Source organism: Rhizobacter sp. OV335, from assembly GCF_900142965.1.
Classification (GTDB): Bacteria; Pseudomonadota; Gammaproteobacteria; order Burkholderiales; family Burkholderiaceae_C; genus Rhizobacter.
This window is the reverse complement of sequence record NZ_FRCQ01000043.1, coordinates 1-42,104: the sequence shown is the minus strand read 5'-3', so window position 1 is coordinate 42,104 and position 42,104 is coordinate 1. Positions and strand designations below refer to the sequence as shown.

General features: G+C 70.1%; 43 protein-coding genes and 1 tRNA gene. 27 read left to right on the top strand and 17 right to left on the bottom strand.

The genetic code is table 11. The features are described from left to right. From BUE42_RS29335 to BUE42_RS29320, 4 genes are all read left to right on the top strand, one after another. Positions 1-216: IS30 family transposase (locus tag BUE42_RS29335; RefSeq protein WP_143171834.1), on the top strand; the 216-nt coding region annotated here is incomplete at its 5' end. A 176-nt stretch (positions 217-392) separates the two neighbouring features. Continuing rightward, positions 393-1,556, top strand: a complete 1,164-nt coding sequence (locus BUE42_RS29330) for a benzoate/H(+) symporter BenE family transporter (protein ID WP_369823022.1) — start codon at positions 393-395, stop codon at positions 1,554-1,556. A gap of 20 nt (positions 1,557-1,576) precedes the next feature. Next, on the top strand, positions 1,577-2,521 hold the full coding sequence (gshB, locus tag BUE42_RS29325; RefSeq protein WP_073468826.1) for a glutathione synthase: 945 nt from the start codon (positions 1,577-1,579) through the stop codon (positions 2,519-2,521). 58 nt (positions 2,522-2,579) lie between these two features. Next, a complete protein-coding gene (locus tag BUE42_RS29320) occupies positions 2,580-4,466 on the top strand; it encodes an ATP-binding cassette domain-containing protein (protein WP_073468825.1) in 1,887 nt (628 codons plus the stop codon). Positions 4,467-4,493: 27 nt separating this feature from the next. On the opposite strand, the gene BUE42_RS29315 is transcribed toward BUE42_RS29320, so the two are convergent. Together BUE42_RS29315 and BUE42_RS29310 are read right to left on the bottom strand one after the other, a co-directional pair. Further along, positions 4,494-5,252, bottom strand: a complete 759-nt coding sequence (locus BUE42_RS29315; protein ID WP_073468824.1) for a hypothetical protein — start codon at positions 5,250-5,252, stop codon at positions 4,494-4,496. A 32-nt stretch (positions 5,253-5,284) separates the two neighbouring features. Then, positions 5,285-6,793, bottom strand: coding sequence for an aminotransferase-like domain-containing protein (locus tag BUE42_RS29310; RefSeq protein ID WP_073468823.1), 1,509 nt, complete (start codon positions 6,791-6,793; stop codon positions 5,285-5,287). 86 nt (positions 6,794-6,879) lie between these two features. Between BUE42_RS29310 and BUE42_RS29305 the strand changes: the two genes are divergently transcribed. From BUE42_RS29305 to BUE42_RS29295, 3 genes are read left to right on the top strand one after another with little or no spacing between them, the layout of a single operon-like run. After that, positions 6,880-7,824, top strand: coding sequence for a DMT family transporter (locus BUE42_RS29305; protein WP_073468822.1), 945 nt, complete (start codon positions 6,880-6,882; stop codon positions 7,822-7,824). Then, positions 7,821-8,999 carry an aminotransferase-like domain-containing protein gene (locus BUE42_RS29300; protein WP_073468821.1) on the top strand — a complete coding sequence of 393 codons (1,179 nt, stop codon included), beginning with the start codon at positions 7,821-7,823 and terminating at the stop codon, positions 8,997-8,999. The genes BUE42_RS29305 and BUE42_RS29300 overlap by 4 nt, the downstream gene beginning before the upstream one ends. After that, positions 8,996-9,832, top strand: a complete 837-nt coding sequence (locus BUE42_RS29295; protein ID WP_073468820.1) for a PhzF family phenazine biosynthesis protein — start codon at positions 8,996-8,998, stop codon at positions 9,830-9,832. The genes BUE42_RS29300 and BUE42_RS29295 overlap by 4 nt, the downstream gene beginning before the upstream one ends. 18 nt (positions 9,833-9,850) lie before the next feature. Here BUE42_RS29295 and BUE42_RS29290 read toward each other — a convergent pair whose 3' ends face one another. The 3 genes from BUE42_RS29290 to BUE42_RS29280 all read right to left on the bottom strand — a co-directional run bounded on the left by BUE42_RS29290 (position 9,851) and on the right by BUE42_RS29280 (position 14,168). Continuing rightward, positions 9,851-11,089 carry a Wzz/FepE/Etk N-terminal domain-containing protein gene (locus BUE42_RS29290; RefSeq protein ID WP_073468819.1) on the bottom strand — a complete coding sequence of 413 codons (1,239 nt, stop codon included), beginning with the start codon at positions 11,087-11,089 and terminating at the stop codon, positions 9,851-9,853. A 4-nt stretch (positions 11,090-11,093) separates the two neighbouring features. Continuing rightward, positions 11,094-13,574 carry a polysaccharide biosynthesis/export family protein gene (locus tag BUE42_RS32760; RefSeq protein ID WP_235002691.1) on the bottom strand — a complete coding sequence of 827 codons (2,481 nt, stop codon included), beginning with the start codon at positions 13,572-13,574 and terminating at the stop codon, positions 11,094-11,096. 141 nt (positions 13,575-13,715) lie between these two features. Further along, a complete protein-coding gene (locus tag BUE42_RS29280; RefSeq protein ID WP_073468818.1) occupies positions 13,716-14,168 on the bottom strand; it encodes a c-type cytochrome in 453 nt (150 codons plus the stop codon). A 170-nt stretch (positions 14,169-14,338) separates the two neighbouring features. Between BUE42_RS29280 and BUE42_RS29275 the strand changes: the two genes are divergently transcribed. Next, the gene (locus BUE42_RS29275) at positions 14,339-15,145 is read left to right on the top strand and encodes a response regulator (protein WP_073468817.1); all 807 of its coding nucleotides are present in this window, start codon (positions 14,339-14,341) and stop codon (positions 15,143-15,145) included. A gap of 107 nt (positions 15,146-15,252) precedes the next feature. Beyond that, the gene (locus BUE42_RS29270; protein ID WP_073468816.1) at positions 15,253-15,579 is read left to right on the top strand and encodes a hypothetical protein; all 327 of its coding nucleotides are present in this window, start codon (positions 15,253-15,255) and stop codon (positions 15,577-15,579) included. Here BUE42_RS29270 and BUE42_RS29265 read toward each other — a convergent pair whose 3' ends face one another. Together BUE42_RS29265 and lplT are read right to left on the bottom strand one after the other, a co-directional pair. Continuing rightward, positions 15,580-16,485 (bottom strand): DMT family transporter, encoded by a 906-nt coding sequence (locus tag BUE42_RS29265; protein WP_073468815.1) that lies wholly within the window; start codon positions 16,483-16,485, stop codon positions 15,580-15,582. Positions 16,486-16,487: 2 nt separating this feature from the next. Then, on the bottom strand, positions 16,488-17,765 hold the full coding sequence (gene lplT, locus BUE42_RS29260; RefSeq protein WP_073468814.1) for a lysophospholipid transporter LplT: 1,278 nt from the start codon (positions 17,763-17,765) through the stop codon (positions 16,488-16,490). Between the two features lie 170 nt (positions 17,766-17,935). Here lplT and alr point away from each other — a divergent pair, with 170 nt between their 5' ends. Together alr and arfB are read left to right on the top strand one after the other, a co-directional pair. Then, positions 17,936-19,036: an alanine racemase gene (gene alr / locus BUE42_RS29255; RefSeq protein WP_073468813.1), complete on the top strand. Its 1,101-nt coding sequence runs from the start codon at positions 17,936-17,938 to the stop codon at positions 19,034-19,036. Further along, positions 19,033-19,434 carry an alternative ribosome rescue aminoacyl-tRNA hydrolase ArfB gene (gene arfB / locus BUE42_RS29250; RefSeq protein WP_073468828.1) on the top strand — a complete coding sequence of 134 codons (402 nt, stop codon included), beginning with the start codon at positions 19,033-19,035 and terminating at the stop codon, positions 19,432-19,434. Before alr ends, arfB begins: the two co-directional genes overlap by 4 nt. A gap of 12 nt (positions 19,435-19,446) precedes the next feature. Here the strand turns inward: arfB and BUE42_RS29245 are convergent, their stop codons facing one another. From BUE42_RS29245 to BUE42_RS29225, 5 genes are all read right to left on the bottom strand, one after another. Beyond that, the gene (locus tag BUE42_RS29245; protein ID WP_073468812.1) at positions 19,447-19,842 is read right to left on the bottom strand and encodes a PIN domain-containing protein; all 396 of its coding nucleotides are present in this window, start codon (positions 19,840-19,842) and stop codon (positions 19,447-19,449) included. Continuing rightward, on the bottom strand, positions 19,839-20,117 hold the full coding sequence (locus BUE42_RS29240) for an AbrB/MazE/SpoVT family DNA-binding domain-containing protein (RefSeq protein ID WP_073468811.1): 279 nt from the start codon (positions 20,115-20,117) through the stop codon (positions 19,839-19,841). The genes BUE42_RS29245 and BUE42_RS29240 overlap by 4 nt, the downstream gene beginning before the upstream one ends. A 71-nt stretch (positions 20,118-20,188) precedes the next feature. Beyond that, positions 20,189-21,685, bottom strand: coding sequence for a methyl-accepting chemotaxis protein (locus tag BUE42_RS29235; protein WP_083614730.1), 1,497 nt, complete (start codon positions 21,683-21,685; stop codon positions 20,189-20,191). Positions 21,686-21,799: 114 nt separating this feature from the next. After that, complete coding sequence (locus BUE42_RS29230) at positions 21,800-22,423, bottom strand: LysE family transporter (RefSeq protein ID WP_073468809.1); 624 nt, start codon at positions 22,421-22,423, stop codon at positions 21,800-21,802. 44 nt (positions 22,424-22,467) lie between these two features. Further along, positions 22,468-23,931 (bottom strand): aminotransferase-like domain-containing protein, encoded by a 1,464-nt coding sequence (locus BUE42_RS29225; RefSeq protein WP_073468808.1) that lies wholly within the window; start codon positions 23,929-23,931, stop codon positions 22,468-22,470. A 177-nt stretch (positions 23,932-24,108) separates the two neighbouring features. Between BUE42_RS29225 and BUE42_RS29220 the strand changes: the two genes are divergently transcribed. The 11 genes from BUE42_RS29220 (at position 24,109) to BUE42_RS29170 (ending at position 33,250) form a co-directional block, all read left to right on the top strand. Continuing rightward, positions 24,109-24,420: a DUF2917 domain-containing protein gene (locus BUE42_RS29220; RefSeq protein ID WP_073468807.1), complete on the top strand. Its 312-nt coding sequence runs from the start codon at positions 24,109-24,111 to the stop codon at positions 24,418-24,420. Continuing rightward, positions 24,417-25,775: a DNA repair protein RadA gene (gene radA / locus BUE42_RS29215; RefSeq protein WP_073468806.1), complete on the top strand. Its 1,359-nt coding sequence runs from the start codon at positions 24,417-24,419 to the stop codon at positions 25,773-25,775. The genes BUE42_RS29220 and radA overlap by 4 nt, the downstream gene beginning before the upstream one ends. A 135-nt stretch (positions 25,776-25,910) precedes the next feature. Continuing rightward, entirely contained in the window at positions 25,911-26,171 is a 261-nt protein-coding gene (locus tag BUE42_RS29210; protein ID WP_073468805.1) for a FeoA family protein, read from the top strand. Beyond that, the gene (locus tag BUE42_RS29205; RefSeq protein WP_073468804.1) at positions 26,168-28,012 is read left to right on the top strand and encodes a ferrous iron transporter B; all 1,845 of its coding nucleotides are present in this window, start codon (positions 26,168-26,170) and stop codon (positions 28,010-28,012) included. The genes BUE42_RS29210 and BUE42_RS29205 overlap by 4 nt, the downstream gene beginning before the upstream one ends. Before the next feature lie 15 nt (positions 28,013-28,027). Further along, the gene (locus BUE42_RS29200) at positions 28,028-28,291 is read left to right on the top strand and encodes a DUF6587 family protein (protein ID WP_073468803.1); all 264 of its coding nucleotides are present in this window, start codon (positions 28,028-28,030) and stop codon (positions 28,289-28,291) included. A gap of 24 nt (positions 28,292-28,315) precedes the next feature. After that, positions 28,316-29,113 carry a metallophosphoesterase family protein gene (locus BUE42_RS29195; protein ID WP_073468802.1) on the top strand — a complete coding sequence of 266 codons (798 nt, stop codon included), beginning with the start codon at positions 28,316-28,318 and terminating at the stop codon, positions 29,111-29,113. Then, positions 29,110-29,508, top strand: a complete 399-nt coding sequence (locus BUE42_RS29190; RefSeq protein ID WP_073468801.1) for a hypothetical protein — start codon at positions 29,110-29,112, stop codon at positions 29,506-29,508. The genes BUE42_RS29195 and BUE42_RS29190 overlap by 4 nt, the downstream gene beginning before the upstream one ends. A 41-nt stretch (positions 29,509-29,549) precedes the next feature. Then, complete coding sequence (locus BUE42_RS29185; protein WP_073468800.1) at positions 29,550-30,473, top strand: branched-chain amino acid transaminase; 924 nt, start codon at positions 29,550-29,552, stop codon at positions 30,471-30,473. 7 nt (positions 30,474-30,480) lie between these two features. Next, on the top strand, positions 30,481-30,690 hold the full coding sequence (locus BUE42_RS29180; protein ID WP_073468799.1) for a zinc-finger domain-containing protein: 210 nt from the start codon (positions 30,481-30,483) through the stop codon (positions 30,688-30,690). Positions 30,691-30,699: 9 nt separating this feature from the next. Further along, a complete protein-coding gene (gene waaF, locus BUE42_RS29175) occupies positions 30,700-31,701 on the top strand; it encodes a lipopolysaccharide heptosyltransferase II (RefSeq protein ID WP_073468798.1) in 1,002 nt (333 codons plus the stop codon). Between the two features lie 25 nt (positions 31,702-31,726). Then, a complete protein-coding gene (locus BUE42_RS29170; RefSeq protein WP_073468797.1) occupies positions 31,727-33,250 on the top strand; it encodes a sensor histidine kinase in 1,524 nt (507 codons plus the stop codon). Here BUE42_RS29170 and BUE42_RS29165 read toward each other — a convergent pair. Beyond that, positions 33,226-33,927, bottom strand: a complete 702-nt coding sequence (locus tag BUE42_RS29165; RefSeq protein ID WP_073468796.1) for an anti-sigma factor — start codon at positions 33,925-33,927, stop codon at positions 33,226-33,228. The genes BUE42_RS29170 and BUE42_RS29165 overlap by 25 nt on opposite strands. Beyond that, positions 33,927-34,571, bottom strand: coding sequence for a sigma-70 family RNA polymerase sigma factor (locus BUE42_RS29160; RefSeq protein ID WP_235002689.1), 645 nt, complete (start codon positions 34,569-34,571; stop codon positions 33,927-33,929). The genes BUE42_RS29165 and BUE42_RS29160 overlap by 1 nt, the downstream gene beginning before the upstream one ends. A 116-nt stretch (positions 34,572-34,687) precedes the next feature. Here BUE42_RS29160 and purU point away from each other — a divergent pair, with 116 nt between their 5' ends. The 4 genes from purU to BUE42_RS29140 are packed head-to-tail and all read left to right on the top strand — an operon-like array spanning position 34,688 to position 37,590. Next, positions 34,688-35,572, top strand: coding sequence for a formyltetrahydrofolate deformylase (purU, locus tag BUE42_RS29155; protein WP_073468794.1), 885 nt, complete (start codon positions 34,688-34,690; stop codon positions 35,570-35,572). A 14-nt stretch (positions 35,573-35,586) separates the two neighbouring features. Next, positions 35,587-36,036 (top strand): YybH family protein, encoded by a 450-nt coding sequence (locus BUE42_RS29150; protein ID WP_073468793.1) that lies wholly within the window; start codon positions 35,587-35,589, stop codon positions 36,034-36,036. A 10-nt stretch (positions 36,037-36,046) separates the two neighbouring features. Beyond that, complete coding sequence (locus BUE42_RS29145; protein ID WP_073468792.1) at positions 36,047-37,036, top strand: YheT family hydrolase; 990 nt, start codon at positions 36,047-36,049, stop codon at positions 37,034-37,036. A 20-nt stretch (positions 37,037-37,056) separates the two neighbouring features. Continuing rightward, a complete protein-coding gene (locus BUE42_RS29140) occupies positions 37,057-37,590 on the top strand; it encodes a DUF2946 family protein (RefSeq protein ID WP_073468791.1) in 534 nt (177 codons plus the stop codon). A gap of 46 nt (positions 37,591-37,636) precedes the next feature. Here BUE42_RS29140 and BUE42_RS29135 read toward each other — a convergent pair whose 3' ends face one another. Beyond that, positions 37,637-38,248 (bottom strand): c-type cytochrome, encoded by a 612-nt coding sequence (locus tag BUE42_RS29135; RefSeq protein ID WP_073468790.1) that lies wholly within the window; start codon positions 38,246-38,248, stop codon positions 37,637-37,639. A gap of 127 nt (positions 38,249-38,375) precedes the next feature. On the opposite strand from BUE42_RS29135, the gene BUE42_RS29130 reads away from it, so the two are divergent. Continuing rightward, positions 38,376-38,451 (top strand) — tRNA-Arg (locus tag BUE42_RS29130). Between the two features lie 28 nt (positions 38,452-38,479). On the opposite strand, the gene BUE42_RS29125 is transcribed toward BUE42_RS29130, so the two are convergent. Together BUE42_RS29125 and BUE42_RS29120 are read right to left on the bottom strand one after the other, a co-directional pair. After that, a complete protein-coding gene (locus BUE42_RS29125) occupies positions 38,480-39,427 on the bottom strand; it encodes a DedA family protein/thiosulfate sulfurtransferase GlpE (RefSeq protein ID WP_083614734.1) in 948 nt (315 codons plus the stop codon). Positions 39,428-39,569: 142 nt separating this feature from the next. Beyond that, on the bottom strand, positions 39,570-42,104 hold a 2,535-nt coding region (locus tag BUE42_RS29120), incomplete at its 5' end, for a di-heme oxidoredictase family protein (protein WP_073468788.1).

Here is a 42,104-nt window from a genome sequence, read left to right as displayed (position 1 = left end):
GGCATCAACGAGAACACCAACGGGCTGATCCGTGAGTTCCTGCCCAAGGGCTCCGATCTGAGCGTGTTCTCTCAACGAGAGCTCGACCACACCGCTTGGGACCTCAACACTCGACCTCGTAAATCCCTCGGTTGGCGCACTCCCTCCGAGGTCTTCTTCGAGTCAGCCTTCGACGCCAGCCGCGCAATTCAACCCACTGTTGCACTTGGGCTTTGAAACCGCCAACCAAAGCAAAGGGCTTGAACACAACACCATGCGGTTCGTTCTGGCCCGCTTCGGACAACACGGCCACGCCGCTGCACACCCTTCCTTGATTGGGATTGTTGCCCTCCCGCCTCCACGCGCCTCACTCCCTTGGTAGGCTTGGGCGGATGCAGATCCGCCCTTCCGATATGTCGCTCTCCGCCTTCGTCGCCGGCTTCGTCGCCGTGCTCGTCGGCTTCACCAGTTCCGTTGCCATCGTGTTCTCCGCCGCTCAGGCCCTGGGCGCCGGGCCGGCCGAGATCAGCTCATGGATGTGGGCGCTCGGGCTCGGCATGGGGCTGTGCTCGGTGCTGCCTTCGCTGTGGCTGCGCCAACCCGTGATGATCGCTTGGTCGACGCCCGGCGCCGCGGTGCTCGCGACTGCGGCCGCTGCCGGCGGCTTTCACCTGCCGGAGGCCGTCGGGGCCTTTCTGGTCAGTGCCGCGCTGGTCACGCTCTTCGGCGTCACCGGCTGGTTCGAGCGGCTGATGGGGCGCATTCCGATGCCGATCGCCAGCGCCTTGCTCGCCGGCGTGCTGGCCCGCTTCGGGCTCGATGCCTTCATCGCGCTGAAGTCCTCCTTCGCGCTGGTGCTGCTGATGCTCGCCGCCTACCTGGTCGGCCGTCGCCTCTGGCCGCGCTATGCGGTGCCGGGCGTGCTGCTGGCCGGCACCGCGTTCGCTGCACTGCAAGGCCAGTTGCACCTCGGCGCCGTTCCGCTCGGGCTCACGATGCCCGTCTTCACGGCCCCGGTGTTCACGCTGCCGGCCATCGTGAGCCTTGCGCTGCCGCTCTTCGTCGTCACGATGGCTTCGCAGAACCTGCCCGGCGTGGCAGCGATCCGGGCCGCCGGCTACGACATGCCGATCTCGAAGCTGATCACCCTCACCGGCCTCGCGACGCTGCTGCTCGCGCCCTTCGGGGCCTTCGCGCTGAACCTGTCGGCCATCACTGCCGCCATCTGCATGGGCCGCGAGGCGCATGAAGACAAGAACCGCCGCTACATGGCCGCCGTTGCCTGCGGATTGATCTACTGCGTGATCGGCCTGTTCGGCGCGGCTGTCACCGGCGTGCTGACGGCCTTTCCACGCGAACTGGTGGTCGCCATCGGCGGCTTTGCGCTGCTGGGCAGCATCGGCACCGGCCTGGCCGCGGCCCTGAAAGAGGACGCGCACCGCGAGGCCGCGCTGATCACCTTCCTCGTGACGCTGAGCGGCCTCAGCCTGTGGGGCATCGGCTCGGCCTTCTGGGGCGTGGCCGCCGGCGCGCTCGCGCTTTTTGTGCAACAGTGGCGGCCCCGCATCGCCGCCTGACCGACAGAGAGAGCCCCGCCATGACGCTGCTGTTCGTTGCCGACCCGCTGGAAAACTTCAAGACCTACAAGGATTCGACCTTCGCGATGATGCGCGAAGCCGCCCGCCGCGGCCACGCACTCGCCGCCTGCGAACCGCGCGACCTGGTCTGGGAACGCGGCGGCCGCGTGCAGGCGAAGGTCCGGCCGTTCACGGTCACCACCGACCCGCACGCCTGGTTCGACGAGCAACCCGCGCAGACACTGGCGCTCGCCGATGTCACCGCGGTGCTGATGCGCAAGGACCCGCCCTTCGACAGCGAGTACTTCTACGCCACCCACCTGCTGCAGCAGGCCGAGCGCGAAGGCGCCCGCGTCTTCAACAAGCCGGCCGCGCTGCGCGACCACCCCGAGAAGCTCGCGATCCTCGAGTTCCCCGACTTCATCGGCCCGACCCTCGTCACGCGCGACGAGGCCGAGATCAAGCGCTTCCACGCGGTCCACCACGACGTCATCCTGAAGCCGCTCGACGGCATGGGCGGCATGGGCATCTTCCGCGTCGGCCCCGACGGGCTGAACCTGGGCAGCATCACCGAGACGCTGAACAAGGGCGGCACCCAGACCGTGATGGTGCAGCGCTACCTGCCCGAGATCGTCCACGGCGACAAGCGCGTGCTGGTGATCGGCGGCGTGCCGGTGCCGTTCTCGCTGGCCCGCATCCCGCAAGGCAGCGAAATCCGCGGCAACCTGGCGGCCGGCGGCAAGGGCGTCGCGCAGCCGCTGTCGAACCGCGACCGCGAGATCGCCGAGGCGCTCGGCCCGGTGCTGGCCGCGCGCGGGCTGCTGCTCGTGGGGCTGGACATCATCGGCGACAGCCTGACCGAGATCAACGTGACCAGCCCGACCTGCTTCCAGGAGATCGCGCAGCAGGCCGGTTTCGACGTGGCCGAGATGTTCATCGACGCGCTGGAAAGCAAACTGCCCTGAAACCGCCGGCACGGGATAATCCGGCTCCTTCTGCTGAGCTGCTCCCGCTGATCTCCCCATGGCCGTCCTTTCGCTTTCCAACGCCCACCTGGCCTTCGGCCACGTGGCCCTGCTCGACAACGCGGCCTTTTCGCTCGAAACCGGTGAACGCCTCGGGCTGATCGGCCGCAACGGCGCCGGCAAGTCCTCGATGCTGAAGATCATCGCCGGGCTCGAAAAGCTCGACGACGGCCTGCTGCAGATGACGCAAGGCGTGCGCATCTGCTACGTGCCGCAAGAGCCGGTGTTCGAACCCGGCCACACGGTGTTCGAGGCCGTCAGCGAAGGCGTGGCCGAAGCCCGCGCCGTGCGCCAGGCCTATGAAGAGCATGCCGACGGCGTCGACCTCGACGCCCTGCAGACGCGCATCGAGGCGCTCGACGCCTGGAACTGGGAGCAGCGCGTGGACACCACGCTCGCGCAGCTTCACCTCGACGGCACGCGCGAGATCGGCCAACTCTCGGGCGGCATGAAGAAGCGCGTCGCGCTCGCGCAGGCGCTGGTCGCGGTGCCCGACGTGCTGCTGCTCGACGAGCCGACCAACCACCTCGACCTCGACTCGATCACCTGGCTCGAAGAGCTGCTGCGCGGCTTCAAGGGCAGCGTGATGCTGATCACCCACGACCGCGCGTTCCTCGACGGCGTGGCGACCCGCATCGTCGAGCTCGACCGCGGCATCATCCGCAGCTACCCCGGCAACTTCACGGCCTACGAGCGCATGAAGGAAGAGCAGCTCGCGTCCGACGCGCTCGCCAACGCGCGCGCCGACAAGCTGCTGGCCCAGGAAGAGGTGTGGATCCGCAAGGGCGTCGAAGCCCGCCGCACGCGCAGCGTGGCGCGCATCCAGCGGCTCGAAGTGCTGCGCGACCAGCGCCAGAAGCGGCGCGATTCGCTCGGCCAGGTGCGACTGGAAGTGGACTCCGGCGCGCCCAGCGGCAAGATCGTCGCCGAGCTGCGCGACGTGAACCTGCGCTTCGGCGAGAAGGTGATCGTGAAGGACTTCACCGCGACCATCCTGCGCGGCGACAAGGTCGGCCTGATCGGGCCGAACGGCGCCGGCAAGACGACGCTGCTGAAGCTGATCCTCGGCGAGCTGAAGGCCGACTCCGGCCACGTGCGCCAGGGCAGCAAGCTCGAAGTCGCCTACTTCGACCAGATGCGCAGCACGCTGAAGCTCGATGCGACGCTGGCCGACACCATCAGCCCGGGCAGCGAATGGGTGGAGTTCAACGGCCAGCGCAAGCACGTGATGAGCTACCTGAACGACTTCCTGTTCTCGCCCGAGCGCGCCAACTCGCCGGTGCGCACGCTGAGCGGCGGTGAGCGCAACCGCGTGCTGCTGGCGCGCCTGTTCGCGTTGCCGGCCAACGTGCTGGTGCTCGACGAACCCACCAACGACCTCGACATCGACACGCTCGAGCTGCTCGAGGAGCTGCTGCAGAGCTACCCGGGCACCGTGTTCCTGGTGAGCCATGACCGGCGCTTCCTCGACAACGTGGTCACCAGCACGATCGCGTGGGAAGGCGACGAGAGCCCGGGTTTCTGGCGCGAGTACGAAGGCGGCTACGAAGACTGGAAGCTGCAGCGCGACCGGGCGCGTGCGATGCGCGACAAGGCCGCGAAGGCGGCGCCGACGCCGCCGGCCGCCGCGCCTGTCGCCGTGGCGGCCGCACCGGTCGCGAAGAAGGCCAAGCTCAGCTACAAGGAACAGCGCGAACTCGACGGCCTGCCGGCGCGCATCGAGGCGCTGGAGACCGAGCAGAAGGCGCTGTCGGCGCTGCTCGCCGGCACCGAGATCTACGCCGGTGACGCGACCAAGCTCGCGACCGCACAGGCGCGCTTCGCGGCGCTCGAGGATGAACTGCTGGCGGCGCTCACCCGCTGGGAAGAACTCGGCGCGCGCTGAGCGCTGTGCCGCAGTCGGCCTGTACGGTCACCTGCCGAGCGCGCCGAACCACGATTCGCCGATCGCGTTGCGGTGCGAGCGGCTGATGATCAGCCCCGATTGCAGGTACAGCGCGTTCAGCAGCCGCGCGGCGCGTGAGGTGTCGAAGCCCGGCCAGTCGGCCATCTCACGCAGCGACGAGCGGTCGCCCTGCAACCGCTGCACCGCCGCGCGCAGCAGGCCGCCGGCACGCAGCCCGCCCATCGCGAAGCCCGGCGCCACCCGGTAGGCCACCGGCCCGGCGATCTCCGGCAGCAGCGTGCTGCGCGAGCCGCGCAGCGCGAGCTCCCACAGCACCGGCCCGAGCGAGTGGTAGTGCTGCTCGTCGGCCACCAGCGACAGCTCCGCGTCGCCCGGCGGCCGCAGCACCGCCGGCTCGACATGCATCACGCGCAACTCGGTGGGCCGCTCGCGCAGCAAGGCATTCAGGTCGATCGGGCAGTGCACCAGGCGCTCGCGTGCGAAGACGGTCAGCGGCACCACCGCCTCGCCCATCTGCAGGTGGATCACGACCTGCTGCGAATGCCGCACGCAGGCGGCCAGCACGTCCAGCACCTCGGAGGCATGGCCGGCCCGCTCGAAGCGGCTCAGGTCGGCCAGCAGCGACGGGCTGAGCGTCGCGCCCCGCAGGCTGCTGTCGGCGATCTCGCCGAGCGCACGCGGCCCGCCCGGCTCATGCAGGTAGCGCTCGAAGGCACTGACGCGCATCAGCTCCGGCTCGCCGAAGGGAATGGTGGGCTCGAACATGGACTCGGGATGGGGGAAGGTGAGACTGTAGGTCACCGGGCGGGTGCTGAAAAGCCCGGGTTCCGGGGAGTGGCCATGCCCGGGGTGTCGCGGGCGCGCTGCAGCGCCTGCCAGAACTGCGCATCCTGCGTGGTCGCGAAGTTGATGCGCATCAGCGTGCTGGGCCGGGGCGTCGCGTGGAAGATCGAGCCCGGCGCGAGCAGCCAGCCGCCGTCCAGCATCACCTGCGACAGCCGCTCGGTGTCGACGCCGGTGTCGACCCAGCCGAACAGGCCGCGCGGCGTGGCCGCGAAACGGCAGCCCGCCGCCTCGGCGAGCTGCACCGAGCGGGCCCGGGCCGCATCCAGCCGGGCCATCACGCGCTCGGCATGGCGGCGCAGCAGGCCCTGTTCCAGGCAGTGGGCGATCGCCTGCTCGGTCAGGCTGGTGGTGGTCAGGCTGCCGAGCAGCTTGGTGTCGACGAAGCGGTCGATCAGCTCGGGCGGCGCTGCCAGATAGCCGACCCGCCAGTTCGGCACCAGGATCTTCGAGAAGCCGGAGATGTAGATCGTGCGCTCCAGCGCGTCGAGCGCCGCCAGCCGCGGCAGGTGCGGCGGGGCCAGGTGGGCGTAGGTGTCGTCCTCGACGATGTGCAGCCCGTGCGCCTGCGCGAGCTTCAGCAGCCGGTGCGCATGGCCGAGCGCCAGCGTCGCGCCGGTCGGGTTGTGCAGCACCGAGACGGTGATGTACAGCCGCGGCCGCTCGTGCGGCTTCTGGGCCTCGATCAGGCGCTCCATCACCGCGAGGTCGGGGCCGTCCTCGCCGCGCGGCACCGGCAGCACGCGCAGGCCGAGCGCCGCCAGCCGCGCGAACTCGACCGACCAGCCGGGTTCGTCGACCAGCACGGTGTCGCCGGCATGGGTCAGGCTGCGGGTGACGATGTCCAGCGCATGGGTGGCGCCGAAGGTGGTGACGATCTGCTCCGGCACGGCCTTCACGCCGAAGTCGACCAGCCGCTGCGACAGCGCGCGGCGCAGCCGCAGGTCGCCGGCCGGCTCGCCGTACTGCAGCGTCAGCGCGGCGAGCTGCGAGCCGCTGCTGACGCGGCGCAGCGCGCTGCTGAGCATCGGCAGGTCCAGCCATTCGGAGGGCAGCGTGCCCAGCCCCGGCATCGGCCGCGCGCCCGGTGGCTGGAACATGCTGCGCACCAGCGCGATGGCGCTAAGCGGCGCGCGCGGGCGGGCGACCGGGTCTGCTGCGACCGCGGGCGCGGCGGCCGATGACGCCGCCTGGCCGGCGTCCCGCGGGTGCGACTCGCGCACGAAGAAGCCGCGCTGCTTGCGGGCCTCGACCAGCCCCTGCGCCAGCAGCTGGTCATAGGCCGCGACCACCGTGTAGGCGCTGACCCCGTGCCGGCGCGCGCAGTCGCGCACCGACGGCAGGCGCGAGCCGGGGGCGAGCAGCCGCTGCCGGATGCGCTCGGCGAAGCGGCCGGACAGCTGCTCGGTCAGCGTGGCGTCGGCATGGCGGGACAGCGGATCGAGGGGGGCGAGGTGGTTCATGTGCTGGCGAAGTGACCAATACAGTGCGCGGCCGGGGACCGGTGAGTGTACCGGCACTGTGTTGGTCCCCGCGTCTAGACTGGCGCATGGACAAGGAACGCAAGGGCTTGTGGCTGGGCTTTCTCGGGGTCGTGATCTTCGCGATGACGACGCCGATGACGCGGCTGGCCGTCGGCCCGGCGGCCGACCCGCAGCTGTCGCCGCTGTTCGTCGTGGCCGGGCGCGCCGCGTTGGCCGGCGTGTTGAGCCTGGTCTACCTGGTGCTCACCCGGGCGCCGCGGCCGCGCGGCGCGCAGTGGTCGGCGCTGGCCGTCAGCGCTGCCGGCACGGTGGTCGGCTTCCCGCTGTTCCTCGGGCTCGGGCTGCGCGAGGTCGATGCGATGCATGCGGCGGTGATCACCGGCGTGCTGCCGCTGGGCACCGCGATCGCCGCGGCCGTCTTCTTCCGCCAGCGGCCGTCGATCGGCTTCTGGGCCTGCGCGGCGGTCGGCTGCGCGCTGGTGCTGGCGTTCGCGGTCCAGTCCGGCGGTGGCCTGCAATGGGCCGACGGCGTGCTGCTGCTGGCGGTGGTGAGCGGCTCGATCGGCTACGTCGCCGGCGCGCACCTGTCGCGGCAACTGCAGGCCGAGCACGTGATCTGCTGGGTGCTGGCGATCAGCATGCCGTTCACGCTGCCGCTGATGGCCTGGACCTGGCCGGCGCAGCCGGTGCACACCGGCGCCTGGATCGGCTTCGGCTACGTCACGCTGTTCTCGATGTGGCTCGGCTTCTTCGCGTGGTACCGCGGGCTCGCGCTCGGCGGTACGCTGCGCGTGAGCCAGGTGCAGCTGGTGCAGCCCTTCCTGACCTTGCTGTTCGCGGTGCCGGTGCTCGGCGAGCGGCTGTCGGCCAGCACGGTGTTGTTCTCGCTCGCGGTGATCGCCACGGTGTTCGTCGGGCGCAAGATGCCGACTCACTCGCCTGTCCCCCCTTCTCCCCCTGTCTCTCCCCCCGTCACCTCTCCCGTCACGTCCTCAAGGAACTCCGCATGACCTCGCGCACCCCCTGGCAGCTCGCGCAGCGCGCTCACCGCATGAACCCGTCGATCATTCGCGAGATCCTGAAGGTGACCGAACAGCCCGGCATCATTTCGCTCGCCGGCGGCCTGCCGTCGCCCGACAGCTTCCCGATCGACGCGATGCGCGAGGCCACCACCCGCGTGCTGCGCGACAGCCCGCGCGAGGCGCTGCAGTACGCGTCGAGCGAAGGCCTGCCGGCGCTGCGCGAATGGGTCGCCGCGATGCTGCGCGGCCATGGCCAGCAGGTCGACGCCGCGCAGGTGCTGATCACCACCGGCTCGCAGCAGGGCCTCGACCTGGTCGGCAAGGTGCTCGTCGACCCGGGCAGCCGCGTGGCCGTCGAATCGCCGACCTACCTCGGCGCGCTGCAGGCATTCGCGCCGTACGAGCCGGTCTTCACGGCGGTCGACTGCGACGACGACGGCCCGCTGCCCGATGCATTGCACGCTGCCGAGGGCGCGCGCTTCCTGTACCTGCTGCCGAACTTCCAGAACCCGAGCGGCCGCTGCATGAGCGAGGCACGCCGTGCCGCGGTCGTCGCGCGGGCACAGGCGCTGAACCTGCCGCTGGTCGAGGACAACCCGTACGGCGACCTTTGGTTCGACGCCCCACCGCCGCCGCCGCTGGCCGCGCGCTGGCCCGACGGCACGGTCTACCTGGGCTCGTTCTCGAAGGTGCTGGCGCCGGGCCTGCGCCTGGGCTACGTGGTGGCGCCGGCACCGCTGGTGCCGAAGCTGCTGCAGGCCAAGCAGGCCGCCGACCTGCACACGCCGGGCTTCAACCAGCGCGTGGTGCACGAGGTGATCCGCGACGGCTTCCTCGACACGCACGTGCCGACCATCCGCGCGCGCTACAAGGCGCAGCGCGATGCGATGCGCGCCGCGCTCGAGGCCCACATGCCGGCCGGCTGCCACTGGACGGTGCCGACCGGTGGCATGTTCTTCTGGGTCGAGCTGCCGGCCGGCATCGATGCGATCGCGCTGCTGCCGAAGGCAGTCGCCAAGGGCGTGGCCTTCGTGCCGGGCTCGGCATTCTTCGCCGAACATGCGCGGGCCAACACGATGCGGCTGTCGTTCGTCACCGTGTCGCCCGAGCAGATCGAACGCGGCATCCGTGCGCTGGCCGAGGCGCTGAAGGAGGCGGCATGACGCGTTTCTCATTCGCTCAAGTCGATGTGTTCACCGAGGTCGCGTTGAAGGGCAACCCGCTCGCGGTCGTGCATGGCGCCGATGCGCTCGACGACGCGCAGATGCAGGTCTTCGCACGCTGGACCAACCTGTCGGAGACGACCTTCCTGCTGCAGCCGTCCGACCCGCTGGCCGACTACCGGGTGCGCATCTTCACGCCCGGCGGCGAGCTGCCGTTCGCCGGTCACCCGACGCTCGGCAGCTGCCACGCCTGGCTCGAGGCCGGCGGCGTGCCGAAAACGCCCGGCGCGGTCGTGCAGCAATGCGGCGTCGGCCGGGTCGACATCCGGCTCGACGGCGAACGCGCGGCCTTCGCGGCGCCGCCGCTGCGCAAGGAGCCGGTCGCCGAGGCCGAGCTGTCGCTGGTGCTGGCCGCGCTCGGCCTGCCCCGCGAGCAGGTGCTGCAGGCGCAATGGCTCGACAACGGTCCGCGCTGGCTCGGCCTGCTGCTCGACCGGGCCGCGACCGTGCTGGCGCTGGAGCCGGACCATGCGGCGCTGAAGGGGCTGGCCAAGGTCGGCGTGATCGGGCCGCACGAAGAGGTCGCGCCGTGCCGGTTCGAGGTGCGCGGGTTCGCCGCGACTATCGGCATCCCGGAAGACCCGGTCACCGGCAGCCTGAACGCGAGCCTCGCGCAGTGGCTGATCGGCGCCGGGCTCGCGCCGGCGCAGTATGTCGCCGCGCAAGGCACGCGGCTCGGCCGGGCCGGTCGCGTGCACATCGCGCAGGTCGACGGCCGGGTGTGGGTCGGCGGACACAGCGTCAGCTGCATCCGTGGCGAGCTGGCGCTCTGAGCGCTCCTCTGAAGGAACTCAGGCGCGGCGCCAGCGCCATGCCTGCCGGATCGCCTGCCAGGCCGCTGCGCGCGATGGATCTTGCGCATTCACCAGCGCCCTGTAACGACGCCAGACGACAAACATCGAGGCGGCGATGAAGGCCAGCAGCGTCGTCGCCAGCACGATCACGGCGCGTGCCGGCTTCGATTTGCGGTCTGGTTTTTGGGCGATGTCCACCTGCTGCAAGGACGGACCTTCCTTCGCTTCATCCAGCTTCGCGATCTCGAACTGCCGCAGCATGCTCTCGAGCAAGGTTTCCTGGAACTTCACCTCGCGCCGGGCGCGGATGTAGTCGACCGCTGCGGCCGGCAGCTTGCCGACCGGAATGTCGATGCTGCCGGTGGCCGCCCCGGGCGAGGCCGTTTCCATGCGCGCCAGTTCGGCGCGCAGGCCGGCCAGCTCGGAGTTCAGGCGCTGCACGTCCGGGTTCTCGGACGTCGCGCCGGTCCGCAGCACGCGCAAACGAACCTCGCGCTCGGCGATCTGCGCCTTCAGCTGGGCAACGCCGGTGATGATGGCCTCGGCCTGCTTGTCCAGCACGACCATCCCCGATTTCTCCTGCACGGCGCGCAGCGATTGCTCGGCCTGGATCAGGTTCTCCTTCGTGTCCTTCAGCTGCTGCTCGAAGAACACACGGCGCTGCTGCGCCTCGGACACTGCGAGGCGGCCGAGCAGCCTGGTCACTTCGGCGGCATGCGCGTTGGCCAGGTCGGCAGAGAACTGCGGCTCCTTGTCATCGACCTCCACCGTCAGCACGCCGGACTTCTTGTCAGAGGTGACGTGGATGTTGGCCGCCATCTCCTTGCGCAGGCTTTCGTAGGATTTGGCTTCGTAGCGCTGCATCAGGTTGAAACGGCTGGCCAGCGCGCGCTGGACGCTGTCGCTCTTCAGCAGGCTCACGTACAGCTCGTCGGGGGTCTTCGCGCTGATGCCGCCGGCCAGTCCGCCCAGCGAACCCAACGCGGCCAGGGCCGCTGCCGAGCTGCTCTGCTGCTGCGAACCGGGCGCCAGCAGCGTGGTGCGCGCGGTGTAGAGGTTCGGCAGCAACAGCGCGACCGCCACAGCGCCGACGGCCGCGGTCGCGGTCGCGGCGGCCACCCAGCGCTTGCCGTCGCCGAGCCACACCAGCAGGTCCATCAGGCTGACTGACGGCCCGTCGTCCTCCAGCTCGTCGAGGGAGGGAGAAAGAACCTCAGGGTTGTCGATGGCGCTCATTCGCTCAGTCTCCGCGCAGCGTCTTGATGGCCGCCGCACCCAGGCCGAACTGGTAGAAGATCTGCGAGAAGTCCTTCAGGTTGCGGATGGTGGCCCGACCCCAGCTTTCGTAGTCGAGCTGGTTCGGCACCACCACCGCGTCGCCCGGCTGCAGCGCCTGCGATTCCAGGCTGCCGAACCAGCCGCGGCGTTCGTTCGCATGGCTGACGGTGCCGTCGGCGCGCAGCACGAACATGTTGGACGGCTCGGCGGCTTCGTCGAGGCCGGCCAGCTTGACGTAGTCGCCGACGGTGCGGTTCGGCTTCCACAGGAAGGCGTTGTTGTTGACGACCGCGCCGGCCACCGTCACGAAGCCGGGTCGGCTGGGCACCACGATGCGGTCGGCGTTCTCGAGCGGCACGTCCGGCAGCTGGCTCACCGAGGTGGTTTCGGGCGTGAGTTCGAGCGCCACGCGGCCGTTCGGCTGCACGCGGCTCAGGCGCGTCATCTGGGCCTGCGTCGCGGCGGAACTGATCGCCGCGCCACCGGCCTGCTCGTCACGCCGGTTGGCCGCTTCGCGAGCCGCCTGCTGTGCCGACAGCACCTCCAGCCGGGCGATCGCCGACTGCAGGTTCTCGCGCTGGCGCTTGCGGGTTTCCTCGCGGCTGAATTCCAGGCCGTACACATACGCCTGCGGCGTGAAGCCACCGGCCCGCGTGATCAGCTGGGCCAGCGTCTCGCCGGGCAGCAACTGGTAGACGCCGGGCGCACCGACCTCGCCTTCCACCGAGACCAGCCGGGTCTGCCGGGCCACTGGCACGCGGATGTCCTTCTGGCTGTAGATGGTGACGACGTCGCCGGCCTTCAACTCGATGTTGTTGTCGGCGTCGCCCTGCAGCACCGCCTTGCCGAGGTTGAACGGGATCACCTGCGTGCTGAGGTCCTTGTCGCTGAGCCGTTCGACGACGGCGTAGTCCCAGTTCAGCTCGTCGAACAGCGTGGCCGGCGTGCGCTTCGATTCGGCCGCGGCCAGGCGGTCCATGCGGCGGCGCGCGCGCTCGCCTTCGGTGAGCGGGAAGCGGTTCGGGTCGCGCACCGCGTAAGGATCGTTGGCAGGCACGTAGGCAGGCACCGGCTCGGTGACGCCGTTCTGGTCGACCGGCGCGCCGGTCGCGCCGGCGGCGCTGGTGCGCCCGGTGGTCGCGGCGGCATTGGCCGCGTTGCGGGCCGATCGCTGCTGCGCCTCTTCGAGCAGCAGGTCATCGTCGTCGGGAAGCACCTGCACCAGCAGGTTCTTGCGCCGGTAGAAGTCCGGCGAGACCAGCGCTTCCTTGTCCGGGATCAGGTCGCGGATGCGCATGCCCGGCGTGAAGGCATAGCGCAGCGGCTGGGCCACGTGGCCCTTCAGCGTCACGGCGTTCGAGAACTTCGGCGAGATCGTCAGCAGCGTCACGATGTCGCCATCGCGCAGCGGGTGCTGCAGGCCGGTGGCGTCGAGCTTGAAATCCTCGACATAGCGCGCGGCCGGCGACTGTGCCGGGTCGATGCGCTCGAGCTGCACGCGGTTCGGGTTGGTCAGCACCGGCGAGCCGCCGGCATAGCGCAGCAGCTCGGCGACGGGCTCCTGCGTGCCCTTCAGTTCGTAGATCGCCGCGTTGTCGAGCGCACCGCTCAGCGCGACGCGCGGCCCGACCGGCTGGAACACCAGCACGTCGCCGGCGGCCAGCTGCAGGTCCTTGGACTTGTCGCCCCGCACGAGGAAATCGTAGATGTCGAGCTCGGACACCAGCTGGTTGTCGCGGCGCAGCTGCACGCGGCGCATCGAGCCGTTCGGGCCGGGGCCGCCGGCCGCCACCACCGCCGACAGCATCGTGGCCTGGCTGGGCACCGTGTAGACGCCCGGCAGGCGGGCCGGGCCGACGACGAACACTTTCAAGCCGCGCAGCTTGCCGAGCGACACGCTGAGGTTGAAGTTGCGGTACAGCCGGCCGATCTGCGCGCGCAGCTGGCCCTCGAGTTCGGAGGCCTTGATGCCCGAGACCGTGAAGCTGCCGATCTTCGGCAGGTTCAGCTGGCCGTTGCGGTCGACGGTGCTGCGATAGTCGACGTCGATCGAGCCCCAGGCCCGCACCAGCACTTCGTCGCCGGGGCCGACGGTGTAGTCCGCCGTGACGGGAACGTTGTCGACCGGCTGGGTGGCGCGCGAGGCCTCGGCAAAGAAGTTGCTGCCGAAGGGCTGCAGCTGGCGACCGGTCGCGGCCTCGACGAAGCGCTGGAACTCGCTCGGCTTCGGTGGCGGCAGGTTGCGCAGGCGGGCGGTGGCGTCGTCGTCGTCGCGTCGTGCCGGCTGCCCGGGTGTAGGGACGTTGCGCAGCGTGCTGCCGCTGGTCGGCGCGTAGCCGGTGCCGGCGGCGTTGGGAGCGCTGGCGGCCGTCGCGTAGGCCGGGGTGCTGAACGTGCCGCCGGGCGGCAGTTCGTCGGCAGCCGCCGCGAGCCCGGCATGCAACGGAAGCAGGACGGCGAGGACGCACGCGGCTCGTAAACAAGACACAGTCATTCGAAGCGGGCTCGTGAAGGCAACCCCGAATGGTAGCGGATGGCCTCCCGTGCCCGCCGGCCTCACGGCCGCCTGCCGCTCACTCGTCGACTACTCCTTGCGGTAGGTGTCGTGGCAGCCCTTGCACGCCTGGCCCACGGCGCCGGCCGCGGTCTTCAGCGTGTCGACGTTGCCGGCCTTGGCGACGACGTTCAGCTTCTCCATCGCGTCCTGCATCTTGGTCGCGGCGGCCTTGAACTTGTCCTGTTCGGTCCAGATCTCCGGCTTGGCCTTGGTGTCGCCCTTGTCGGTGCCGTCGATGAAGCCGGCGAACGGCAGCTTGGACATCATCGTCGCGATCTCGGCGTTGTCGGCGGCGACCTTGGCGTCGAACGGAACCCGCCCGTTGGCCATCGCGGCCACGCGGCCGAAGTGGCTCGCCATCACCGTGAAGGCGGCCTTGCGGTACTTGACCGCGTCTTCGGGTTTGGCGAACTGGGCGGCTGCCGGCAGCGCGGCGGCGAGGCCGACGACGGCGGCGGCAACGAGGATCGAACGATTCATGCGGGATCTCCTGGCGTGAAGCTTGGGGGTTGCTTGTCGTCGAACGCCGCGTGCGAGCGGCATCCGCAGGCCAGTGTACGCAGCAGGGCCGCATTCCATTCCCGGCGCTTGACGCGTCGCGCCACCGCACCGAACATCATCGCCACACCTACACAAAAAGGGAGCACACGATGACCGAGCGCATCCGCCTGCGGTATTCGGTGGCGTTGCAGGGGTTCAGCGATTTCGAGCGCGAGGGCGTGCATTCGTTCCTGCGCCTGGCCGAGCAGCGCGCACCGGCCTACGAGCGTGCTGCCGACCTGGCCGAGGCCGATTTCGTGATCGCCGATGCCGACCAGCCGGCCGCGATCGCCGCGGTGACCGCCGCCGGGCGGCTGGCCGACACCGTCTTCATCGGCACCCGGGCACCGGCCGGCGCGGCGGCCCACCTGCCGCGCCCGATCGAGCCGACCCGCATCGTGCGCGAGCTCGACCTGCTGCTCGAACAGCGGCTCGCGCTGCTCGACGAGCCGCCGCAGGCCGACTGGGTCGCCTCCGGCCCCGGCCTGTTCGACGAAGCCGCCGTCGCCGGCAGCGGCCGTGTCGTGAAGGACGTGCTGGTCGTCGACGACAGCCGCATCGCGCTCAAGTTCCTGCAGGTGCGGCTGATGCGCCTCGGCTACCGCGTGCACCTGGCGCGCAACAGCACCCAGGCCCTCGACCGGATGACCTTGCACAGCTTCGCGCTGGCCTTCATCGACATCGCGCTCGGGGCGGACAGCCCGATGGACGGCCTGCAGCTGTGCCAGTTCATGAAGCAGACCGCCCGCCAGTCGGCCGGCGGGCCACGCATCGTGCTGATCACCGGGCAGGCGGCTCCCGCCGAACGGGTGCGCACCTCGCTGGCGGGCAGCGACGCCTACCTGGCCAAGCCGCTGATGGACCCCGAGTTCCTGCAGACGCTGCGCCAGCTCGACCCCGACTTCGTCGCGCCCTGACACCACCCGAAGGCGCGGCCGGTCCAGGGGGATTCGATCGCGTCCATTTGAGAATCATTCTCATCTGAGATAGCATCGCTCCATTGCCACTGTCGAGGGAGCGTCGCATGGACCTGCTCGTCGAAGAACACCAGATGCCGGGTGTCGAGGCCGTGCTCGCGGGCACCCTCGCGTTGATGACCGGCTACAGCCAGTACCTGCAGGCCGCCAGCGACCCGGCGCACCGGGCGGGGATGGGCGAGAAGATCGCGCACAACCTCGCGATGCTGGCCGCGCACCCGCAGCTGTCGGGCGATTGCCGCTGCGTGCTGTGGCACCTGCACGAGCGCTGGGCGGTGATGGCCGGCTGCACCCGTGATGCCGGCGCGGCCTGCCACGCACCGCAATCGCCGGCCGAGGTCTTCAGCCTGCCGGGCACGCGCACGCTCCAGTGATCAGCGTTCGAAGGCCGACAGCAGCGCGGCCGCGAGGATCAGCGCGCCGCCCATCAGCACCGTCGGCGTCAGCGTGCCGGCCCCGAGCGCGGTGGCCGACAGCGTCGCGAACACCACCTCGCACAGCATCACGACCGACGTGACGTTGGCCGGCAGCCGCGACGCGCCGTACTGCAGCGCGAGGTTGCTGACCAGGAACGCGAGGCTCAGCGCGCCGATTGCCAGCAGCCAGCCGGTGTGCGGCGCCGGCAGCCACGGCATCAGCGCCTGCGACGCGAGCGTGCTCGCCAGCGTGCCGGCCACCAGCACGCCGCCGCAGAACATCGCCAGCGCCCGCGCCTCTTCCGGCCGGTGCGCCTGGTGGCGCAGCATCACGTTGTTGAGCGCGAACGAGAAGCCGCCGAGCACCGCCAGCCAATCGGGCAGCGACTGCGGCAACGGCAGCGCGACGCCCGCGCCGGCCGGCTTCAGCACGATGAACGCGCCGGCCAGTGCCAGCGCGACGCGCAGCGCGGCGGTCGGCGTGAAGGCTTCCTTCAGCACCAGCCGCGACAGCAGCACCGCCCACAGCGGCATCAGGTAGAACAGCAAGATCACGCGCACCACGTCGCCGATCACCATCGCCCAGTTGAAGGCCGCGTTGGTGGTGCCCGACGCGAGCACCAGCAGCCACAGGCTGGGCGTGCGCAGCAGCGTGCCGAGGGCGCGGCGGCGCGTCGCGAGGATCAGCAGCACCGCAATGCCGTACACCAGCACGGTGGCCCACAGCGGGTGCAGCCCGAGCGCCTGCAGCTCGCGGAACGGCCACCACGAGACGCCCCACACCAGCGCGTTGAAGGCGAGGGCGAGCGCGGGAAGGAGGCCGGGGGCGGTGCGCACGTCGCGGCCGGCGGCGGCGGGCGTCACGCTCAATGCTTGTCGCTGCGGGCCAGGGCGAGCAGGTGATCGACCTCGTCGCGGTACACGACCAGGTTGCGCGCATGCCAGCGGCGGATCAGCCACATCGTGCCGGCGACGACCAGGCCGAACACCGTGATCGACGCGAACGCCGACATGCCGAACTTCGTCATGCCGGTGTAGAACGCGCCGAGCCCGAGGATGCAGGCCTGCTCGTTGAAGTTCTGCACCGCGATCGAGCGGCCGGCGCCCATCAGGTTGTGCCCGCGGTGCTGCAGCAGCGCGTTCATCGGCACCACCAGGTAGCCGCCGATCGCGCCGAGGATCACGAGGAAGGGCGCAGCCACCCAGACGTTGTGGAGGAAGTTCAGGCCGATCACCAGCACGCCCATCACGATGCCGAGCGGGATCACGTTGGTCGCCTGGTCGAGCCGCACCCGCATCGATGCCGCGATCGCGCCGACCGCGGTGCCGAGCGCGACCACGCCGGCCAGCGTCGACGCCTGGGTGGTCGTGTAGCCCAGCGCGGCCGCGGCCCACGCGAACACGATCACGCGCAGGTTGCCCGACACGCCCCAGAACAGCGTGGTCGTCGACAGCGAGATCTGCCCGAGCTTGTCGCTCCACAGGCGCGCGTTGCAGCTGGAGAAGTCGCGCACCAGCTCGACGACGCTGTGCGACAGCGGCTGCAGCGGGGCCTCGGTGCGCGGGATGCGCAGGTTGAACAGCGCCGCGATCACGTACAGGAACACGATCAGCGAGATCGCGGCCTCGGGCGGCGTGTTGACGCCGGTGTCGACCAGCGGCATGTCGAAGGCGAGCAGGTGCGCCGACACCATGTGGCCGACCAGCTGGCCGCCAAGCAGCAGGCCCAGGATGATCGACAGGATGGTCAGCCCCTCGATCCAGCCGTTGGCCTTCACCAGCTGCGAGTTCGGCAGCAGCTCGGTCAGGATGCCGTACTTGGCCGGCGAGTAGGCCGCGGCACCCAGGCCGACGATGGCGTACGAGACCAGCGGGTGGCTGCCGAACAGCATCATCAGGCAGCCGATCACCTTGATCGCGTTCGACGCGAACATCACCCGCCCTTTCGGCACGGCGTCGGCGAACGCGCCGAGGAACGGGGCGAGGATCACATAGAACAGCGCGAAGATCGGACTCAGCGCGGGGACCTGCCAGGTCGGCGCGTGAGAGGTCTTCAGCAGTTCGATGGCGCTCACCAGCAACGCGTTGTCAGCCAGCGAGCTGAAGAACTGCGCCGACATGATGGTGTAGAAACCTTTTTTCATTCGCTGAGAGCGTGCTGCCTGTCGCATGCCGGGTGGGCCCGGTCATCAATCGATGCAGCGCTCGAAGCGGCCGCTGCTGGTTCCCCGCGGCGGCGGTTATAGCACGCAGGTGCTGGCGACCCCACGGCAAAGCCCGCGATGGCGCGCCTTGCGCTGGCAGAATCCACGCCATGCCGCGTCCGATCGAAGCGCTGATCCACAGCGATGCCCTGAGCCACAACCTGCAGCGCGTCCGCGCCTGCGCCCCCGATGCCCGGGTGTGGGCGATCGTCAAGGCGAACGCCTACGGGCACGGCATCGAGCGGGTGTACGGCGCGCTGCAGGCGGCCGACGGCTTCGCGCTGCTCGACCTGGCGGAGGCCGAGCGGGTGCGCGCGATGGGCTGGCGCGGGCCGATCCTGCTGCTCGAAGGCTGCTTCGAGTCGCGCGACCTCGAGCTGTGCTCGCGCCTGAACCTGTGGCATACGGTGCACCACGAGGCGCAGATCGACTGGCTCGCGATGCACAAGACGACCTGGCCGCACCACGTGTTCCTGAAGATGAACACCGGCATGAACCGGCTCGGCTTCACGCCGGCCGCGTTCCGCACCGCGTGGTTGCGGCTGACGAACCTGCCGCAGGTCGACCAGATCACGCTGATGACGCACTTCTCCGATGCCGACGGGCCGCGCGGCATTGAAGCGCAGGTGGCGGTGTTCAACGCTGCCACCGTCGACCTGGATGGCGAGCGCTCGCTGAGCAACAGTGCGGCCACGCTGCGCTACGCGGCGACACAGCCCGGCGTGCGGGCCGACTGGGTGCGCCCCGGCATCATGGTCTACGGCTCGTCGCCCGATCACCCCGACGCGACGATCGCCGACTGGGACCTGCGCCCGGCGATGACGCTGCGCTCGCAGCTGATCGGCGTGCAGGCGCTGAAGCCGGGCGACACCGTCGGCTACGGCAGCGCATTCACCGCCGAGCGCGAGATGCGCATCGGCGTGGTGGCCTGCGGCTATGCCGACGGCTACCCGCGCGTTGCGCCGGCCGGCACGCCGGTGCTGGTCGACGGTGTGCGCTGCGCGCTGGTCGGCCGGGTGTCGATGGACATGCTGACGGTCGACCTGACGCCGGTGCCGCACGCCGGCCTCGGCAGCGAGGTCACGCTGTGGGGCCGGGGCCCGAACGGCGGCGTGCTGCCGATCGACGACGTGGCGCGGCCGGCCGGCACGATCGGCTACGAGCTGATGTGCGCGCTCGCGCCGCGCGTGCCGACGCACGCCGTGCCGTGACACCGCAGGTCGATCCTGCCGAGGTCGAGTTCAGTGCGATCCGGGCGCAGGGGGCCGGCGGGCAGAACGTCAACAAGGTCTCGAGCGCGATTCACCTGCGCTTCGACATCCGCGCGTCGTCGCTGCCCGAGCCGCTGAAGGAGCGGCTGCTGGCGCTGTCCGACCAGCGCATCACCGGCGAAGGCGTCGTCGTGATCAAGGCGCAGACCTCGCGCAGCCAGGACATGAACCGCCAGGACGCGCTGCAGCGCCTGCAGCAGCTGGTCGACAGCGTGGCCGTGGTGGCGCCGCCGCGGCGTGCGACCAAGCCGACGCGCGGGTCGCAGAAGCGGCGGCTCGAGGGAAAGTCCCAGCGCGGCGACTTGAAGAGTTCGCGGGGCAAGGTGCGCGACGGCTGAAGCCTTGTCGCGTCAGAGCACGTGCACGCCGGGCAGCTTGCGCATTCCGCGGTCGAAGGTGGCAGTGAAATCGCAGCCCCGATGCGCATGCTTGGCAACCACCAGGCAATCAGAAAAACCGCAGGATGCGGTCTCGAACATCGCCGTTGCACGGACGATCGCCTCCCGGTCCTCGAAGGCGAATGCCGCTTCGTCCAGCAGGCTGCGAACCGCTGTCAACTGGGCGGCTTTGTCCTGCGAGAACGCCGACCGCAAGGTCCACACCGCCTCGGCCAGCACGACATCGGTCACCAGCAGGGAACCTGGGGCGCTGCCGTGTTCCGCCAGCAGGGTGTCGATCCGCCTGCCTTGTGCAGGATCGTCATCGAGCCACAGCCGCAGCAGGATGTTCGTGTCGACGCCGATCATCGACGTGGCGTCTTGGGGCGGCCCACTGCAGGCGCGTGCTTGTCACGCAGGTGTTTCGCGATGCCTTCGTCCATCTGCTCGACGGTCAAGGGAGCGGCATGCGGAGATTTGAGGATGCCCCGGATCCGGCGAGCGTCGGGCGTGACGGGCCGGGCGGTGATCGTGTTGTCGGGCAGCACCTGGAAATCCAGCGTCGAGCCGGCATCGAGGCCGAGCCGGTCGCGAATCTCCTTGGGAAGCGTGACCTGACCCTTGCTGGTGAGCGTGGCATACATGGCGAAAGGACTCCAGACCCGTCGGGCGATTCCTTACATTCTAAAGCCGTAAGGAAATCGACAGGGCGGGTTCAGCCGCGCCGCGTCTTGTAGATCCCGCAGCCCAGCACCAGGTCTTGCGCCACCGGCACGATGTACGAGGTCTTCGGCAGCACCTGCCCGTTGGCCGGGTTCAGGAAGTCGTAGTCGACCCAGCCGCCGCCGGCCGCGGCAGCCGCCCACACGTCGTGCGTCAGCTTGGTCACGTCGGTGCCGATGATCTGCTTCGCGCTCTTGCCGACGTTGGCCGGCTTGCCGCCGAACGCGTGGTACACCAGAGCGCGGTCCCACGCGAAGACGTACATGTCGCGGTCGTTGAAGCCGTTGCCCGGTTCGGTGATGCCCGGCAGCGCCGCCGGCCCGCCGCGCTCGTTGTAATACGCGACCGCGCGCTGCACCAGCGCCTGCGCCTCGTCGGCCGTGCCCTGGCGCAGCCGGAAGCCGCCAGCGGCGGCCGACAGCTGCTGCGCTCGCTCGCCCAGCCCGGCACAGGCGCGCGAGGCCTGCTCGACCATCTGCGCGTTCTGCTGCGTCAGCGTGTCGAGCTGCGTCATCGCCTGCGACACCTGCGCGAGGCCGTCGCTCTGCTGGCCGACGGCCGAGGTGATGCGCCCCATCCGCCCGGCGAGCTCGGCGATGCCGCCGACGATGTCGGTCAGCACGCCGCTGACCCGGTCGATGTGGCCGACGCCGCTGGCGGTCTCGGCGCCCGACTGCTCGATCAGCTGCTTGATCTCGCGCGCTGCCTCGCTGCTGCGTTGCGCGAGCGCGCGCACCTCGGCCGCGACGACCGCGAAGCCGCGCCCCTGCTCGCCGGCCCGCGCTGCCTCGACGGCGGCGTTGAGCGCGAGGATGTTGGTCTGGAACGCGATCGAATCGATCACGCCGATGATGTCGCCGACCTTCTCGGAGCCGGTCTTGATCGCGTGCATCGACTCGACCGCCTCGCGCATCGCGCCGCCACCCGAGCCGGCGAGCCCGTGCACGCGCGAGGCCAGTGCCTCGGCCTCGCGGGCGTCGCTCGCGTTCTGGCGCACCGTGGCATCGAGCTGCTGCACGCTGGCCGAGGTCTGCTCCAGGTTGGCCGACTGCTGCTCGGTGCGGCTCGACAGGTCGGCGGTGTCGGCCGTCAGTTCGGCACTGGCCGCGGTGACCAGCAGCGTGCTGCTGCGGATGTCGGCCACCAGCCCGGACAGCGTCTCGTTGACCGCATCGAGCGCGGCGCCGATGCGGGCGAATTCATCGTCGCCGCGGATCTCGACCCGGCGCGACAGGTCGCCCTGCTTCATGCGCGACACCGCGCCGTCGAGCGCGCCCAGCGCGCCGGCCATCTGCAGGTACAGCGCGAGCAGCAGGTAGGCCAGCAGCACCGCGACCGCGATCAACGCGAGGCTGCCCCAGTGCGTCCAGCCGTGCTGCTGCACCCAGGCGCCGAGTGCGGCCGCCCCCAGCAGCGCACAGCCGATGGCCAACAGCGAGAGCTTCGCGCCGAGCCCCAGCCTGCCGAATGCGGTGACTCCCGGGCCCATCGGCCCCCCACTGCGATGCACGTCCATCCGCCCCCCGTTGGTGTTGCCACCCGATCGGCCCGGGCGGTCGGGCGATCGTACAGGCGCTGCCGCGCCGCGTGCAAACCGCGCGGGTCAGGCGCGCTTGAAGAGTGCCAGGAATGCCGCAGCGGCGACGAACAGGCTGCCGAACAGGCGGTTCAACGCGCGGATCTGCAGCGGCGACTTCAGCAACCGCAGCAGCCGCGACGCGAGCGCGGTGTAGCCGGCCATCACGACCAGGTCGGTGAACATCAGCGTCGCGCCGATCACGCCGTACTGCGGGGCGAGCGGCTGCGCCAGGTCGAGGAACTGCGGCACCACGGCGAGCAGGAACACCGTGCCCTTCGGGTTGACCGCGTTGACCATCCAGCCGCGCAGCACCAGGGTGCGCCGCGTCACCTGGCCCTCCTCCGTGGCGACCACCACCGGGGTGAGCGGCGCGCGCCATTGCTTGATGCCCAGCCAGACCAGGTAGCCCACGCCGGCCCACTTGACGGCAGCGAAGGCGAGGCTCGAGGCGGCGATCAGCGCCCCCAGTCCCAGCCCGACGACGACCACCTGCGTCCAGATGCCCAGCACCAGGCCGAAGGTCATGAAATAGCCGCGCGCGAAGCCGTGGTTGACGCCCGCGCTCATGGCGGCGACCGCGCCGGCCCCGGGCGACAGGCTGATCGCCCAGGCGGCGGCGAAGAAACGAAGCCAGATAGCGAATTCCATGAGATGTCGATGAAGTGAACGATGAAGTGAAGAGGTGGCACCGCTCAGCCGAGTTGCTCCGCGATGATCTGCCCGAGCCGTTTCAAGCGCGCTTCGAGCAGCGGCGTCCACGGGTCGCCGTAGTGCAGCCGGATGAAGTGATCGAAGCGCGCGCTGCAGGTGAACGTGGCGCCCGGCGCCATGCCGATCAACTCGGCGCACGCCCGCTCGAACACCTTGCGCGAATCCACCTGCGACGGCAACTCGATCCACAGCGCCAGCCCGCCGCGCGGCCGGCTCAGGCGGCAGCCGGGCGGGAAGTATCGCGCGATCGCATCGGCCATCGCCTGCGCCTGGGCTTTCAGCGAGGCGCGCAGCCGGCGCATGTGGTGGTCGTAGCCGCCGTCGGCCAGGAACTCGGCGATCACCTCCTGCTGCAGCTGCACGCCCGGCGACGAGGTGCGGAACTTGATCGACTGGCACTCGCGCAGGTGCCGGCCCGGCGCCATCCAGCCGACGCGGTAGCCGGGCGCCACCGCCTTCGTGAAGGCCGAACACAGGATCACGTCGTCGTGCGCGTCGAAGCTCTTCAGCACCGGCGGGCGCTCGTCGCCGAAATGCAGCTCGCCGTAGATGTCGCTTTCGATCAGCGAGATGCCGCGCTCGGCGGCCAGCGCGACCAGGCGGCGCTTGTTCTCGATCGGCATCAGGCTGCCGACCGGGTTCTGGAAGTTCGGGATCACCACGCAGGCGCGCACCGCGCCGGGCGTGCGCGTGGCGAGGTCGAGCGCCTCGATCGACAGGCCGTCGCGCGGGTGCGACGGGATCTCCAGCGAGCGCATGCCCAGGGTCTCGATCACCTCCAGCAGCATGAAGTAGGTCGGCGATTCGAGCGCGATCGTGTCGCCGGCCTTCGCCACCGAGCGCAGCGCGAGGTGCATCGCCTCCATGCCGCCGTTGGTCAGCAGGATCTCGTCGGGGTGCAGCCGCACGCCGCTGTGGATCGCGCGGCGGGCGATCTCGCGGCGCAGCGCCGGGCTGCCGCCGCTCTCGATGCGCGATGCGTACTCGGGGTGGCGGCGGTTGATGCTGGCCGTCAGCTGGCGCAGCTTGGCCTCGGGCAGCAGGCTGCGGCCGGCCTGCACGCGGAACGACGGCATCGCGCCGGGCTCGTTCGCGACCAGCAGGAACTGGCGCGTCAGGCCGTCGGGCGTGACGAAATCGGCCTTGCTCATGCGGGCGTCGAGCTCGGGCTCGGGCAGCGGCTGCGGGCGCGGCGCGACGAAGTAGCCCGACTTGGGCCGGGCCTCGACCAGCCCGCGGTTCTCGAGCCAGCGGTAGGCGAGCGTCACGGTGGAGGCGCTGACCCCGTGCTGCTGGCACAGCTGCCGCACCGACGGCAGCCGGTCGCCGCCGCGCAGGCTGCCGCAGGCGATCGCCTTCTCCAGCCCGCCGGCCACCGCCTGGTACAGCGGGGACGGTTGCAACAACTGCAGCGGCGCGTCGACATCGAGCAAGGCCTCTTCCATGGGGAGCGATTGTCGCCGTGGCCTGCGCAGCAGCACAGGTACAGAACCGGGCAGTTGTCACCAGCACAGTCGACGCGGCGGGCATCTGTGCCGGTGCAGTTCACGCCGTTCTGGATGTGGTGGACGACGGGGCTTGCCGGAACACTGGTGGCCTGAGGAACTCACGGCGCGACCACCATGACGAAGACACTCCACACCCTGGATCTGCAACTCGCCGTCGGCGAACTGCGCCGCTGGCGTTCGGCCGGCCCGGTCGAGCTGCAGGTGCTGGCCGGCCGCGTGTGGGTCACGCAAAGCGGCGACGAGGACGATCACTTCCTGGCGGCCGGCGACACGCTGCCGCTGCGCCGCGGGGCGCTCACGCTGATCGAGGCGCAGTCGAGCGCGAGCCTGCGCTTGTTCGCGCCCGCGGCGGCCGCGCTGCCGCCGACACCGTGGTGGCGCCGCATCGCAGGCAACCGCCGGCCGGCCGCTACAGTCGCGGGGTGAGCAAACCCAAATCCGTCTACACCTGCAGCGAGTGCGGTGGCACCAGTCCCAAGTGGCTGGGCAAGTGCCCGCAGTGCAACGCCTGGAACACGCTGGTCGAAGGCGTCGCCGAGGCGCCGACCAGGCACCGCTATCAATCGCTGGCCGGCGCGCAGCCGGTCGCCACGCTGTCCGAGATCGAGGCCTCGGACGTCGACCGCCAGCCCACCGGCATCGATGAACTCGACCGCGTGCTCGGCGGCGGCATCGTCGCCGGCGGCGTCGTGCTGATCGGCGGCGACCCCGGCATCGGCAAGTCGACGCTGCTGCTGCAGGCGCTCGATGCGCTGTCGCGCAACATGCGCGCGCTGTACGTCACCGGCGAAGAATCCGGCGCGCAGGTCGCGCTGCGCTCGCGCCGCCTCGGTCTCGACGGCTCGCAGGTGCGGGTGGTCGCCGAGATCCAGCTCGAGAAGATCACCGCGACCATCGACGCCGAGCAGCCGGCGATCTGCGTGATCGATTCGATCCAGACCGTCTACAGCGACCAGCTCACCTCCGCCCCCGGCTCGGTCGCCCAGGTGCGCGAATGCGCCGCACAGCTGACCCGCGTGGCCAAGAGCAGCGGCACCACGATCATCCTGGTCGGGCACGTGACGAAGGAAGGCGCGCTGGCCGGCCCGCGCGTGCTGGAGCACATCGTCGACACGGTGCTGTATTTCGAGGGCGACACCCACAGCAGCTTCCGGCTGGTGCGCGCGATCAAGAACCGCTTCGGCGCGGTCAACGAGATCGGCGTGTTCGCGATGACCGAGAAGGGGCTGAAGGGCGTCGCGAACCCGAGCGCGATCTTTTTGTCGACGCACGGCGAGCCGGTCGCCGGCTCCTGCGTGCTGGTCACGCTGGAGGGCACGCGGCCGCTGCTGGTCGAGATCCAGGCGCTGGTCGATTCCGGCGGCCCGAGCCCGCGGCGCCTGAGCGTCGGCCTCGACCGCGACCGCCTCGCGATGATGCTGGCGGTGCTGCACCGCCATGCCGGCATCGCGTGCCTCGACCAGGACGTGTTCGTCAACGCCGTCGGTGGCGTGCGCATCAGCGAACCGGCGGCCGACCTGGCGGTGATGCTCGCGATCCAGAGCAGCCTGCGCGGGCGGCCGCTGCCGCGCGGCTTCATCGCGTTCGGCGAGGTCGGGCTGGCCGGCGAGGTGCGGCCGGCGCCGCGCGGCCAGGAGCGCCTGAAAGAGGCGGCCAAGCTGGGCTTCAGCGTGGCCGTGGTGCCGAAGGCGAATGCGCCGAAGAAGGCGATCGAAGGGCTGACCATCCACCCGGTCGAGCGCATCGAGGAGGCGATCGACCTGTTGCGCACGCTCAGCTGAGCCGGGCTGACATCGCGCAAAGCGTCACACCGTGACACGTTGGGGTGGGAGCGCCCCTGCGGCCGTGCGGCCAAACAAGAGCTATTATCATTTGCATCGGGCGGCTTTCGCCCTGCCGTGATTGCTCCCGCCCGTATGACCGCTCCCCGTCTTTCCGACCTGCCCGCCGGTGCCCGCGGCACCGTCATCGGCTTGCGCGCCGAGGGCTCGCCCGATCCGCAGATGCTGCACCGCCTGAGCGAGCTGGGCTTCCTGCCCGGCGAGCCGGTGCAGCTGCTGCGCCGCGGCCCGGGCGGGCGCGAGCCGCTCGCGGTGCAGATCGGCGAGACCTTCTTCGCGTTGCGCAAGATCGAGGCGCAGTGCGTCGAGGTCCAGCTCGAAGGGTTGCCGTCATGAGCGCCGAAGCACTCCGCATTGCCCTGGTCGGCAACCCGAACTGCGGCAAGACGGCCCTCTTCAACCTGCTGACCGGCGCGCGCCAGAAGGTCGCGAACTACGCCGGCGTCACCGTCGAACGCAAGGTGGGCAGCGCGACACTGCGCAACGGCCGCACGGTGTCGGTGATCGACCTGCCCGGCGCCTACAGCCTGACGCCGGCCACGCCCGACGAAGAGATCACCCGCGAGATGGTGATGGGCCTGCGTGCCGGCGAGGCCGCGCCCGATGCGCTGGTGGCCGTCGTCGACGCGACCAACCTGCCGATGAACCTGCGCCTGGTGCTCGAGCTGCGCCGGCTCGGCCGGCCGATGATCGTGTCGCTGAACATGGCCGACGTCGCCCGCGCGCGCGGGCTGCAGATCGACGTCGCCAAGCTGTCGGCCGAACTCGGCGTGCCGGTCGTCGAGACCGTCGCGGTGCAGAGCCGCGGCCACGAGGCCCTGCTGGCCCAGCTCGAGAAGCAGGCCGAGTGGCCGACGCCGCCGGCCGTCGCCGACACGCCGACGCTGCCCGAGCTGCAGCGCGAGGTGCGCCGCATCCTGGCGGTCGCAGTGCCCGGCGCGATGCAGTTCAAGCGCTTCAACCACCGCATCGACGCGGTCGTGATGCACCCGGTGTGGGGACTGGTGCTGCTGGCGGGGCTGCTGTTCCTGATGTTCCAGGCGGTGTTCTCGTGGGCCAACGTGCCGATGGACGCCATCAAGGAGGGCATGGCCGCGGCCGGCGAATTCCTGAACGCCCACATGGCCGAGGGCGCGCTGCGCAGCCTGCTGGTCGACGGCGTGATCGCCGGGGCCGGCAGCGTGCTGGTGTTCCTGCCGCAGATCCTGATCCTGTTCCTGTTCATCCTGGTGCTCGAGGATTCGGGCTACCTGCCGCGCGCCGCCTTCCTGCTCGACACCGTGATGGGCAAGGTCGGGCTGTCGGGCCGCGCCTTCATCCCGCTGCTGTCGAGCTTCGCCTGCGCGATCCCCGGCATCATGGCCACGCGCACGATCCCGAACTGGCGCGATCGGCTCGCGACCATCATGGTCGCGCCGCTGATGACCTGCTCGGCACGGCTGCCGGTCTACGCGCTGCTGATCGGCGCCTTCGTGCCCAAGCGCAGCGTCGGCTGGTTCAACCTGCAGGGCGTCACGCTGTTCGTGCTGTACGTGGCCGGCGTCGTGTCGGCGATGGCGGTGGCCTGGGTGCTGAAGCGCTCGTGGATGAAGAGCAGCTACCAGCCGCTGATGCTGGAGCTGCCGCCGTACCGCCTGCCGAACGTCCGCAACCTCGCGATCGGGCTGTGGGAGCGGGCGCGCATCTTCCTGCGCCGCGTCGGCGGGATCATCTTCGCGCTGACGGTGGTGCTGTGGTTCCTGTCCAGCTTCCCCGGCCCGCCCGATGGCGCGACCGGCCCGGCCATCCAGTACAGCCTGGCGGGCTACCTGGGCCGGGCGCTCGAAGTGATCTTCGCGCCGATCGGCTTCAACTGGCAGATCTCGATCGCGCTGGTGCCGGGCCTGGCCGCGCGCGAAGTGGCGGTCGGCGCGCTCGGCACGGTGTACGCGATGTCGGCGGCCGGCGAGGTGGCCGATTCGCTCGCGCCGGTGATCGCGCAGAGCTGGTCGATCGCGACCGCGTACTCGCTGCTCGCGTGGTACGTGTTCGCGCCGCAGTGCATGTCGACGCTCGCGGTGGTGCGCCGCGAGACCAACTCGTGGCGCTATCCGCTGATCATGGCGGGCTACCTGTTCGCGCTCGCCTACATCGCATCCTTCATCACCTACCGCGTCACCTTGTGGCTCGGCGCTTGAACTGAGAGGTCCGCCATGCAAGACCTGATCGTCGGATTGATCGTCCTCGTCTGCTTCGGCTACGCGGTCAACGCGCTGATGCCATCGGCGTTGCGCCGCACGGTGGCCGGGCGCCTCGCGCGCTGGCCGGCGTGGCCGGCACCGATCGCGCAACGGCTGCAGCGGGCTGCGCAGGTGCCGGTCGGCTGTGGCTGCGATGGTTGCGACGTGCCGGCGAAGGCCGCGGCCGCGGCGCAGGCCGGCAAGGGGCAGACGATCCGGATCCACCGGCGTTCCTGAGCGGTTCCGTAGTCCAATGGCGGCATGCGACTGGCCGCCCTCTCCGACATCCACGGCAACCTGCACGCGCTCGACGCGGTGCTGGCCGACGTCGCCACCACCGGCGCCGACCTGACGGTCAACCTCGGCGACATCCTGTCGGGCCCGTTGTGGATCACCGAGACCGCCGAACGGCTGATGGCGCTCGGCCTGCCGACGATCCGCGGCAACCATGAGCGCCAGGCGCTGGCGCCGGACATCGCGGCGATGGGGGCTTCGGATGCCTTTGCCGCCGAACGCCTGCTGCCGCAGCACCGGGCCTGGCTCGCCGCGCTGCCGGCCACGCTGCAGCTGACCGACGAGCTGTTCTGCTGCCACGGCACGCCCGACAACGACCTCGTCTACTTCCTCGAATCGGTCGACGCCGGCGGCATGCGCCCGGCCACGCTGGCCGAGGCGACCGCCCGCGCCGGGGGCGCCCAGCAAGGCGTGCCGCACGGCGTGATCCTGTGCGGCCACACCCACGTGCCGCGCGGGCTGCGGCTCGCCGATGGCCGCCTCGTCGTCAACCCCGGCAGCGTCGGCCTGCAGGCCTACGACGATGCGCACCCGCATCCGCACGTCGTCGAGAACGGCACGCCGCACGCCCGCTATGCGCTGCTGACGCGCCGCCCGGCGGGCTGGCAGGTCGAATGGCGCGCCGTGCCCTACGACGCGGAACCGGCCGCGCGGCTGGCCGATCGGCACGGCCGGCCGGACTGGGCCGGCGCGCTGCGAACCGGCTTCGTTGTGGAAACTGCACAGGCCGGCGCCCCGATCGGCCCCGTAACATCGCGCGCATGAATCCAATCGTCGGGTGGGGCCTCGCGGTGATCGCGGTGGCGGCAGGGTGGAAGGCCTATGGCTGGCAGGGCGTCGTGATGGCCGTGTCGGTGATCGTGTTCTGGCTGCTGATCCAGTTCAGCCGCGCGCTGCGCGTGATGAAGAACGCCGCCGAAGCGCCGGTCGGCCACGTCGGCAGCACCGTGATGCTGAACTCGAAGCTGAGCGCCGGCCTGACGATGATGCAGGTGGTCACGATGACGCGCAGCCTCGGCCGCAGGATCGATCCCGACGGCGACACCTGGGCCTGGGCCGACGACGGCGGCAGCGAGGTCACGCTCGAATTCAAGGGTGGCAAGCTCGCGAAATGGACGCTGGTGAGGCCGGCCGACACGGTCGAGCCCCCGCATCCGTAAAATCGCCGGCTCAGCCTCATTTCCCCACACAGGAGCCTGCCATGTCGATGGCCGATCGCGACGGAAAAATCTGGATGGACGGGCAACTGGTGGACTGGCGCGACGCCAAGATCCACGTGCTCAGCCACACGCTGCACTACGGGTGCGGTGCCTTCGAGGGCGTGCGCGCCTACAAGACGGCGAACGGCACGGCGATCTTCCGGTTGCGCGAGCACACCGAGCGGCTCTTCAACAGCGCGAAGATCCTGCGCATGAAGATCCCGTTCTCGCAGCAGGAGGTGATGGACGCGCAGCGCACCGTGGTGCGCGAGAACCAGCTCGAGAGCTGCTACCTGCGCCCGCTGACCTGGATCGGTTCCGAGAAGCTGGGCGTGAGCCCCAAGGGCAACAAGATCCACCTGATGGTCGCCGCCTGGTCCTGGGGAGCCTACCTGGGCGAAGAAGGCCTGCGGCGCGGCATCCGCGTGAAGACCAGCAGCTACACCCGCCACCACGTCAACATCACGATGACGCAGGCCAAGGCGGTCAGCAACTACACGAACTCGATCCTCGCCAACATGGAAGCCACCGAGGACGGCTACGACGAGGCGCTGCTGCTCGATGCCTCCGGCTTCGTCAGCGAAGGCGCCGGCGAGAACATCTTCGTGATCAAGAACGGCGTGGTCTACACGCCCGACCTGTCGGCCGGTGCGCTGAACGGCATCACCCGCAACACGATCTTCGCGATCTGCAACGACCTCGGCCTGAAGCTGGTCGAGAAGCGCATCACCCGCGACGAGGTCTACATCAGCGACGAGGCCTTCTTCACCGGCACCGCTGCCGAGGTGACGCCGATCCGCGAACTCGACCGCATCGAACTCGGCAGCGGCTCGCGCGGGCCGATCACCGAGAAGATCCAGAGCGCGTTCTTCGACATCGTGAACGGCCGCAACCCGAAATACGCCGAATGGCTGACCGCCGTCTGAGGACCCCATGAGCAGCAGCAAGCAACAGGAAGTGGTTGAAGTCACCGCGCACGACGTGCAAGGCCCCGGCGTGGTGTTCTGCCCGAACCCGAAGATGACGCTGTGGAGCACCCACCCGAAGGTGTTCATCGACGTCGCGACGACCGGCGAAGGCAAGTGCCCGTACTGCGGCACGGTCTATCGCCTGAAGGCGGGCGAGAAACTCCACACGCACTGACCCGTCGTGATGAACCGCGCCTTGCTGATCGCCCCGCAGTGGATCGGCGACGCGGTGATGTCGCAGCCGCTGGTCGGCCGGCTGGCCGCGCGCGGTGATGACGTGACGGTCGCGGCGCTGCCGTGGGTCGCGCCGGTGTACCGGGCGATGGCCGGCGTGCGCGAGGTGATCGAGCTGCCGTTCGCGCACGGGCGGCTCGACTGGTCGGCGCGGCGCCGGGTCGCGGCCACGCTGCGCGGCCGCTTCGACACCGCCTACGTGCTGCCGAACTCGATCAAGTCGGCGCTGATCCCGTTCTTCGCCGGCATCCCGCAGCGCATCGGCTACCAGGGCGAAGGCCGGCCGCTGCTGCTGAACAAGCGGCTGCCGAACCCGGGCGGAAGGCCGCCGATGGTGGCGTTCTACAGCACGCTCGCCGGTGGCCCCGTCGAGACGGAACGGCCGCGGCTGCAGTTCGACGCGGCGACGCTCGAACGCGTGACCACCGCAGCCGACCTCGCCCCACGGCAGTACTGGGCCTTCGCGCCGGGCGCCGAGTACGGCCCGGCCAAGTGCTGGCCCGCCTTGCACTACGCCGAGCTCGCGCGCTCGCTGCACACCGCCCACGGCCTGCCGATCGTGCTGCTCGGCTCAGGCAAGGAGGTGGCGCTGTGCGACGAGATCGCCGCCGCCGCGCCCGGCGCCTGCCGTGTGCTCGCTGGCAAGACCACGCTGATCGACGCGATGGCGCTGATCGCCGGCGCCCGCGGCGTCGTCAGCAACGATTCCGGGCTGATGCACGTCGCGGCGGCGTTCGGCGTCCCGCAGGTCGCCGTGTTCGGCTCGACCAGCCCGGAGCACACGCCGCCGCTGAACCCGCGCGCGCAGGTGATCTGGCTGAAGGAAGAGCTGCAGCTCGACTGCGCGCCCTGCTTCGACCGCACCTGCCGCTTCGGCCACACCCGCTGCCTGACCGGCGTCAGCGCGCAGCGGGTCGAAGCCGCGCTCGCCGACCGCCTGCGCGTCGCCTGACGCGCGGCCACACAGCAGCACCGCGATGGCCGCCGAGCTTCAGCAGGACCGGTTGATGCGCGAGGCGCTGGTCGGCGCCGGCACCTCGGTGTGGGCCTGGGACATGGAGGGCGACGTGCTCAGCGGCATGGACGGCAGCGTCGCGCTGCTCGGCTATGCGGTCGGCGAGATGCCGCCGAACCAGGCCGGCTGGGACGCCGTGATCCACCCCGACGACCGGCCGCTGAACCACGCGGCCTACCTGCGCCATGCGCGCGGCGAGATCTCGGCCTACGAGAGCGAGTACCGCGCGCGCCACAAGGACGGCAGCTGGCGCTGGCTGTCCGAGCGCGGGCGCATCGTCGAATGGTGGCCCGACGGCCGGCCGCGCCGCATGGTCGGCACGCTGAGCGACGTGACGGTGCGCCGCCAGGCGCAGGGCGAGGCCGCCGAGCGCGACGAGCGGCTGCAGCAGATCATGCGGCACGTGCCCGGCGTGCTGTACCAGTACCGGCTGTGGCCCGACGGGCGCGCCGAGATCCCGTTCGTCAGCGACCGCTGCCTCGACGTGCTCGGGCTGACGCCGCAGCAGCTGATGGGCGATGCGATGGAGATGTTCCGCCGCATCGCGCGCAGCGACCGCGAGGAGCTGCTGGCCGCGGTGTCGAACTGGGCGCGCAGCAAGGCGACGCAGCGCACCGAGTACCGCTACCACCACCCCGACGGCAGCCTGCGTTGGATGCAGGCGGTGTCGTCGCCGCGGCGCGCCGCCGACGGCTCGATCCTGTGGCACGGCTACCTGGAAGACGTCACCGAATACCGCGAGCTCGAGAAAGCGCGCGCCGCCGCCGTGACGGCCGATGCGGCGAACCGCGCGAAGACCGAGTTCCTGTCGCGCATGAGCCACGAGCTGCGCACGCCGCTGAACGCGGTGCTGGGTTTTGCGCAGCTGCTGGAGCTTGACGAAGAACCGCTCAGCGTGGCGCAGCGGCGGCGCGTCGGGCTGATCCGCGAATCGGGCGAGCACCTGCTGCGCATGATCGGCGACCTGCTCGACCACACGCGCATCGAGGCGGGGCAGCTCTCGGTCGAATCGGCGAACGTCGCGCTCGGACCGTTGCTCGGCGAATGCCTCGACATGCTCGCGCCGCAAGCCGGCGAGGCCGGTGTCACCTTGCTGCCGATCGAAGGCGCGCAGGCGCTGCAGGTGCGTGCCGACCCGACGCGGCTGCGCCAGGTGGTGCTGAACCTGCTGAGCAATGCGGTCAAGTACAACCGCGCCGGCGGCACGGTGCGGGTGCGCGCCGAACCCCGCGACGGCGAGGTGTTGCTGCAGGTAATCGACGACGGTGTCGGCATCGCGGCCAAGGATTTGCCGCAGCTGTTCGAGCCGTTCAACCGGCTCGCGCAGCAGCGCAGCGGCATCCAGGGCACCGGCATCGGCCTCGCGATCACGCGCGCGCTGACCGTGCTGATGGGCGGGCGCATCGAGGTCGAGAGCGCGCCGGGGGTGGGCTCGACCTTCAGCGTGGTGCTGCCCGCCGGCTACGAACTCAGCTTGCCGACGTAGAGCACCGGCCCGGTCGGCGCGCCCGATGGCGACCCGCCCGGCGGCTCCAGCGTGACGGCCAGCGCCGCGGTGCCCTGCAGCACCTGGCCGCGGCGCACCACCGTCGACCCGCTGGCCGAGATCACGCCCAGCGAGCGCGGCGCGCCGCTCGGCGGCAGCGCCCACAGCTCGAGCGAGCGGTCGGCCTGGACACTGACGGGCGTCAGCGGCCGCGTCACCATCGCGCGGCCATCGGCGCTGATGCTCGCGACGAAGCGAGCCGGCGTCACCGCATTCGGCTGGTCGGCCGGTGCGGCGGCCGACAGCACGACGACGATCGGCGCCTGGGCCGGCGGCGGGCTTGCGACGACGAACGCCAGCGCCAGCGTGGCCGCGGTGGCAACCCCGCTCAGCACGCGCCAGAACGCGAGGCGCGCCCACCAGGCCTGCGACGGCGCTTCAGCGGGCCGCAGCCCCAGGCGCGCCTCGATGCGCCGCCACACCCGCGCCGGCGGCGTCACCGGCGCGAGCGTGACGGTCAGCGGCATCAGCCGGTCCTGCCAGCGCTGCACCGCGCCGCGCAGCGCCGGGTGGCCGGGCAGCAGCGATTCGAAACGCCGCCGCGCCGGGCCGCGCAGCGTGCCGGCGACGTATTCGGCGCCGAGGCGATCGGCCCGTTCGGGCCGGCTGTAGTCCATCAGGCGCCCCGCGCGCGGCCATCGCGCAGCACGGCGTTGTCGAGACAGGACTTGAGCGACAGCAGCGCGCGCCGCACCCACGACTTGACGGTGCCGAGCGGCTGGCGCATCTGGTCGGCCACCTCGGCATGGCTCAGGCCGTCGTAGAACGCGAGCGCCACGCTCTGCCGCTGCGGCGCGCTCAAGCCGTCCATGCACTGCGCGAGGGCGCGGGCATCCGAGGCCCGGCTCAGCATCTCGAGCGGCGTCGGCGCGTCGTCAGCCACATCGTCGTACACGTCCTGGTCCTCGTCGTCGTTGATTGGCGCGGGCTGCGTCTGCGGCTCGGTCTGCTTGCGGCGCAGGCTGTCGATCGCGCGGTTGCGTGCCACGCTGGTCAGCCAGGTCAGCGGCTGGCTCTGCGCCGCATCGAAGCTCTGCGCGGCACGCCAGACATTGACATACACCTCCTGCAGCACGTCTTCCGCCTGTGCCCGGTCTCGATTGATACGCAGCACGACGGCGAACAGATGCGCGCTGGTGCGCTCGTACAGTGCCGCGAAGGCTTGGCGGTCGCCGAGCCCGCTGCGGGCCAGCAACGCCGACAGCTCCTTGCTTCGATCACTCCACTCAGCGGGTGCAACGGCCATGGTGCTGGGGGTCACGACAAGGCGTGACGAGGTTCACGTGGCGGCGATTCTATGCGGCACCCCGTGCGGCGTGCTGGTACGGCGTGCCCGTGCGCTACCCGGGGTCCACCCCGTCCGTACAATCTGCGCCCATGCAGCCTGCCCGTGAATTCGTCCTCACCCTGTCGTGCCGTGACACGAAGGGCATCGTCTATACCGTGTCGGGCCTGCTGTACCAGGCCGGCTGCAACATCCTGGATTCGCAGCAGTTCGGCGACATCGGCGAGGCGTCGGCGACCGGCCTGTTCTTCATGCGCGTGCACTTCGAGGCGCCGGCCCACCTGGCCGACGGCGCCACGCTCGACCGGCTGTTCACCAGCGTGCGCGAGCAGTACGGCATGGACGCGACCTTCCACGACCTGTCGCGCCGCCCGCGCCTGCTGCTGATGGTGAGCCAGCACGGCCACTGCCTGAACGACCTGCTGTACCGCTGGCATTCGCAGCAACTGAGCGTCGACATCGCGGCCATCGTGTCGAACCACCCCGATTTCGCCGGGCTCGCCGAGCGCTACGCGATCCCGTTCCACCACCTTCCGCTGCCGGCCGGCAGCACGCCCGAGGCCAAGCGCGCGCAGGAGCAGCAGGTCGAGGCGCTGATCGAGCGCGAGCGCGTCGACCTGACGGTGCTCGCGCGCTACATGCAGATCCTGAGCGCCGATTTCTGCGGCTTCATGAAGGGCCGGGCGATCAACATCCACCACAGCTTCCTGCCGAGCTTCAAGGGCGCGAAGCCGTACTTCCAGGCGCACGACCGCGGCGTCAAGCTGATCGGCGCGACCGCGCACTACGTGACCGCCGACCTCGACGAGGGGCCGATCATCGAGCAGGACGTGGCCCGCGTCGACCATTCGCTGAGCGCGCAGGACTTCACCGCGGTCGGCCGCGATGTCGAGTGCATGGTGCTGGCGCGCGCGGTGCGCTGGCAGGTCGAGCACCGTGTGCTGCTGAACGGTCAGAAGACCGTCGTCTTCCGATAAGGAACCCTGTCGACATGGCCCGTCCCAAACCGCCCGCTGCCGCGCTGCTGTCGTCGGCCGATGACACCGAGCAGCAGTTCTACGAGGCGCTGCAGCGTGGCGACATCGAGAAGCTGATGGCGGTCTGGTCCGACGACGACGACATCACCTGCGTGCACCCGGGCGGGCCGCGGGTGGTCGGGCCGATGGCGATCCGTGCCGCGTTCGAATCGATGTTCTCGAACGGCACGATCGATGCGCACCCCGAGAAGGTGCGCCGGCTCGAGAGCGAATCGACGGCCGTGCACAGCGTGCTCGAGCGGGTGCAGGTGATGACCAACGAAGGCCCGCAGGCCGCCTGGGTCGTCGCGACCAACGTGTACGTGAAGACGGCGCTCGGCTGGCGCATGGTCGCGCACCATGCGAGCCCGGGTTCGGTGGGCGAGGTGCAAGAGGTCGGCGAGACGCCGGCAGTCCTGCACTGAGGCGACGCTGATGGATTTCCCACCCCCGCGCTGGCTCGGCGGCCGCGGTGCCGTCGGCGGCAACCTGCAGACGATCTGGCCGGCGCTGTACTCGAAGCGCTACCACGGGCCGGCGCCGGTCTATCGGCGCGAGCGCTGGACCACGCCCGACGGCGATTTCATCGACGTGGATTTCCAGGTCGGGGTCGAGTTCGGCGCAGCGCCGATGCTGGTGCTGTTCCATGGCCTCGAGGGTTCGTCCGCAAGCCACTACGCGCAGGCCTTCGCGCACTGGGCGCGCGAGCGCGGCTGGCGTTACGCGGTGCCGCACTTCCGCGGCTGCTCGGGCGAGATCAACCTCGCGCCGCGGGCGTACCACTCGGGCGACTTCGAGGAGATCGGCTGGGTGCTGCGAACGCTGCGGACCCGGCACGCCGGGCCGATCGTCGCGGTCGGCGTGTCGCTCGGCGGCAATGCGCTGCTGCGCTGGGCCGAGGAGGCGGGCGAGACGGCCTCGGCCGTCGTGCGCGGCGTCTGCGCGATCTCGTCGCCGATCGACCTGGCGGCCGGCGGGCAGGCGATCGGGCGTGGTTTCAACCGGCATGTCTACACGCGCATGTTCCTGCGCACGATGATCCCGAAGGCGCTGCGCAAGTGGGAGCAGCACCCGGGCCTGTTCGACCGCGAGCGGCTGCGCGCGGCGCGCGACCTGTACGCGTTCGACAACGTGTTCACCGCGCCGCTGCACGGCTTTCGCGACACCGACGACTACTGGAAGCGCGGGTCGGCCAAGCCGCACCTGCACCGCATCCGCGTGCCGGCGCTGGTGCTGAACGCACGCAACGACCCGTTCGTGCCGGCGCACAGCCTGCCGCGGCAGGCCGATGTCGGCCCGTTCGTCACGCTGTGGCAGCCGCACCATGGCGGGCACGTGGGATTCCCGGCGGGCGCGTGGCCCGGGCATGTGATGACATTGCCGGAGCAGGTCATGGGGTGGCTCGCGCCCCACGTGGCCGGCTGAGTCCCCCGAAAGGAGCCGCGATGGACGAGATGGTCAAGGCTGCGCTGAAGAAGTGGCCCAACGTGCCGGCCTGCGTCGGCTGGCTCGCGCTCGATGCGCGTGGCGAGTGGTACATGCGCGACGACCGCGTGCAGGCGGCGGGCGCGTTCCCGCAGGTCAAGGGCAGCGTGATCCGGCACGACAAGCTGCGCGAGTTCATCGGTCGCAACTACGAAAGCGATGCGCGCGGCCGCTGGTTCTTCCAGAACGGGCCGCAGCAGGTGTTCGTCGAGCTGGAAGCGGCGCCGTGGGTGTGGCGGCTGGCCGCGCAAGCCGATGCCGCGCCGCAACTCGAATCGCACACCGGCCGCGCGGCGCGCATGGACACGGCCTGGCTCGATGAAGCGGGGCGGCTGTACCTCGGCACCGACCTGGGCCTGGGCATCGTGCACACGCTGGACATGGAAGCGGCGGCCGATGCCGTCGAGCGCGGCTGGTGGGCACCGCAGGCGATCGGCCATGCGGCGCTGCTGCAGCGCTTCGGTGTCTGCCTGAGCCCGCAACACCTGGAATGACGAAGCCGGCGCGAGGCCGGCTTCGACGGGTGGGCGAGCGCCCGGTTTACTTCGCGGCGGATGCGGCCGAGGCGGCAGGGGCCGGAGCAGAGGCGGCCGGCGCGGCCTCGGCCGTGGCCGCGGAGGCGGCAGCGGAAGCCGGTGCCGCTGCGGGTTCCGCGAACTTGGCGCCGCCCTTGTTGGCCATGAAGACGACGGCGCGGCCGATCTCGACATCGCTGAAATCGCCACCACCTTGCGGGCCCATCGCGCCCTTGCCCTTCAGCGCGTGCGTCAGCAGCACCTCGTAGCCCTGCGGGATGCGCGGGCCCCAGGCGGCGCTGTCGCCGAACTTCGGAGCGCCTGCGACGCCGGCGGTGTGGCAGGCGGTGCACTGGGCGGCGAAGACCTGTTCGCCGGTCTTCAGCGACGCGGGGTCGGACAGGTCCTTGACCTCGTACGCGGCGATCGGCTGGATGCGCTTGGCAACGGCCTCGGCCTTCAGGCCATCGCTGCCGGCGGCGGGCTGGTGGTCGGCCTCGACATAGCTGACGAGCAGGATGATGGCGAGGATCGGGATCACGAACGCGAAGAACACCGCGAGGATCAACTGCTTGGGCGTCTTGATCGGACCCTCGTGCGGGGCGTCGTGTTCGGGGGTGCTGTGGGCATCGCTCATGGAGTTCCTCGAGGCGTATCCGTTGGCTGCCGGTGCTGGCAAAACCGCGGGATTATAGAGGTCGCCCTTGCACGCGCCATCGGGCTCACCCGAGGCGGTCGGCGACCACTGTAGAATCGCGCACTTCGCGCCCGTAGCTCAATGGATAGAGTACTGCCCTCCGAAGGCAGGGGTTGCTGGTTCGATCCCAGCCGGGCGCACCACCGCTTCGCTTCGCGCAGCGGACTGATATCAGGCAACCGCCACCGCCAGCGGCCGCTCGATCGGCAGGCCGGCGGCGATCCAGGCGTCGATGCCGCCGTGCAGCGGCCGAACGTTGGTGAAACCGGCGCGCTGCAGTTGCTGCGCCACCTTGGCAGCCGAGGCCTCGTTCGGACAAGCGCAATAGACCACCACCTGGGCATCGCGCGGCAGTTCGGGTGCACTGTCCAATGCAGCGTTCACCGGCCAGGGCAGCGCTCCGGGAATGGTGCCGTCACGTTCGCGGCTGCCGGCCGAACGCACGTCGACAATCGCCGGCGCGATGCCCTGGCTGATCAGCAGTTCCAACTCTGACACCGTGATGCGCGCCGTGCGCAGCGCCCGGATCAGTCGGTGCCGCTGCCGCCACTTGGTGGCGATGAACAGTGCCAGCGCCAGCAGCAGCACCACAAGGCCGATGCGGCCAAGGTTCGCGAACACCGCGATGACGTCGTCGATGGCCTCATGGAACAGCACACCGAGAGTGATGCCGACGCCCGCATAGAGAGTGGCGCCGATCAGGTCGACCATGATGAACGCTGCCAACGGCAACCGCATCCGCCCGCTCAGAACGGTGGCGATGGTGGCGAAGCCGGGAATGAACTTGGCGACCAGCAACGACCAGATGCCCCAACGCTCGAACATCGACTCGGTTTGCCGTACACAGGAGTCAGGCGACATCGAGATGCGGCATACCGTACGCAGCACGCGACTGCCGTAGCGGCGGCCGGCGGCGTACCAGACCAAGTCAGCCAGCAGGCAGGCCGACACCGCCGCGCCCAGCAGTGCGATGGCCGAGTAGCGGCCTTCGACGCTCAGCGCGCCGGTCACCACCAACACGGGGTACGCAGGCACGGGCAGGCCGAGTTGCTCTGCCCACACGTTGAAGAAGACAACGCCCAGCCCGTAGTCGGTGAGCCAGCGAAGGATGGTGTTCAACATAGGTGCAAAGGAGCAGAGGATATCGCTGTCCCAAGCAAGCTGCATTCCGCGATGGGCCGCATTCGAAACCTGTCAGGGCCGTCCTTCCTGCCAAAGAAAAAGCCGCCCCGAAGGGCGGCCAGATCTGAAGGGGCGGACCTTACAGCGAACCCAGGAAGGCCAGCAGCGCCTCCCGATCGGCCTTGCTCAGCGCGACGAAGCGGTCGCGGCTGGCCTTGCCTTCACCGCCGTGCCACACGATGGCCTCGGTCAGCGTGCGGGCGCGGCTGTCGTGCAGGTAGCCGACCTTGATGGTCTTGCCCGCCACCAGCTCGGTGTAGCCGATGCCCCACAGCGGTGACGTGCGCCACATGCTGCCGGTGGCCAGGCCTTCGGTCAGGCCGTCGCCCAGGTCGGCGCCCATGTCATGCAGCAGCATGTCGGTGTACGGCTTGATCTTCTGGTTGCGCGCTTCCTGGAACTCGCTGGTGGAGCCGGTCGTCATGGACTGCACGTGGCAGCTCTGGCACTTGAGGGTGTTGAACACCGTCTCGCCGGCCGTGATCTTGTTGACGTCCGGGTTCAGCGCGGCCAGTGGCGTCACACCCTTCGGGTAGCCACTCGCCACACTGCGCTGGGCCGGCACGGCCAGCAGGGCCACGTAGCGCTCCAGCAGCTTCAGCGCGTCTTCCGTCAGGCCGGTGTCGACACGGTTCGCGGTGGTGCACTTCGACGGACCGTACAGGCAGTCGCGGTTCGGGTACACCGGCGACGTGACCGACATGTCGAGCAGCGCGGCGGCCGACGCCTGGTGGCGCAGGCTGACCTTCGATGCCTTCCAACCGTAGCGGCCCAGGCGCACCTTGTTGGTTTCCGGGTCGTACGCGAAGTTCGCGACACCCATGACGCCGTCGGCATCCGGGGTAGTCCTGGCACGCGCAATGATGTCGGCATCCGGGATCGCCTCGAGCAGGCCCATGCCGATCACCGGCTGCGCGCTGCGCACCGAGAACACGTCCGGCGTCGGGCCGTCGAAGCCCACCACCGGCTTGCTCAGTTCCACCGAGCTGCCGTCGGCCAGCGTCACGGTCTTCAGCTCGAACTTCGACACGTGCACGCCGGTGCCCCAGTCACGCCGGACGCCGTCGGTGGACGCCTTGGCGTTCATCTGGGCGCCGAGGCCGTACATCGGGTGCGGCAGCTGCTGACCATTCGCATCGGTCTGCGCCGTGCGCACCGCCATCGTGTCGATCTTCTGGTTGACGACGGTGGGTGCCAGGCTGCGGCCGTTGTTGATGTGGCAGCCGAAGCAGGTCGACTGGTTGAACATCGGCCCTTGCAGGCCCACCGCGGCGGTGTTGCGGTCGTTGCCGTTCTCGGTGTGGTCGCCGGTCTGCATGTGGGTGTGGAACCAGCGGCGGCCTTCCACGAAGCGCTGCATGTTCTGCATGCCGATGTTGTTATGCGGCTGCTGGAACACGAAGGTCGAGTTGTCGGCGTAGTCGTACGAGACCGAGCCGAGGCCGCCCTGCAACGCCGCGGACGGCAGCGGCGTGTTGTTCAGGCGCGGCTGCGCACCGTAGTAGGGACGCAGGCCCGCGCCCACCACGTAGCTCAGCTCGTTGGTGTAGTAGCGATGACCGTCGGTGGTGCCGAGCCCCCTCATGATCGCGGTCGTCGAGAAGAACGACGGCGAGAACTCGACCACGTCGCCCGTCTTCAACGAGCGCGCCGCGACGCTCTTGCCGGCGACCGGTGTTGCGGTGGTCACCTTGTCGGTGGCCGGGTCGAAGCTCACTGCGTAGTCGTAGAACTGGGTGGCGCCGGGCACGTCGGCACTGCGGGCCAGCACGCCGTTGACGTCGGTCGAGAGTGCGGAATGGCCGGGGAACGAGTCGAACACCACGCTGCAGCCATCGTTCGCGCCGATGATGTTGTTGTAGCCGCTCGTCGGGTTGGCCAGCGCGTTCTGCGGCGGCTTGGGCACCACGGGGCACGCGGCGATGCCTTGGCCGCCCAGCGTGTAGGTGTTGTCGTCCAGCAGGTCGCCCGGGCTCATCCAGCCGAAGCCGGTGGTGTTGGGGTTGTCGAACCCGCGAACGAAGGAATGGCCGCCGCCGTACTGCGGCTGCTGGAAGTACTCGTTGACGATCACCTTGGGCTTGGTGACGCCGGTCACCTTGCTGTTGTCGATGAACTCGACGCCCCAGGTGCGGAAGGCAAAGTAGTTGGCCACGAAGTTCAGGTGCGCGCCGGGCCCCTTGTCCACCGGGTTTCCGGCGGCGTCGACGGTCTCGTTCGCGCCGTAGCCGGCTTCGTTCCAGTCCTCGCCGCGCTCGCGAGCGTGGCGCGAGCGGCCGACGAAGCCGACGCGCGTCACCAGCGTGCCGTCCGGCAGCGAGAACTGGATGGTGTCGATCGGTGGCTGCTGGGCGGCCGCCGGAATCAGGTTGCTGCCGTTGGCCGGGTGCGGGAACACCGAGGCCGTGACCGCGGAGCCCAGCGTGTTGTCGCTGCCCGGGGACTTGAAGCTCGCCTCGATGATCGAGTAGCCGTAGCCGGAGGCGCGCTTCACGCCGTTGATGCGGACGTAGCGGACGTTGGCGTTCAGGTTGTAGAACTCTTCGGTGCCGCCCTTGCCGTCGGCCACGTAGCGCAGCTGGTACCAGGTGGCGCCGTCGTCGGAGACGAGGAT

Excerpts from the sequence above, each read along its gene's own strand:
- BUE42_RS29170 (WP_073468797.1), top strand. The coding sequence starts at position 31,727 with ATGGCCGCCGAGCTTCAGCAGGACCGGTTGATGCGCGAGGCGCTGGTC.
- BUE42_RS29185 (WP_073468800.1), top strand. The coding sequence starts at position 29,550 with ATGTCGATGGCCGATCGCGACGGAAAAATCTGGATGGACGGGCAACTG.
- BUE42_RS29270 (WP_073468816.1), top strand. The coding sequence starts at position 15,253 with ATGGACCTGCTCGTCGAAGAACACCAGATGCCGGGTGTCGAGGCCGTG.
- BUE42_RS29305 (WP_073468822.1), top strand. The coding sequence starts at position 6,880 with ATGGACAAGGAACGCAAGGGCTTGTGGCTGGGCTTTCTCGGGGTCGTG.
- BUE42_RS29225 (WP_073468808.1), bottom strand. The coding sequence starts at position 23,931 with ATGGAAGAGGCCTTGCTCGATGTCGACGCGCCGCTGCAGTTGTTGCAA.
- alr (WP_073468813.1), top strand. The coding sequence starts at position 17,936 with ATGCCGCGTCCGATCGAAGCGCTGATCCACAGCGATGCCCTGAGCCAC.
- BUE42_RS29210 (WP_073468805.1), top strand. The coding sequence starts at position 25,911 with ATGACCGCTCCCCGTCTTTCCGACCTGCCCGCCGGTGCCCGCGGCACC.
- BUE42_RS29145 (WP_073468792.1), top strand. The coding sequence starts at position 36,047 with ATGGATTTCCCACCCCCGCGCTGGCTCGGCGGCCGCGGTGCCGTCGGC.
- BUE42_RS29220 (WP_073468807.1), top strand. The coding sequence starts at position 24,109 with ATGACGAAGACACTCCACACCCTGGATCTGCAACTCGCCGTCGGCGAA.
- BUE42_RS29235 (WP_083614730.1), bottom strand. The coding sequence starts at position 21,685 with ATGGGCCCGGGAGTCACCGCATTCGGCAGGCTGGGGCTCGGCGCGAAG.
- gshB (WP_073468826.1), top strand. The coding sequence starts at position 1,577 with ATGACGCTGCTGTTCGTTGCCGACCCGCTGGAAAACTTCAAGACCTAC.
- BUE42_RS29295 (WP_073468820.1), top strand. The coding sequence starts at position 8,996 with ATGACGCGTTTCTCATTCGCTCAAGTCGATGTGTTCACCGAGGTCGCG.
- BUE42_RS29330 (WP_369823022.1), top strand. The coding sequence starts at position 393 with ATGTCGCTCTCCGCCTTCGTCGCCGGCTTCGTCGCCGTGCTCGTCGGC.
- BUE42_RS29290 (WP_073468819.1), bottom strand. The coding sequence starts at position 11,089 with ATGAGCGCCATCGACAACCCTGAGGTTCTTTCTCCCTCCCTCGACGAG.
- BUE42_RS29310 (WP_073468823.1), bottom strand. The coding sequence starts at position 6,793 with ATGAACCACCTCGCCCCCCTCGATCCGCTGTCCCGCCATGCCGACGCC.
- BUE42_RS29280 (WP_073468818.1), bottom strand. The coding sequence starts at position 14,168 with ATGAATCGTTCGATCCTCGTTGCCGCCGCCGTCGTCGGCCTCGCCGCC.
- BUE42_RS29140 (WP_073468791.1), top strand. The coding sequence starts at position 37,057 with ATGGACGAGATGGTCAAGGCTGCGCTGAAGAAGTGGCCCAACGTGCCG.
- BUE42_RS29135 (WP_073468790.1), bottom strand. The coding sequence starts at position 38,248 with ATGAGCGATGCCCACAGCACCCCCGAACACGACGCCCCGCACGAGGGT.
- BUE42_RS29320 (WP_073468825.1), top strand. The coding sequence starts at position 2,580 with ATGGCCGTCCTTTCGCTTTCCAACGCCCACCTGGCCTTCGGCCACGTG.
- BUE42_RS29245 (WP_073468812.1), bottom strand. The coding sequence starts at position 19,842 with ATGATCGGCGTCGACACGAACATCCTGCTGCGGCTGTGGCTCGATGAC.
- BUE42_RS29205 (WP_073468804.1), top strand. The coding sequence starts at position 26,168 with ATGAGCGCCGAAGCACTCCGCATTGCCCTGGTCGGCAACCCGAACTGC.
- BUE42_RS29275 (WP_073468817.1), top strand. The coding sequence starts at position 14,339 with ATGACCGAGCGCATCCGCCTGCGGTATTCGGTGGCGTTGCAGGGGTTC.
- BUE42_RS29230 (WP_073468809.1), bottom strand. The coding sequence starts at position 22,423 with ATGGAATTCGCTATCTGGCTTCGTTTCTTCGCCGCCGCCTGGGCGATC.
- BUE42_RS29190 (WP_073468801.1), top strand. The coding sequence starts at position 29,110 with ATGAATCCAATCGTCGGGTGGGGCCTCGCGGTGATCGCGGTGGCGGCA.
- lplT (WP_073468814.1), bottom strand. The coding sequence starts at position 17,765 with ATGAAAAAAGGTTTCTACACCATCATGTCGGCGCAGTTCTTCAGCTCG.
- purU (WP_073468794.1), top strand. The coding sequence starts at position 34,688 with ATGCAGCCTGCCCGTGAATTCGTCCTCACCCTGTCGTGCCGTGACACG.
- BUE42_RS29150 (WP_073468793.1), top strand. The coding sequence starts at position 35,587 with ATGGCCCGTCCCAAACCGCCCGCTGCCGCGCTGCTGTCGTCGGCCGAT.
- BUE42_RS29165 (WP_073468796.1), bottom strand. The coding sequence starts at position 33,927 with ATGGACTACAGCCGGCCCGAACGGGCCGATCGCCTCGGCGCCGAATAC.
- BUE42_RS29240 (WP_073468811.1), bottom strand. The coding sequence starts at position 20,117 with ATGTATGCCACGCTCACCAGCAAGGGTCAGGTCACGCTTCCCAAGGAG.
- BUE42_RS29195 (WP_073468802.1), top strand. The coding sequence starts at position 28,316 with ATGCGACTGGCCGCCCTCTCCGACATCCACGGCAACCTGCACGCGCTC.
- BUE42_RS29300 (WP_073468821.1), top strand. The coding sequence starts at position 7,821 with ATGACCTCGCGCACCCCCTGGCAGCTCGCGCAGCGCGCTCACCGCATG.
- waaF (WP_073468798.1), top strand. The coding sequence starts at position 30,700 with ATGAACCGCGCCTTGCTGATCGCCCCGCAGTGGATCGGCGACGCGGTG.
- BUE42_RS29180 (WP_073468799.1), top strand. The coding sequence starts at position 30,481 with ATGAGCAGCAGCAAGCAACAGGAAGTGGTTGAAGTCACCGCGCACGAC.
- BUE42_RS29200 (WP_073468803.1), top strand. The coding sequence starts at position 28,028 with ATGCAAGACCTGATCGTCGGATTGATCGTCCTCGTCTGCTTCGGCTAC.
- BUE42_RS29315 (WP_073468824.1), bottom strand. The coding sequence starts at position 5,252 with ATGTTCGAGCCCACCATTCCCTTCGGCGAGCCGGAGCTGATGCGCGTC.